This window comes from Pseudomonas sp. LG1E9 (assembly GCF_003290225.1).
Taxonomy (GTDB): domain Bacteria; phylum Pseudomonadota; class Gammaproteobacteria; order Pseudomonadales; family Pseudomonadaceae; genus Aquipseudomonas; species Aquipseudomonas cyclaminis.
In genome coordinates this window covers 1195064-1252734 of record NZ_CP029983.1, presented here as the reverse complement: position 1 = coordinate 1252734, position 57671 = coordinate 1195064, and the positions used below count along the sequence as shown (strand labels likewise).

Annotated in this window: 49 protein-coding genes and 1 pseudogene (2 of these 50 running past the window's edge); 37 read left to right on the top strand and 13 right to left on the bottom strand. The window is 61.3% G+C overall.

The annotated features are described in order from the left end of the window. Positions 1–928: the start of a bifunctional [glutamate--ammonia ligase]-adenylyl-L-tyrosine phosphorylase/[glutamate--ammonia-ligase] adenylyltransferase gene (gene glnE, locus DNK50_RS05915; protein WP_099583731.1), read on the bottom strand. 2012 nt of this gene lie to the left of the window's left edge; only the first 928 of its 2940 coding nucleotides appear in the window; the start codon lies at positions 926–928; its stop codon lies beyond the left edge, outside the window. Positions 929–1311: 383 nt separating this feature from the next. Between glnE and aceE the strand changes: the two genes are divergently transcribed. From aceE to msrA, 4 genes are all read left to right on the top strand, one after another. Then, complete coding sequence (gene aceE, locus DNK50_RS05910) at positions 1312–3957, top strand: pyruvate dehydrogenase (acetyl-transferring), homodimeric type (RefSeq protein WP_099583732.1); 2646 nt, start codon at positions 1312–1314, stop codon at positions 3955–3957. 11 nt (positions 3958–3968) lie between these two features. Next, positions 3969–5618, top strand: a complete 1650-nt coding sequence (gene aceF / locus DNK50_RS05905; protein ID WP_099583733.1) for a dihydrolipoyllysine-residue acetyltransferase — start codon at positions 3969–3971, stop codon at positions 5616–5618. Positions 5619–5921: 303 nt separating this feature from the next. Continuing rightward, positions 5922–8615 carry a bifunctional diguanylate cyclase/phosphodiesterase gene (locus tag DNK50_RS05900; RefSeq protein ID WP_099583734.1) on the top strand — a complete coding sequence of 898 codons (2694 nt, stop codon included), beginning with the start codon at positions 5922–5924 and terminating at the stop codon, positions 8613–8615. A gap of 72 nt (positions 8616–8687) precedes the next feature. After that, on the top strand, positions 8688–9335 hold the full coding sequence (msrA, locus tag DNK50_RS05895; RefSeq protein WP_112193089.1) for a peptide-methionine (S)-S-oxide reductase MsrA: 648 nt from the start codon (positions 8688–8690) through the stop codon (positions 9333–9335). 128 nt (positions 9336–9463) lie between these two features. On the opposite strand, the gene DNK50_RS05890 is transcribed toward msrA, so the two are convergent. After that, a complete protein-coding gene (locus tag DNK50_RS05890; protein WP_016975658.1) occupies positions 9464–10300 on the bottom strand; it encodes a 23S rRNA (adenine(2030)-N(6))-methyltransferase RlmJ in 837 nt (278 codons plus the stop codon). Positions 10301–10473: 173 nt separating this feature from the next. Here DNK50_RS05890 and DNK50_RS05885 point away from each other — a divergent pair, with 173 nt between their 5' ends. Continuing rightward, complete coding sequence (locus DNK50_RS05885) at positions 10474–11751, top strand: O-acetylhomoserine aminocarboxypropyltransferase/cysteine synthase family protein (RefSeq protein WP_112193088.1); 1278 nt, start codon at positions 10474–10476, stop codon at positions 11749–11751. On the opposite strand, the gene DNK50_RS05880 is transcribed toward DNK50_RS05885, so the two are convergent. The 3 genes from DNK50_RS05880 to putP form a co-directional block, all read right to left on the bottom strand. Beyond that, positions 11737–12462, bottom strand: a complete 726-nt coding sequence (locus DNK50_RS05880; RefSeq protein WP_112193087.1) for a DUF4123 domain-containing protein — start codon at positions 12460–12462, stop codon at positions 11737–11739. The two genes, DNK50_RS05885 and DNK50_RS05880, sit on opposite strands and share 15 nt — an antisense overlap. A 15-nt stretch (positions 12463–12477) precedes the next feature. After that, positions 12478–14493, bottom strand: a complete 2016-nt coding sequence (locus tag DNK50_RS05875; protein WP_112193086.1) for a type VI secretion system tip protein VgrG — start codon at positions 14491–14493, stop codon at positions 12478–12480. A gap of 204 nt (positions 14494–14697) precedes the next feature. Beyond that, positions 14698–16182 carry a sodium/proline symporter PutP gene (gene putP, locus DNK50_RS05870; RefSeq protein ID WP_099583739.1) on the bottom strand — a complete coding sequence of 495 codons (1485 nt, stop codon included), beginning with the start codon at positions 16180–16182 and terminating at the stop codon, positions 14698–14700. 460 nt (positions 16183–16642) lie between these two features. Between putP and putA the strand changes: the two genes are divergently transcribed. From putA to DNK50_RS05850, 3 genes are all read left to right on the top strand, one after another. After that, positions 16643–20596 carry a trifunctional transcriptional regulator/proline dehydrogenase/L-glutamate gamma-semialdehyde dehydrogenase gene (gene putA / locus DNK50_RS05860; protein WP_112193084.1) on the top strand — a complete coding sequence of 1318 codons (3954 nt, stop codon included), beginning with the start codon at positions 16643–16645 and terminating at the stop codon, positions 20594–20596. Between the two features lie 183 nt (positions 20597–20779). Beyond that, positions 20780–22582 carry an acyl-CoA dehydrogenase gene (locus DNK50_RS05855; RefSeq protein ID WP_112193083.1) on the top strand — a complete coding sequence of 601 codons (1803 nt, stop codon included), beginning with the start codon at positions 20780–20782 and terminating at the stop codon, positions 22580–22582. Between the two features lie 171 nt (positions 22583–22753). Continuing rightward, on the top strand, positions 22754–22954 hold the full coding sequence (locus DNK50_RS05850) for a hypothetical protein (protein WP_112193082.1): 201 nt from the start codon (positions 22754–22756) through the stop codon (positions 22952–22954). Positions 22955–23009: 55 nt separating this feature from the next. On the opposite strand, the gene DNK50_RS05845 is transcribed toward DNK50_RS05850, so the two are convergent. After that, a complete protein-coding gene (locus DNK50_RS05845; protein WP_112193081.1) occupies positions 23010–23303 on the bottom strand; it encodes a cell division protein ZapA in 294 nt (97 codons plus the stop codon). Next, positions 23300–23530, bottom strand: a complete 231-nt coding sequence (locus DNK50_RS05840) for a hypothetical protein (RefSeq protein WP_099583742.1) — start codon at positions 23528–23530, stop codon at positions 23300–23302. Before DNK50_RS05840 ends, DNK50_RS05845 begins: the two co-directional genes overlap by 4 nt. 278 nt (positions 23531–23808) lie before the next feature. Between DNK50_RS05840 and DNK50_RS29425 the strand changes: the two are divergent. From DNK50_RS29425 to selO, 5 genes and pseudogenes are all read left to right on the top strand, one after another. Further along, positions 23809–24531, top strand: a pseudogene (locus DNK50_RS29425) (MCP four helix bundle domain-containing protein); the annotation flags it as partial. Positions 24532–24561: 30 nt separating this feature from the next. Beyond that, entirely contained in the window at positions 24562–25434 is an 873-nt protein-coding gene (locus tag DNK50_RS29420) for a methyl-accepting chemotaxis protein (protein ID WP_371926581.1), read from the top strand. Between the two features lie 173 nt (positions 25435–25607). Then, on the top strand, positions 25608–27350 hold the full coding sequence (locus DNK50_RS05830) for a potassium/proton antiporter (protein ID WP_112193079.1): 1743 nt from the start codon (positions 25608–25610) through the stop codon (positions 27348–27350). 52 nt (positions 27351–27402) lie between these two features. After that, complete coding sequence (gene mscK, locus DNK50_RS05825; RefSeq protein WP_112193078.1) at positions 27403–30786, top strand: mechanosensitive channel MscK; 3384 nt, start codon at positions 27403–27405, stop codon at positions 30784–30786. Positions 30787–30834: 48 nt separating this feature from the next. Next, positions 30835–32298: a protein adenylyltransferase SelO gene (selO, locus tag DNK50_RS05820; RefSeq protein ID WP_112193077.1), complete on the top strand. Its 1464-nt coding sequence runs from the start codon at positions 30835–30837 to the stop codon at positions 32296–32298. A 5-nt stretch (positions 32299–32303) separates the two neighbouring features. Here the strand turns inward: selO and DNK50_RS05815 are convergent, their stop codons facing one another. Both DNK50_RS05815 and DNK50_RS05810 read right to left on the bottom strand, forming a co-directional pair. Next, positions 32304–32705 carry a type II toxin-antitoxin system HigA family antitoxin gene (locus tag DNK50_RS05815; RefSeq protein ID WP_099583747.1) on the bottom strand — a complete coding sequence of 134 codons (402 nt, stop codon included), beginning with the start codon at positions 32703–32705 and terminating at the stop codon, positions 32304–32306. After that, positions 32702–32998 carry a type II toxin-antitoxin system HigB family toxin gene (locus DNK50_RS05810; protein WP_099583748.1) on the bottom strand — a complete coding sequence of 99 codons (297 nt, stop codon included), beginning with the start codon at positions 32996–32998 and terminating at the stop codon, positions 32702–32704. Before DNK50_RS05810 ends, DNK50_RS05815 begins: the two co-directional genes overlap by 4 nt. Positions 32999–33234: 236 nt before the next feature. Here DNK50_RS05810 and trxC point away from each other — a divergent pair, with 236 nt between their 5' ends. Further along, positions 33235–33669: a thioredoxin TrxC gene (trxC, locus tag DNK50_RS05805; RefSeq protein WP_099583749.1), complete on the top strand. Its 435-nt coding sequence runs from the start codon at positions 33235–33237 to the stop codon at positions 33667–33669. A 131-nt stretch (positions 33670–33800) separates the two neighbouring features. On the opposite strand, the gene DNK50_RS05800 is transcribed toward trxC, so the two are convergent. Then, a complete protein-coding gene (locus DNK50_RS05800; protein WP_112193076.1) occupies positions 33801–34022 on the bottom strand; it encodes a DUF6124 family protein in 222 nt (73 codons plus the stop codon). A gap of 455 nt (positions 34023–34477) precedes the next feature. Beyond that, on the bottom strand, positions 34478–35248 hold the full coding sequence (locus tag DNK50_RS05795) for a ParA family protein (RefSeq protein ID WP_099583750.1): 771 nt from the start codon (positions 35246–35248) through the stop codon (positions 34478–34480). A gap of 327 nt (positions 35249–35575) precedes the next feature. Between DNK50_RS05795 and DNK50_RS05790 the strand changes: the two genes are divergently transcribed. The 20 genes from DNK50_RS05790 to DNK50_RS05695 are packed head-to-tail and all read left to right on the top strand — an operon-like array spanning position 35576 to position 52836. Continuing rightward, positions 35576–36295, top strand: a complete 720-nt coding sequence (locus DNK50_RS05790) for a beta-ketoacyl synthase chain length factor (RefSeq protein ID WP_112193075.1) — start codon at positions 35576–35578, stop codon at positions 36293–36295. After that, positions 36271–37083 carry a 1-acyl-sn-glycerol-3-phosphate acyltransferase gene (locus tag DNK50_RS05785; RefSeq protein ID WP_099583752.1) on the top strand — a complete coding sequence of 271 codons (813 nt, stop codon included), beginning with the start codon at positions 36271–36273 and terminating at the stop codon, positions 37081–37083. The genes DNK50_RS05790 and DNK50_RS05785 overlap by 25 nt, the downstream gene beginning before the upstream one ends. Continuing rightward, the gene (locus DNK50_RS05780; protein WP_112193074.1) at positions 37061–37330 is read left to right on the top strand and encodes a phosphopantetheine-binding protein; all 270 of its coding nucleotides are present in this window, start codon (positions 37061–37063) and stop codon (positions 37328–37330) included. The genes DNK50_RS05785 and DNK50_RS05780 overlap by 23 nt, the downstream gene beginning before the upstream one ends. A gap of 9 nt (positions 37331–37339) precedes the next feature. After that, positions 37340–37594, top strand: coding sequence for an acyl carrier protein (locus tag DNK50_RS05775; RefSeq protein WP_112193073.1), 255 nt, complete (start codon positions 37340–37342; stop codon positions 37592–37594). Continuing rightward, positions 37591–38136, top strand: coding sequence for a hypothetical protein (locus DNK50_RS05770; RefSeq protein WP_099583753.1), 546 nt, complete (start codon positions 37591–37593; stop codon positions 38134–38136). The genes DNK50_RS05775 and DNK50_RS05770 overlap by 4 nt, the downstream gene beginning before the upstream one ends. Beyond that, positions 38133–39803 (top strand): acyl-CoA synthetase family protein, encoded by a 1671-nt coding sequence (locus DNK50_RS05765; RefSeq protein ID WP_112193072.1) that lies wholly within the window; start codon positions 38133–38135, stop codon positions 39801–39803. The genes DNK50_RS05770 and DNK50_RS05765 overlap by 4 nt, the downstream gene beginning before the upstream one ends. After that, positions 39796–40530 (top strand): glycosyltransferase family 2 protein, encoded by a 735-nt coding sequence (locus DNK50_RS05760; protein ID WP_099583755.1) that lies wholly within the window; start codon positions 39796–39798, stop codon positions 40528–40530. Before DNK50_RS05765 ends, DNK50_RS05760 begins: the two co-directional genes overlap by 8 nt. After that, a complete protein-coding gene (locus DNK50_RS05755) occupies positions 40527–41462 on the top strand; it encodes a glycosyl transferase (protein WP_112196898.1) in 936 nt (311 codons plus the stop codon). Before DNK50_RS05760 ends, DNK50_RS05755 begins: the two co-directional genes overlap by 4 nt. After that, complete coding sequence (gene hutH / locus DNK50_RS05750; protein WP_112193071.1) at positions 41446–42987, top strand: histidine ammonia-lyase; 1542 nt, start codon at positions 41446–41448, stop codon at positions 42985–42987. Before DNK50_RS05755 ends, hutH begins: the two co-directional genes overlap by 17 nt. Beyond that, entirely contained in the window at positions 42980–43405 is a 426-nt protein-coding gene (locus DNK50_RS05745) for a thioesterase family protein (protein ID WP_099583759.1), read from the top strand. Before hutH ends, DNK50_RS05745 begins: the two co-directional genes overlap by 8 nt. Positions 43406–43413: 8 nt before the next feature. Beyond that, positions 43414–43998 carry an outer membrane lipoprotein carrier protein LolA gene (locus tag DNK50_RS05740; RefSeq protein WP_371929470.1) on the top strand — a complete coding sequence of 195 codons (585 nt, stop codon included), beginning with the start codon at positions 43414–43416 and terminating at the stop codon, positions 43996–43998. Then, positions 43988–46300 carry an MMPL family transporter gene (locus DNK50_RS05735; RefSeq protein WP_112193070.1) on the top strand — a complete coding sequence of 771 codons (2313 nt, stop codon included), beginning with the start codon at positions 43988–43990 and terminating at the stop codon, positions 46298–46300. The genes DNK50_RS05740 and DNK50_RS05735 overlap by 11 nt, the downstream gene beginning before the upstream one ends. Before the next feature lie 33 nt (positions 46301–46333). Then, a complete protein-coding gene (locus DNK50_RS05730; protein WP_112193069.1) occupies positions 46334–47581 on the top strand; it encodes an NAD(P)/FAD-dependent oxidoreductase in 1248 nt (415 codons plus the stop codon). Continuing rightward, entirely contained in the window at positions 47578–48312 is a 735-nt protein-coding gene (locus tag DNK50_RS05725) for a class I SAM-dependent methyltransferase (protein WP_112193068.1), read from the top strand. Before DNK50_RS05730 ends, DNK50_RS05725 begins: the two co-directional genes overlap by 4 nt. Further along, a complete protein-coding gene (locus tag DNK50_RS05720; protein ID WP_112193067.1) occupies positions 48309–48791 on the top strand; it encodes a hypothetical protein in 483 nt (160 codons plus the stop codon). Before DNK50_RS05725 ends, DNK50_RS05720 begins: the two co-directional genes overlap by 4 nt. Further along, a complete protein-coding gene (locus DNK50_RS05715; protein WP_112193066.1) occupies positions 48788–49954 on the top strand; it encodes a beta-ketoacyl-[acyl-carrier-protein] synthase family protein in 1167 nt (388 codons plus the stop codon). The genes DNK50_RS05720 and DNK50_RS05715 overlap by 4 nt, the downstream gene beginning before the upstream one ends. After that, positions 49951–50412, top strand: coding sequence for a hotdog family protein (locus DNK50_RS05710; protein WP_099583770.1), 462 nt, complete (start codon positions 49951–49953; stop codon positions 50410–50412). The genes DNK50_RS05715 and DNK50_RS05710 overlap by 4 nt, the downstream gene beginning before the upstream one ends. Next, on the top strand, positions 50409–51137 hold the full coding sequence (gene fabG / locus DNK50_RS05705) for a 3-oxoacyl-ACP reductase FabG (protein WP_099583771.1): 729 nt from the start codon (positions 50409–50411) through the stop codon (positions 51135–51137). The genes DNK50_RS05710 and fabG overlap by 4 nt, the downstream gene beginning before the upstream one ends. Further along, positions 51137–52363, top strand: coding sequence for a beta-ketoacyl-ACP synthase (locus tag DNK50_RS05700; protein ID WP_112193065.1), 1227 nt, complete (start codon positions 51137–51139; stop codon positions 52361–52363). The genes fabG and DNK50_RS05700 overlap by 1 nt, the downstream gene beginning before the upstream one ends. A gap of 26 nt (positions 52364–52389) precedes the next feature. Further along, on the top strand, positions 52390–52836 hold the full coding sequence (locus DNK50_RS05695) for a hypothetical protein (RefSeq protein ID WP_099583774.1): 447 nt from the start codon (positions 52390–52392) through the stop codon (positions 52834–52836). Positions 52837–52931: 95 nt separating this feature from the next. Here DNK50_RS05695 and DNK50_RS05690 read toward each other — a convergent pair whose 3' ends face one another. Next, the gene (locus DNK50_RS05690; RefSeq protein ID WP_112193064.1) at positions 52932–53825 is read right to left on the bottom strand and encodes a LysR family transcriptional regulator; all 894 of its coding nucleotides are present in this window, start codon (positions 53823–53825) and stop codon (positions 52932–52934) included. A gap of 172 nt (positions 53826–53997) precedes the next feature. Between DNK50_RS05690 and DNK50_RS05685 the strand changes: the two genes are divergently transcribed. The 3 genes from DNK50_RS05685 to DNK50_RS05675 all read left to right on the top strand — a co-directional run bounded on the left by DNK50_RS05685 (position 53998) and on the right by DNK50_RS05675 (position 57213). After that, positions 53998–55227 (top strand): MFS transporter, encoded by a 1230-nt coding sequence (locus tag DNK50_RS05685; RefSeq protein WP_371929516.1) that lies wholly within the window; start codon positions 53998–54000, stop codon positions 55225–55227. 76 nt (positions 55228–55303) lie between these two features. Further along, complete coding sequence (locus DNK50_RS05680; protein WP_112193062.1) at positions 55304–56572, top strand: AAA family ATPase; 1269 nt, start codon at positions 55304–55306, stop codon at positions 56570–56572. After that, positions 56569–57213 carry a retron system putative HNH endonuclease gene (locus DNK50_RS05675; protein ID WP_099583780.1) on the top strand — a complete coding sequence of 215 codons (645 nt, stop codon included), beginning with the start codon at positions 56569–56571 and terminating at the stop codon, positions 57211–57213. Before DNK50_RS05680 ends, DNK50_RS05675 begins: the two co-directional genes overlap by 4 nt. Here DNK50_RS05675 and DNK50_RS05670 read toward each other — a convergent pair. Beyond that, positions 57171–57671, bottom strand: partial view of a cytochrome b/b6 domain-containing protein gene (locus DNK50_RS05670; protein WP_099583781.1) — the 3' portion only. It continues 78 nt past the right edge of the window; only the last 501 of its 579 coding nucleotides appear in the window; its start codon lies beyond the right edge, outside the window — the gene reads right to left on this strand; the stop codon is at positions 57171–57173. The two genes, DNK50_RS05675 and DNK50_RS05670, sit on opposite strands and share 43 nt — an antisense overlap.

The following is a 57671-nucleotide window of genomic DNA, read 5'->3' as shown; positions in this document are numbered from 1 at the left end:
CGGAGAAGTCCAGGTAGCGGCGGTACACGAACGGTCGCAGCATATCGAGCAACTGCGCACCGGCCACCTGGTCGCCAGCGACTACACGCGCCTTGATCATGGCGTAGCGTTCCCAGTCGCGGCCCTGATCCTGGTAGTACTGCTCCAGCGCATTAAAGCTGAGCACCAGCGCACCCGCCGAACCGTAAGGACGCAAGCGCATATCGACGCGGAACACAAAACCGTCGACGGTCATTGGGTCGAGGGCCTTGATCAGTTTTTGACCAAGCCGAATGAAGAATTCCTGGTTATCCAGTGAACGCTTCACGCCCACCGTCTCGCCGCCTTCGGGGTAAGCAAAGATCAGGTCGATATCCGACGAGAGGTTCAACTCCACCGCGCCGAGCTTGCCCATGCCCAGGATGACCATGTGCTGCGGCTCGCCGCTGCGCCGGCCAGTGGGAGTACCGAACTGCACGCAGTGGCGCTGGTACAACCATTGATAGGCCTGGTCGATGCTGGCGTCGGCCATGTCGGAAAGATCACGGCAGGTCTGCACCAGATCCGCCTGGCGGGTCAGGTCGCGCCAGATAATCCGTACTTGCTGGCGCGTGCGCTGGCGACGCAAGACGCGGCCCAGTTCGTCTTCTGTTTCAGCCTGTTGCACAGCGCCTGCAATCTGCCCGCACAACTCGCCCGGTGCAAAGCCGCGGTCCAGCTCGCCCCAGGCCGCCAGCTCCAGCAACATCAAAGGGTCACGAACACTCTGTTCAATCACGAAATCACTGGCGGCGCACACGCGGGTGAAGTCGGCCCAGCGTTGCGGCGTCCACTCAGAAAGGCCATGATCGTCGTCCAGCGCGGCCACTGCGTCACGAAATGACTGCTCGGCCCGCTGGGCAATTGAAAGGAGAATGGCCGGCAATTCGGCCAGCGTTGGAAGGCTCATGGTCTATCCTTGATCGGCGTGCAAATGGCTTGTAGTTGTGAACGCAAGCACGGCGCTCGATGAAGGACTGTCGAACAAAGGTTATAAATAGCTGAAAATTGATAATTTTTGGCAGGTAACATTAAGCTCATACCTTTTCTTGTTCGCAAAAGATCAACAATAACGATTATGCTCACCAGCCAGACCGAGCCATACGCTCAGTCTTGTGTAGTTTTACTACTCGTATATACATTCGAAAGGCTGAAATGGCCGACGATTTGTAGTAAAACTACAGGACGCCGAAGCAACCTTCGGCCATCCAAGAATTTATGTCGTCTGCCCACAAGGCCAGTCGCAAACTTCAGGCAACCGATTCTGGTAGCCTTTCCGCCCTGGAGCAAGCCATGCAAGACCTCGATCCCGTCGAAACCCAGGAATGGCTGGACGCCCTGGAATCGGTTCTCGACAAAGAAGGCGAAGACCGTGCTCACTACCTGATGACCCGTATGGGCGAACTCGCGACCCGCAGCGGCTCGCAGTTGCCTTACGCCATCACCACGCCATACCGCAACACCATCCCCGTTACCCACGAAGCACGCATGCCTGGCGACCTGTTCATGGAACGCCGCATTCGCTCGCTGGTACGTTGGAACGCCATGGCGATGGTAATGCGCACGAACTTGAAAGATTCGGACCTGGGCGGTCACATCTCCAGCTTCGCTTCCAGCGCAACCCTGTATGACATCGGCTTCAACTACTTCTTCCAGGCCCCGACCGACGAACACGGCGGCGACCTGATCTACTTCCAGGGCCACACCTCGCCAGGCGTCTACGCCCGTGCGTTCATGGAAGGTCGCATCACCGAAGACCAGATGAACAACTTCCGCCAGGAAGTGGACGGTGGCGGCTTGTCGTCCTACCCACACCCTTGGCTGATGCCTGATTTCTGGCAGTTCCCGACCGTTTCCATGGGTCTGGGTCCAATCCAGGCGATCTACCAGGCTCGCTTCATGAAGTACCTGGAAGCCCGTGGCTTCATTCCGGAAGGCAAGCAGAAAGTCTGGTGCTTCCTGGGCGACGGCGAGTGCGACGAGCCGGAATCCCTGGGCGCCATCTCCCTGGCTGGCCGCGAGAAGCTGGACAACCTGATCTTCGTCATCAACTGCAACCTGCAGCGCCTCGACGGCCCGGTTCGCGGCAACGGCAAGATCATCCAGGAACTCGAAGGCGTGTTCCGCGGTGCCCAGTGGAACGTGACCAAAGTCATCTGGGGCCGTTTCTGGGACCCACTGCTGGCCAAGGACGTTGACGGCATCCTGCAACGTCGCATGGACGAAGTCATCGACGGCGAGTACCAGAACTACAAAGCCAAAGACGGCGCGTTCGTACGTGAACACTTCTTCAACACGCCTGAACTCAAGGCGATGGTTGCAGACCTGTCCGACGACGAGATCTGGAAACTCAACCGTGGCGGCCACGACCCGTACAAGGTCTACGCGGCATACCACGAAGCGGTGAACCACAAAGAACAACCGACCGTCATCCTGGCCAAGACCATCAAGGGTTATGGCACCGGTGCTGGCGAAGCGAAGAACACTGCGCACAACACCAAGAAGGTTGATGTTGAAAGCCTGAAGCTGTTCCGCGACCGCTTCGACATCCCGGTCAAGGACGAAGAGCTGGAAGACCTGCCGTTCTTCAAGCCAGAGCCAAACAGCGCCGAAGCCCGCTACCTGAGCGAGCGCCGCACCGCCCTGGGCGGTTTCGTACCCCAGCGCCGCGCCAACAGCTTCGCCGTACCGACTCCGGACCTGAGCACCCTCAAGGCCATCCTGGACGGCTCGGGCGACCGTGAAATCTCCACCACCATGGCCTTCGTGCGGATCCTCGCGCAGCTGGTCAAGGACAAGGACATCGGCCCGCGTATCGTCCCGATCATCCCGGACGAAGCCCGTACCTTCGGTATGGAAGGCATGTTCCGTCAGTTGGGCATCTACTCCTCCGTCGGCCAGCTCTACGAGCCAGTCGATAAAGACCAGGTGATGTTCTACAAGGAAGACAAGAAGGGCCAGATCCTCGAAGAAGGCATCAACGAAGCGGGCGCCATGAGCTCCTTCATCGCTGCCGGTACTTCGTACTCCAGCCACAACCAGCCAATGCTGCCGTTCTACATCTTCTACTCGATGTTCGGCTTCCAGCGCATTGGCGACCTGGCTTGGGCAGCAGGCGACAGCCGTACCCGTGGCTTCCTGATCGGCGGCACCGCCGGCCGCACCACGCTGAACGGCGAAGGCCTGCAACACGAAGACGGTCACAGCCACATCCTGGCTGCCACCATCCCGAACTGCCGCACCTTTGATCCAACCTACGGCTATGAGCTGGCGGTGATCATCCAGGACGGCATGAAGAAGATGACCGAAGAGCAGCAGGACGTTTTCTACTACATCACCGTGATGAACGAGTCCTACCAGCAGCCAGCCATGCCGGCCGGTGTCGAGGAAGGCATCATCAAGGGCATGTACCTGCTCGAAGAAGACACCAAGGAAGCAGCGCACCACGTGCAACTGATGGGCTCCGGCACCATCCTGCGCGAAGTGCGTGAAGCGGCGAAGATCCTGCGTGACGAGTTCAACGTCGGCGCCGACGTATGGAGCGTTACCAGCTTCAACGAACTGCGTCGCGACGGCCTGGCCGTAGAGCGCAGCAACCGCCTGCACCCTGGCCAGAAGCCAGCGAAGAGCTACGTCGAAGAGTGCCTGGCTGGCCGTAAGGGTCCAGTCATTGCCTCTACCGACTACATGAAACTGTTTGCTGAACAAATTCGCCAGTGGGTCCCGTCCAAGGAATTCAAAGTCCTGGGCACCGACGGTTTCGGCCGCAGTGACAGCCGCAAGAAGCTGCGTCACTTCTTCGAAGTCGACCGTCACTTCGTGGTGTTGGCAGCCCTGGAAGCCTTGGCTGACCGTGGTGAGATCGAACCAAAGGTGGTGGCTGACGCTATCGTCAAGTTCGGGATCAACCCGGAAAAACGCAACCCACTGGACTGCTGAGGAGATTTTTTGTGAGCGAACTCATTCGCGTACCTGACATCGGCAGCGGTGAAGGTGAAGTAATCGAGCTGTTTGTGAAGGTCGGCGACAAAGTCGAAGCCGACCAGAGCATCCTGACCCTGGAATCGGACAAGGCGAGCATGGAAATCCCTGCTCCCAAGGCCGGCGTGGTCAAGAGCCTGAAAGTGAAGCTGGGCGACCGCCTGAAAGAAGGCGACGAACTGCTGGAACTGGAAATCGAAGGTGCCGCTGATGCGGCCCCTGCGGCTGCCCCGGCTGCCGCTGCTGCACCCGCACCTGCCGCTGAAAAGCCTGCCGCTGCTGCCGAGGCCCCAGCGGCACCGGCTGCTGCACCGGCCGCTGCCTCTGTTCAGGACATTCATGTTCCGGACATCGGCTCGTCGGGCAAGGCCAAGATCATCGAGTTGCTGGTCAAGGTCGGCGACACCGTCGAAGCCGACCAGTCGCTGATCACCCTGGAGTCCGACAAGGCCTCCATGGAAATCCCTTCGCCGGCTGCCGGCGTGGTGGAAAGCATCGCAGTCAAGCTGGAAGACGAAGTCGGTACCGGTGACTTCATCCTCAAGCTGAAAGTACAAGGCGCCGCACCGGCTGCCGCTCCAGCACCTGCCGCTGCTCCGGCTGCTGCAAAAGCTGAAGCTGCACCGGCCGCCGCCCCTGCACCTGCTGCAAAAGCCGAGGCCGCACCGGCCCCTGCTGTTGCCGCACCTGCGCCAAGCGGCGCCAAGGTTCACGCCGGCCCGGCGGTACGCCAACTGGCCCGTGAATTCGGCGTCGAGCTGAACGCCGTATCGGCCACTGGCCCACACGGCCGTGTGCTGAAGGAAGACGTGCAGGTTTACGTCAAGGCCATGATGCAGAAAGCCAAGGAAGCTCCGGCTGCCGGCGCTGCTACCGGCGGCGCAGGCATTCCACCGATTCCGGTCGTGGACTTCAGCCGCTTCGGCGAAACCGAAGAAGTGCCGATGACCCGCCTGATGCAAATCGGCGCGTCGAGCCTGCACCGCAGCTGGCTGAACATCCCGCACGTGACTCAGTTCGACCAGGCCGACATCACCGACCTGGAAGCTTTCCGCGTTGCGCAGAAAGCCGTGGCCGAGAAGGCTGGCGTGAAACTGACCGTGCTGCCACTGCTGCTCAAGGCCTGTGCGCACCTGCTCAAGGAACTGCCGGACTTCAACAGCTCGCTGGCGCCAAGCGGCAAGGCGATCATTCGCAAGAAATACGTGAACGTCGGCTTCGCGGTAGACACTCCTGACGGCCTGCTGGTACCGGTCATCAAGAACGTCGACCAGAAGAGCCTGCTGCAACTCGCTGCTGAAGCGGCTGCGCTGGCTGCCAAGGCCCGCGACAAGAAGCTGACCGCAGACGACATGCAAGGCGCCTGCTTCACCATCTCCAGCCTCGGTCACATTGGCGGCACTGGCTTCACGCCAATCGTCAACGCGCCGGAAGTGGCGATCCTGGGTGTTTCCAAGGCCACCATCCAGCCAGTCTGGGACGGTAAAGCGTTCCAGCCGAAGCTGATGCTGCCACTGTCGCTGTCCTACGATCACCGTGTGATCAACGGCGCGGCCGCTGCACGCTTTACCCAGCGTCTGAGCCAGCTGTTGAATGACATCCGTACTATCTTGCTGTAAGTCTCCACGGGCCTCCCCTTTACCGGGGAGGCCTGGTTGCACCGATTTCCGAGCGCCACGCTCGTACCTCAACCCCGTCAATTTGGCGGGGCTTTTTTTGCTTTTTTGTACAGACAGAACAGGGTTGTACACCTTCTGTCAGCGCGCCTACAGAAATCAGCCGTCCGGCCGATAACCCACTTATAGCACTTAGCCTTCATCCTCTCTTGTCAGTCTGTGCTGCATGATGCAACCTTGCCACAGGCAATAGAAAAGAGGGCGTGAGCCCGGCGCCGTGCGCGTTATTTGAAGTGAGTTCCCCCCATGAAAAGCCAACCCGATGTCGCCCGTATGGCGGCCGAGGTAGTGACGCAGTTACCGGTGCCTTCGCGCCTCGGTATGCTGCGTTTCGAGCGGCTTAATGAGGCTAGCTGGACCCTCCTGTACCTCGACCCCAATTGCGAGCGCCAATTCGGCCTGCCGGCGGTAGAGTTGTGCGCCCTGCTCGGCACGCCCTATGCCAGCCTGATGGAACCCCAGGCCCGCTATCAACTGCACGACACCATCCAGCAGCAACTGACCCAGAGCCCTCACTACCTGGTGCGCTACACCCTGCACACCAACGACGGTCCCCTGAGCCTGCTGGAAATGGGCGAGGCCTACAAACAACACAATCGTCACCTGCTGCGCGGCTACCTGATGGTGGTCGATGGCCTGTTCAGCGAACTGCCCTTGCTCCTCCCGACCGAAGACCTGGAAAGCCAGAACAGCCGCCTGCAAATCGCCCTGGAGCTCAACCAACGCGCCCAGCAGGAGCAACTGCAGCATCTGGAACGCGTGCGCGCCCAGCAGGAGCTGATCTTGCTACTGGCGCGCCAGCGCTATACCGTCAACAATTCGTTGCAGGAAGCCGCCGAGCTGATCACGCGCAGCGCCTGCGATATCTACCAGATCGACTGCGCCAGCATCTGGAACCTCGAAGGCCAGCGCCTGGTGCCCATCTCGGCTTACCACCGCGACGACCAACAGCACCATCTGCCCGAGCCCATCGATGCCAGTTGCTTCCCGGATTATCTGGAAGCCTTGCACAGCAGCCGCGCCATCGACGCCACCAACGCCATGCGCGACCCGCGCACCCGCGAGATGGCCGAGAACCTGCGCCATAGAGACATCCACGCCATGCTCGATGCGAGCATCCGCGTCGACGGCCAGGTGGTCGGCGTATTGTGCCTGGAGCAGTGCGGCAGCCCGCGTGACTGGCAGGCTGACGAAATCGCCTTCGCCGGCGAGCTCGCGGACCAGTTTGCGCAAGTGATCAACAACCACAACCGCCGCACCGCCACCAGCGCCCTACACCTGTTCCAGCGGGCCGTGGAGCAAAGTGCCAACGCCTTTCTGCTGGTCAACTGCGACGGCGTGGTGGAGTACGTCAACCCGAGCTTTACCGCGATCACCCAGTACAGCGCCGAAGAAGTCCACGGCCACCGCCTGGCGCAACTGCCCGCGCTGGAAAACCTCAGCGAATTGCTGTTCGACGCGCCGTCGAGCCTGGCCAAGAGCAACAGCTGGCAGGGCGAATTCAAGAGCCGCCGCAAGAACCTCGAACCCTACTGGGGCCAGTTGTCGATTTCCAAGGTGTATGGCGATAACCGTGAGCTGACGCACTACATCGGCATCTACGAAGACATCACCCAGACCAAGCTGGCCCAGCAGCGCATCGAGCGCCTGGCGTACACCGACAACCTGACCAACCTGGGCAACCGCCCGGCGTTTATCCGCAACCTCGACGAACGCTTTGCCCGCGACAGCGACAGCCCGATCAGCCTGCTGCTGGTGGACATCGACAACTTCAAGCGCATCAACGACAGCCTCGGCCACCAGACCGGCGACAAGCTGCTGATCAGCCTGGCCCGACGCCTGCGCAACAGCCTGAGTGCCGGCGGCAGCTTGGCGCGCTTTGCCAGTAACGAGTTCGCGGTGCTGCTCGACGACACTGACCTGGAGAGCGGCCAGCAGGTTGCCAGCCAACTGTTGGCGACCCTCGATAAACCCATGTTCGTCGACAACCAATTGATCAGCGTCACCGGCTCCGTAGGCCTGGCCTGCGCGCCGCTGCATGGCCGCGACCCGCAGACCCTGATGCGTAACGCCGGCCTGGCCCTGCACAAGGCGAAGGCCAACGGCAAACACCAGGTGCAGGTGTTTACCGAAGCGCTGAACGCCGAGGCCAGCTACAAGCTGTTCGTGGAAAACAACCTGCGCCGCGCCCTGACCCAGAATGAATTGGATGTGTTCTACCAACCCAAGCTGTGCCTGCGCAGCGGCCGCTTGCTGGGCATGGAAGCGCTGCTGCGCTGGAACCACCCGGAAAAGGGCATGATCCGCCCCGATCAGTTCATCAGCGTGGCGGAAGAGACCGGGCTGATCATCCCCATCGGCAAATGGATCGCCCGCCAGGCCTGCCGCATGAGCAAGCAACTGAGCGCCGCCGGCATGGGCAACCTGCAGGTGGCAATCAACCTGTCACCCAAGCAGTTCTCCGACCCGGACCTGGTGGCGTCGATTGCCACCATCCTCAAGGAAGAAGAGCTGCCGGCCAATCTGCTGGAGCTGGAGCTGACCGAAGGACTGCTGCTGGAAGCCACCGAAGACACGCGCCTGCAACTGGACCAGTTGAAGAGTTTCGGCCTGACCCTGGCCATGGACGACTTCGGCACCGGTTACTCGTCGCTGAGTTACCTGAAAAAATTCCCCATCGACATCATCAAGATCGATCGCAGCTTTATCCACGAAATCCCGGACAACCAGGACGACATGGAAATCACCTCCGCCGTGATCGCAATGGCTCACAACCTCAAGCTCAAGGTCGTGGCCGAAGGCATCGAGACCGCCGAGCAACTGGCGTTCCTGCGCCGCCATCGCTGCGACGTTGGCCAGGGCTACCTGTTCGACCGGCCCATCCCCGGCGCAGAGCTGCTTGAGATGCTCAAACGCTACCCGCGCGGGCCAATCGCCTGACAGCGCGGTAACACTCGGGCACACTGGCTGTCTGAATTCTTACCTTACTCAATCTGACTGAGAGGACTGATCATGGTCTTGCGCTCGGAAATCCTGGTGAACAAAAACGTGCTGCCTACTCAAGAACAAGCGTTGCCTGGTCGTGAAACCCCGATGAACTTGCCGGAGACGCACTTCGTCAACGGCAACCCGCTGCTGGGCCCATTCATGGACGACGTCGGCTTCGCGATCTTCGGCCTGGGTTGCTTCTGGGGCGCGGAGCGCAAGTTCTGGCAGCGCGATGGCGTGGTCAGCACGGTGGTCGGTTACGCGGGCGGCTTTACGCCGAACCCGACTTACGAAGAAGTCTGCTCGGGCCTGACCGGCCACAGCGAAGTGGTGCTGGTGGTGTATGACCAGGCCAAAGTGAAATACGAAGACCTGTTGAAGATGTTCTGGGAATTGCACAACCCGACCCAGGGCATGCGCCAGGGTAACGACATCGGCAGCCAGTATCGGTCGGTGATCTATGCGACCACGCCGGAGCAATTGGCGGCGGCAAAGGCCAGCGCCGAGGCGTATCAGCAAGAGCTGACCAAGGCCGGCCTGGGTGATATCACCACGGAAATCGAGGAGGCGCCGACCGTGTTCTTCGCCGAGGCGTATCACCAGCAGTACCTGGCCAAGAATCCGCAGGGCTATTGCGGGATTGGCGGCACAGGCGTGACCTGCCCGATCTAAGATCAACATGAATCAAAATGTGGGAGGGGGCTCGCCCCCGATGGCGGAGTATCAGTCAGTACATCTGTAACTGACCCACCGCTATCGGGGGCAAGCCCCCTCCCACATTGGTTTAGCGCCAGACTTGGTTACTCGGCAATAAGCCAATCCATCTGCCACCCACCCTGGGTCTGGCCAAGTTTCTTGGACAGCCACGGCAGCAGTTCGCGCAACTCCTCTTCCAAGCCCCACGGCGGGTTGGCAATCGCCAGGCCCGAACCCGTCAGGGTGTTGGGCGTGTCCAGCGGATGCACCAGCAATTCCACACGCAGCAGCTTCGGCGCGCCGGTGCCGGCCAGGTCCTGGTAGAAGCGGCGCAACATGCGCTGATCTTTCACCGGGTACCAGATCGCCGCGACGGTCTGGCGCATGCGGCTGACGGCTTCCTTGAGGGAAGCGGCGCAACGTTGCATCTCGTCGAGTTTTTCAAACGGCGGGTCGATCAGCATCAGCGCGCGTTTTTCCGGCACGGGCAGCAAGGCGCGCGGTACATGCCAGCCTTCGCCCAAGTGCACTTTGACCCGGCGATCACCCTTCATGTTGTCCTTGAGCAGCACGCCGTCTTCCGGGTGCTTTTCATTGAGCAGCACGCGGTCCTGTGGGCGCGTCAGGCGCCGTGCCAGTTCCGGCGAGCCTGGGTAGTAGCGCAACTGACCGTCCGGGTTCATCTCGTGCAGCACGCGCATGTAATCGGCTGTCAGCGGCGGCAGATCGCTTTCGCCCCACAGGCGCGCGATGCCTTCCAGGTACTCACCGGTGCGGTTGGCCTGATCGCCTTGCAAATCGTACAGACCAATCCCGGCGTGGGTGTCGAGGTAGGCGAACGGCTGCTCCTTGCGCGACATCAGGGCGATGAGGCGGGTCAAGGTCAGGTGTTTGAAGACATCGGCGTGGTTGCCGGCGTGAAAGGCGTGACGATAATTCATGGTTGCTCCTGCGCAGGGGGCGAAGTTTACCTTCTACGAGGGCAAAGGTGCAGGGCGGCGTGCCGGGCGGTGCTTATGCCCTAAAGCCAGGACGCGGGCTGAAAAAAATCTAATGGCTGGCCCAGGGCGGATTTATTGTGGCGATCCACTATCCAGGGAGGTCAATAACAATCATGAAAGACGCCACCATCGCACTGCACCACGCCTTCAAGTCGGATCCGACCACCAAGGCCGTCGCCGTGCCGATCTACCAGAACGTCGCATTCGAATTCGATAACGCCCAGCACGGTGCCGACCTGTTCAATCTGGACGTGCCCGGCAATATCTACACACGCATCATGAACCCCACCAATGATGTGCTGGAGCAACGCATCGCCGCCCTCGAAGGGGGTATCGCGTGCCTGGTCGTGTCGGCCGGCAGCGCGGCCATTCACTATGCGATCCAGACCCTCACCCGCGCCGGCGACAACATCGTCACCACCCCGCAGCTCTACGGCGGCACCTACACGCTGTTCGCCCATTTGCTGCCGAGCTTTGGCGTCGACGTACGTTTCGCCCGCGACGACAGTGCCGCCGCCATCGCCGAACTGATCGATGACAACACCAAGCTGGTGTATTGCGAAAGCATCGGCAACCCGGCGGGCAATATCATCGACATCGAAGCCCTGGCGGACGTCGCCCATGCCTGTGGTGTGCCGCTGATGGTGGATAACACCGTGGCAACGCCCATCCTGTGCAAGCCGATCCAGTTCGGCGCCGACATCGTTGTGCACTCGCTGACCAAATACATCGGCGGCCACGGCAACTCCCTGGGCGGTGCGATCGTTGACAGCGGCACCTTCCCCTGGACCCAATACCCGGAAAAATTCCCCGGCCTCAACCAGCCCGAGCCGGCTTACCACGGCGTGGTCTACACCGAAAAATTCGGCCCAGCCGCCTTCATCGCCCGCGCCCGCACGGTGCCGTTGCGTAACACCGGCGCAGCCCTGGCGCCCATGAACGCCTTTCTGCTGCTGCAAGGCTTGGAAACCCTGGCCCTGCGCATGGAGCGTCATACGGAAAACGCCCTCAAGGTCGCGCAGTTCCTGCAAGGCCATGCCGATGTGGAATGGGTCAGCTATGCGGGGCTGCCGGATCACCCCCATCACGCATTGGCGCACAAATACCTGCAAGGCAAACCCTCGGCGATCCTGTCCTTCGGCCTGAAGGGCGGGTACGCAGCAGGTGTACGCTTCTACGATGCGCTGCAAATTTTCAAGCGCCTGGTGAATATCGGTGACGCCAAGTCCCTGGCCTGCCACCCCGCATCCACCACCCATCGACAGATGAACGAACAGGAACAGGCCAAGGCTGGTGTGAAGCCGGAGATGATTCGCCTGTCAGTGGGCATCGAAGCGATTGAAGACTTGATCGACGACCTGCAACAGGCGCTGGGCTCAACTCAACTCTAAGGCCAGGTAATCGGTGAGCGCCTCATGGCTGATATCCGGCCGACGGGCACAGTAGGCGACCTTGTGCTGCAAGGTCGCCGGTGTGAACGCGGTGTACAGGTCGGGGCGCTGCTCTTGCAGCCATTGCAGCAGGTTGTCGATCAGGGTTTGCGGTGATTGCCCTGCCAAGTGCGCCTGCAGCGCTGCTGGGACTCGCCACCAAGGGCTGGCCTTGGCCTCGGTCGCTGGCCCCGTTGCAACCGTGAGCGGTTGGCCATTGATCAGGTACCGCTGAAAAACCGGCAACACGCTTGCCGCCTCATCACCCAGGCCCTGCAACATCGGCAGAAACTGGGTGCCATCCCAGAATCGCAAAAACACCTCCTGGCCGTCCGGCAGGTAGACCTTGGTCAAGCTTTGCAGGTGCGCGAGCACGGGTTCCAGCGAACTGGACGACACCGCCAGCCAACCCCAACCCGTGGCTTCAGTGGTTGCCACCCATTCGAGGAATGCACTGTCAGGCGAGACAATGCCTACGTAAGGCATGACCTCCTCCCATTCTGCGTAAGCCGTGCCAGCCCAGATGGGTTGGGGCAGCATTCCAGCTGCGGTGGCTCGCCAGGCGGCAAGCGGCTTGGCGTCGCTGGCAGCGCTCAACACCACGAAGAGCTGCTCATTCGCAAGCAAAGGAGCCTGTGCCAGCCAGGCGCTGGGGACCAACCGTTCAGACATGGGGATAAATTCCTTTTAAGGCTGAGTTGAATGGGTGACAGCGCACTGCCCGTTCCTGCAACGCTCACATTCCTCACAAAAGGGCGCACTACGTTTCAAGCTGGCCACCTGCACCAGGCTAAGCGGCGCGGGGATTATCGCCAGCAGTTTTTCCTGAATCCCCGGCATCAACGGTGCCGCCGCCGGAGCAGGCCCGCCGCCAAGCTGGATCGGCACGCTGCTGAGAATACCGCCCGCCGAAAGGGTGATCGATTGCCCGCCCGCCTGAATCGTCACGCTCGCACCGGCGTCAATCACAACGCTTTGCCCTGCGCCGATCTGAATGGTCTGCCCGGCGCGCATCTGCTGCGAACCACCAACGACCAAGTGATCATCCTGCTTGAGTTCGATCAGGCGGTTGCCGTGGGTAATGCGCTGCTCTTCACCTTGCAGTTCATGGTGCGACTCGCCCCCCACCCTGATGCGACGCTGATTGTCGACCTCCACCCGCTGGTCATGCAGCACATGCTGGGTAAAATCCCGCTGGGCGCGCAGGTAGATTTCCTCGGAGCCCTTGCGGTCTTCGATGCGCAGCTCGCTGTAACCACCGCCGCCGGGGCTGCTCTGGCTACGGAAGACACTGCGGGTCTTGTCTGCGGGCAGGTCGAGGGGCACCGCCGTCGCCGCGTTGGGCAGGCAACCCATCACCAGCGGCATGTCCATATCACCATTGACGAACCCCACCAGCACTTCCATACCCACTCGCGGAATAAGTACCGCACCATAGCGGTCATGGGCCCAACCGCTGGCCACCCGCAGCCAGCAGCTGGAATGGTCGTTGTGCTCCCCGAGTCGATCCCAGGCCAGTTGCACCTTGACCCGCCCGTATTCGTCACAATGAATTTCACTGTCGACGGGGCCAGTCACCACAGCGTTTTGATAACCCGCCAATGTCGGCCGCGGTTGCTCGGGCAAGGGCGGGCGAAAGATCACGTCCCACGGTGAGGCAACAAACTCATTGCGATAACCCTGACGAAAATCGCCACCGGCAACCTCGGTCACAGCCTCCTCCAGCACCTGGGGTTGTTTGCCTTCGTGGGTAACGTGCGTCACCAGCCACAAGTCATTCCATGCGTCACGCGGGTGACCGGCCAACGTGAGGAAATGGCCGCAGACCAATGCGGGATCATCACCGCTGCCACGGGCAATTCGATAGTCGCTACGGTGCCGCTCCAACACCCGTTGCGCGAGGTATTTACCGTGGGGCCGATCAGAAAAGTGACCGGGGTACCCCTGCTCTTCAAGCCGTGGCGACTGTGCGCCGGCAACGCCACTCTCCAACACCAGGTTCGGCTTACGGAAATCGTAGTCGCGCAGGTTGACCGCCGTGGTGCGGGTTGCCAGTTGCACCACAAAGCGCTTGATCGCAGGCGTATCCGCCACCATCCCGGAACCTGGCTGATAGGGCGTCGGCTGGTCTGGCTGGGCGAACACGGTCTGGTCATCGCCAAACACCAGCAGATGCCGTTCGGGCGAGTGCCGGAAGTGATAGTGAATACCCTGCTCGGCACATAGCCGCTGAATGAAGGCCAGGTCGCTTTCACCGAATTGCACGCAATACTCGCGCTCGGGGTAATCACCACTCAGGTGAAACTCGAATTGGTCGGCATGGACCCCCTGCTCCGCCAGCACCAGCGTAACGATCTGCGGCACTGTCTTGTGCTGGAATATGCGCTGGTGACTGCTGTGCTGCAGATACGCAAGCTGCGGCACGAGCTGGATCTGATAACGCGTCAGGCGCCGCCCGGAATCGCCCTGCGCCACCCGATAGACCAGGCCATGGATGCCATGCCCCTGGTCGTCGAAACCGAGATAGACCTGGCGATGCAGCAAGCTCTCCAAATCGAGGTCGGGCTGCTCACTGACCAGCTCCAGGTCAAAACAATAGGGCTGGCTGACGGCTTCGGCGCCGTGAAACTCAAATACCTTGAGTTCACTCGGTTCCCCGTCAAGGGTCAGGGTAAAGGCACATTGATTGGCAGGAGCGAACATCCGGTGTTTCTCTGCGAGGGGTAGGCGGTGGATTCTGCACCACTGCCTTGCCCTGCAGAGCGCGCGTCCGATAAATCAGTAAAGCCCTACACATGGGCGTATGAATCGCCCTCAACCCGTGAAAAAACACGCACAAAAAAAGGCCCGCCATCCGTAGGACGCGGGCCTTTTTTTCAACTCATCGGACGCTCAGCGCCAGACGAATTACTTGTTGAGGTTGTAGTCTTTTTCCGCTGCATCAAAACGCTCAACCATACCGGCAGTCGGTGCGCCCATTTTGCTCACGAAGTAGATCGCGAGGCTGGCGAAGATGAAGCCTGGGATGATTTCGTACAGGCCCAACAGTTCGAAGTGCTTCCACACGATCACGGTGATCGCGCCGACCAGGATACCGGCCAGTGCGCCGTTGCGTGTCATGTCTTTCCAGATCACCGAGATCAGGACCACAGGACCGAATGCGGCACCGAAACCAGCCCAGGCGTAGCTCACCAGACCCAGTACACGGTTTTCCGGGTTGGCGGCCATGGCGATGGCGATCAGGGCAACCACCAGCACCATCAGGCGACCGATCCATACCAGTTCGAGCTGGGAGGCGTTCTTGCGCAGGAACGCTTTGTAGAAGTCTTCGGTCAGGGCGCTGGAGCACACCAGCAACTGGCAGCTCAAGGTACTCATTACAGCCGCCAGGATCGCCGACAGCAAGACACCGGCAACCCACGGGTTGAACAGGATTTTGGCCAGCTCGATAAACACACGCTCAGGGTTTTCGGTCACGGGACCTGCCACTTCCGGGTGCGCCGAGAAGTAGGCAATACCGAAGAAGCCCACGGCCACAGTACCGGCCAGGCACAGGATCATCCAGGTCATGGAGATACGACGCGCCTTGGCGATCGACTTGACCGAATCCGCCGCCATGAAGCGCGCGAGGATGTGCGGCTGGCCGAAGTAGCCCAGGCCCCAGCCCATCAGCGAGATTACGCCGATGAAGGTGGTGTTTTTCAGCATGTCGAAACTGGTTGGGTCCTTGGCTTCAATCGCCAGGAACGTGGTGTCAACACCGCCGGTGGCCAGCAGCACGATGATGGGCGTCAGGATCAACGCGAAGATCATCAGCGTGGCTTGCACGGTATCGGTCCAGCTCACGGCCAGGAAACCACCGATGAAGGTGTAGGCAATTGTCGCCGCAGCACCGGCCCACAGCGCCGTCTCGTAGGACATGCCGAAGGTGCTTTCGAACAGACGGGCACCGGCCACGATGCCGGATGCGCAGTAGATGGTGAAGAACACCAGGATCACGACCGCAGAGATGATGCGCAGCAGGCCGCTTTTATCTTCGAAACGGCTGGAGAAGTAATCCGGCAGCGTCAGGGCGTCACCGTTGTGCTCGGTCTGTACCCGCAGGCGACCGGCCACGAACAACCAGTTGAGGTAAGCACCGACGATCAGGCCGATGGCGATCCAGCTTTCCGACAGACCGGACATGTAGATCGCGCCCGGCAGGCCCATCAACAACCAGCCGCTCATGTCGGAAGCACCGGCGGACAAGGCTGTCACCACGCTACCGAGGCTGCGACCGCCCAGGATGTAATCGGAAAGGTTGTTGGTGGAGCGATAGGCCATCAGGCCGATCAGCACCATTGCTGCGATGTAGATCACGAACGTGATCAAGGTTGGATTACTAACGCTCATATGAGTGACGCCCTGGCTTTGTTTTTATGTAGCAGCGGTCTGACAGACGCTACCCACTGTATAGCTGGGTAAACGAACCTGCGTGCCGCGCATTTATGACTGACGTTTCCCCAGGAAAGCCGTCAGCCGATGAACCTCGTTTTACCGACGGTTGCACCTTGGTCGCGAATGCTATTCAACAAAGCAAATAAGGTGCAACCAGTTTCTTTCGAATAAGTTGCACCCAGATATGAAATCGACAAAACGCCCTGTTTTTGCTCCTTTTCGGAGCAAGAACAGCCGAAGTCAGAAGCAAATGCACCAAGACAAAGCGGATTAAGTTGTCGCCAAATTTATTTCGGATGAACGTCGAGAATTTCATGGATAAAAAAGGTTGCACCCGGTTGCACCTCTTGATGCGCAAAGCTAATCTTGCCGCCAGCTGATGCCACTCGGTAGTGGCACCCATGAGGATAAGAAAATGGCGACGACCACCCTTGGGGTCAAACTCGACGACCCGACCCGCGAACGCCTGAAGGCTGCCGCGACCTCCATTGATCGCACGCCGCACTGGCTGATCAAGCAGGCGATTTTCAATTACCTGGAGAAACTGGAGGGTGGTGCAACCCTGACCGAACTCAACGGCTTGAGCAGCAAGGACGCCGATGATGCAGGTGAGGTCCAGGCGGACCACGCGCACCAATGCTTCCTTGAGTTCGCCGAGAGCATCCTGCCGCAGTCCGTACTGCGCGCCTCGATCACCGCCGCTTACCGTCGCCCTGAGCCGGAAGTGGTACCGATGCTGATCGAACAGGCCCGTCTGCCGGCCCCGATGGCCGAAGCTACCAACAAGCTGGCCGCCTCCATTGCAGAGAAACTGCGCAATCAAAAGAGTGCCGGCGGCCGTGCCGGTATTGTTCAGGGCCTGCTGCAAGAATTCTCGCTGTCGTCCCAGGAAGGCGTGGCGCTGATGTGCCTGGCCGAAGCGCTGCTGCGCATCCCGGACAAAGGCACCCGTGACGCGCTGATCCGCGACAAGATCAGCACCGGCAACTGGCACCCGCACCTGGGCAACAGCCCGTCGCTGTTCGTCAACGCCGCCACCTGGGGCCTGCTGCTGACCGGTAAACTGGTCGCCACCCATAACGAAGCGGGCTTGACCTCGTCCCTGAGCCGCATCATCGGCAAGAGCGGCGAGCCGATGATCCGCAAGGGCGTCGACATGGCCATGCGCCTGATGGGCGAGCAGTTCGTCACCGGCGAAACCATCGCCGAAGCCCTGGCCAACGCGAGCAAGTTCGAAGCCAAAGGCTTCCGCTATTCCTACGACATGCTCGGTGAAGCCGCACTCACCGAACACGATGCCCAGAAATACCTGGCGTCGTACGAACAAGCCATTCACTCCATCGGCAAAGCCTCTCACGGCCGTGGGATTTATGAAGGCCCGGGCATTTCCATCAAGCTGTCGGCACTGCACCCGCGTTACAGCCGGGCGCAGTACGAGCGTGTAATGGACGAGTTGTACCCGCGCCTGCTGTCCCTGACCCTGCTGGCCAAGCAATACGACATCGGCCTGAACATCGACGCCGAAGAAGCCGACCGCCTGGAGCTGTCCCTGGACCTGCTGGAGCGCCTGTGCTTCGAGCCGCAACTGACCGGCTGGAACGGCATCGGTTTCGTGATCCAGGCCTACCAGAAACGTTGCCCGTATGTGATCGACTACGTCATCGACCTGGCGCGCCGCAGCCGCCATCGCCTGATGATCCGCCTGGTGAAAGGTGCGTACTGGGACAGCGAAATCAAGCGCGCCCAGGTCGAAGGCCTGGAAGGCTACCCGGTCTACACCCGCAAGGTTTACACCGACGTTTCCTACATTGCCTGCGCACGCAAACTGCTGTCGGTGCCGGAAGTCATCTACCCGCAGTTCGCCACGCACAACGCCCATACCCTGTCGGCCATCTACCATATCGCCGGCCAGAACTATTACCCCGGCCAGTACGAGTTCCAATGCCTGCACGGCATGGGTGAGCCGTTGTACGAACAGGTTGTAGGCAAAGTATCCGAAGGCAAGTTGAACCGTCCGTGCCGCGTGTACGCACCGGTCGGCACCCACGAAACACTCCTGGCTTATCTGGTTCGACGCCTGCTGGAAAACGGCGCCAACACCTCGTTCGTCAATCGCATCGCCGACCAGTCCATCTCCATTCAGGAGCTGGTGGCCGACCCAGTGGCCAGCATCGAGCAAATGGCTACGCAGGAAGGCGGCTTCGGCTTGCCGCACCCGCGTATCCCCTTGCCGCGTGACCTTTACGGCAGCGACCGCGCCAACTCGGCGGGTATCGACCTGGCCAACGAACACCGCCTGGCGTCGCTGTCCTGCGCCTTGCTGGCGACCGCACACAACAACTGGAAAGCCGCGCCGATGCTGGGTTGCGCCTCCAGCGACCAGCCGTCTGCGCCGGTATTGAACCCGTCTGACCTGCGAGATGTGGTCGGCCAGGTTCAAGAAGCCACGGTCGAAGACGTCGACAACGCGATTCAATGCGCCATCAACGCGGGCCCGATCTGGCAGGCTACTCCGCCCGCCGAACGCGCTGCGATCCTGGAACGCGCCGCTGACCTGATGGAGGGCGAGATCCAGCCGCTGATGGGCCTGCTGGCTCGCGAAGCTGGCAAGACCTTCGCCAACGCCATTGCCGAAGTGCGTGAAGCCGTGGACTTCCTGCGTTACTACGCCGTACAGGCCCGTAACGACTTCACCAATGATGCCCACCGCCCACTGGGCCCGGTGGTCTGCATCAGCCCATGGAACTTCCCGCTGGCAATTTTCAGTGGTCAAGTTGCCGCCGCATTGGCTGCCGGCAACCCGGTACTGGCCAAGCCTGCCGAGCAAACCCCGCTGGTCGCTGCACAAGCCGTGCGCATCCTGCTGGAAGCCGGTATTCCGGAAGGCGTGCTGCAACTGCTGCCGGGCCAGGGCGAAAGCGTGGGTGCCCGCCTGGTGGGTGATGATCGCGTCAAAGGCGTGATGTTCACCGGCTCCACCGAAGTGGCGCGCCTGCTGCAACGCAATGTCGCCGGTCGTCTGGATGCCCAGGGTCGTCCGATCCCGTTGATCGCCGAAACCGGTGGCCAGAACGCGATGATCGTGGATTCTTCGGCGCTGACCGAGCAGGTGGTTATCGACGTAGTCTCTTCGGCCTTCGACAGTGCCGGCCAGCGTTGCTCGGCCCTGCGTGTACTGTGCCTGCAGGAAGATTCGGCAGACCGCGTCATCGAAATGCTCAAGGGCGCCATGGCTGAATGCCGCCTCGGCAACCCGGAACGCCTGTCGGTAGACATTGGCCCGGTGATCGACGCCGAAGCCAAAGCCGGCATCGAGAAACACATCCAGGCCATGCGCGACAAAGGCCGCAATGTGTACCAAGTGGCGATTGCCGATGGTGAAGAGGTCAAGCGCGGCACCTTCGTGATGCCAACCCTGATCGAGCTGGAAAGCTTCGACGAACTGCAACGCGAGATCTTCGGCCCGGTGCTGCACGTGGTGCGGTACAAGCGTAAAGAGATCGACCAACTGATCGGCCAGATCAACGCATCCGGTTACGGCCTGACCCTGGGCGTGCACACCCGTATCGACGAGACCATCGCCAAGGTGATCGACAACGTCAATGCCGGTAACGTCTACGTGAACCGTAACATCGTGGGTGCCGTGGTCGGCGTGCAACCGTTCGGCGGCGAAGGCTTGTCGGGTACCGGCCCGAAAGCCGGTGGCCCGCTGTACCTGTACCGCCTGCTGTCGACTCGTCCTACCGATGCGATCGAGCAATCCTTCGTACGTGGCGACAAGTTGGCTGCACCGGATGTACGTCTGCGCGACGCCATGAGCCAACCGCTGACCGCCCTGAAAGCCTGGGCTGACAGCCAGTCGTTCAACGAGCTGAGTGCCCTGTGCAGCCAGTTCGCCGCGCAGTCCCAGAGCGGTATCACCCGTCAACTGGCCGGCCCGACCGGCGAGCGCAACAGCTACGCCATCCTGCCCCGCGAGCACGTGTTGTGCCTGGCGGACGTGGAAGGCGATCTGTTGACGCAACTGGCGGCAGTGCTGGCGGTGGGTGGTTCTGCGGTATGGCCGGAAACTGACCTGACCAAGGCCTTGTTCCCACGCCTGCCTAAGGATATTCAGGCGAAGATCAAGCGCGTGGCTGACTGGACCAAGGACGAGGTGGTGTTTGACGCGGTCCTGCATCACGGTGATTCCGACCAACTGCGTGCGGTGTGCCAGCAAGTGGCACAGCGCGGTGGGGCGATTGTCGGCGTACACGGTTTGTCGCAAGGCGAAACGGCGATCGCGCTGGAGCGCCTGGTGATCGAGCGGGCGTTGAGCGTCAACACCGCTGCGGCGGGCGGCAACGCCAGCCTGATGACCATCGGCTAACTAATGTGGGAGGGGGCTTGCCCCCGATTGCAGTGGATCAGCCAACCTATCTCTGGCTGACACACCGCAATCGGGGGCAAGCCCCCTCCCACATTCTGGTCCTCCATCACCCAGATCAATCTTGCTATCCACCCTCCATTCGCACACTTAGACTCAGGCCAATTCCTTCAAAGGTAAGCCGCCATGTCCGAGACGCTGCTCAGTTCCCGCAATTTGGCTTTCGAGCTGTACGAAGTCCTCGATGCCGAGGGCCTGACCGAGCGCGAGCGGTTTGCCGAGCACAACCGCGAAACCTTCGATGCTGCCATCAGCACGGCCCGCTCCATCGCCGAAAAATATTTCGCGCCGCATAACCGCAAAAACGACGAAAACGAACCGCGCTACGAAGACGGTCAGGCGATCCTGATCCCGGAAGTCAAACCGGCCGTGGATGCCTTCCTGGAGGCCGGCTTCCTCAATGCCGCCCGCAGTTTCGAAGCCGGTGGCATGCAGTTGCCGACCTTGCTGTCCCAGGCCTGCTTTGCGCACTTCCAGTCGGCCAACGCAGCGTCTACTTCCTACCCGTTCCTGACCATGGGCGCGGCCAACCTGATCGAAAGCTTCGGCACCGAGGAGCAGAAGCAACGCTTCCTGCAACCGATGATCGACGGACGCTTCTTCGGCACCATGGCCCTGACCGAACCCCACGCGGGCTCATCGCTGTCGGATATTCGTACACGCGCCGAACCTGCGGCTGACGGCAGCTATCGCCTCAAGGGCAACAAGATCTTTATCTCCGGGGGCGACCATCCGCTGTCGGAAAACATCGTGCACATGGTGCTGGCCAAGCTGCCGGACGCGCCGGCCGGGGTGAAGGGCATTTCGCTGTTTATCGTGCCCAAATTCCTGGTCAACGATGACGGCAGCCTCGGTGCACGCAACGACGTGTTGTTGGCCGGGCTGTTTCACAAGATGGGCTGGCGCGGCACCACGTCGACCGCGCTGAATTTCGGCGATAACGACAACTGTGTCGGCTATCTGGTGGGCAAGCCACACCAGGGGCTGAGCTGCATGTTCCAGATGATGAACGAAGCGCGCATCGGCGTCGGCATGGGCGCGGTCATGCTCGGTTACGCCGGCTACCTGTATTCCCTGGAATACGCCCGCGAACGCCCGCAAGGCCGTCTGCCTGATAGCAAAGATCCTACAACGGCGCCGGTCTCGATCATCCAGCACGCTGACATCAAGCGCATGCTGCTGACCCAAAAAGCCTACGTCGAAGGCGCCTTCGACCTGGGTCTGTACGCCGCGCGCCTATTCGATGACACCACCACACTGGCAACCGAGACCGAGCGCAAACAGGCCCACGAGCTGCTGGACCTGCTCACGCCCATCGTCAAATCCTGGCCCTCGGAGTTCTGCCTCAAGGCTAACGAACTGGCGATCCAGATCCTCGGCGGCCACGGCTACACCCGCGAATACCCGGTGGAACAGTACTACCGCGACAACCGCCTGAACCCGATCCACGAAGGCACCCACGGCATCCAGTCCCTGGATTTGCTCGGGCGCAAGCTGGCGCAGAATGGCGGCGCGGGGCTAAAGCAACTGATCCGCCTGATCGCCGAAACCGGCGCCCGCGCCCAGGAGTACCCATCACTTACCGCCATCAGAGAACCGCTGGAACACCTGGTAGCGCGCCTGCAACAAGTCACCCTGGGCCTGCTGACGGATCTCGCCCACGGCAAGGTCAACAGCAGCCTGGCGAACTCGGCGCTGTACCTGAAAGTGTTCGGCCATACGGTGATTGGCTGGCGCTGGCTGGAGCAGGCGATTCGCGCCGAAGAAGGGCTGGCCAGGGGCAATGCGGCGGATGTTGCCTTCTATAAAGGCAAGCTCCAGGCCGCCCGTTACTTCCTGACCTGGGAAGTACCGAGCTGCCATCATGAACTGGCGATTCTGGAGGCACGCGATGATACGTGCCTGGGGATGCGGGATGCGTGGTTCTAATAGCGGCGAAATAGTCTGGGCGTGCGAGCTAATGAACAAGAGTTCTAAACAACTGTGATTTCTGACAGTTACCGAGGAGACTTTTCAAGGGGTAGGCTTTCAGGTGTTGAGAGCGTGTTCACACTGGCTTCCATACCAATGACCTACTGCTGCCCATTTTGAGGAATCAACATGAAAACCGCCCCGAAAATTATTCTCGTCGATAAGAGCGGCGGTCCTTCGATCGCAAGAGATATAACGCTTGATGAATACTTGATCTATGCCAACGCAGGCGATGTCCTGGACGTTTTGGGAAATGAGAAAACAGTAATTAACAAAGTTTTCAAATTTAAAGCCTTCGACGAATACAGCATCGAAATCGTGTACGAGTAAACATCGGAAAAAGCCTGGCGCGCGCTGAAAAACGTTGCGCGCCAGCATGCTTTTACTATGGCTGCCCAATCACCTTGGAGATTACATCGACCGTGGCGCTGACTTGCTCTTGGTAACGGTCGAGTTCCTGTTGATGAGCCTGCTGCAATTCGATCTGCTCGGCGCACAGGTTCAGCGCCGCCAGCACCAGTAATTTGTCACCGATCAGGGTCGGGTACTTTTTCTTGGTGGTGGCCAGGGAGGCCTTGAGCATGGTCACGGCGTGCATCAGGGTCTTGTCTTCCCCCGCTGGCGCCTTGATCGAGTAATCCTCTCCGAGAATCGAAACGACCTTTATCCCTTCATTCATGCGCTGACAGGCCCTGCGCTCACACGCTCAACCAACGCCTGGATACGGGCAGCGGTAGCGCCGTGTTTTTCTTCCTGCTCCATCAGGCTCAGTTGCAGGCTGTCGTTCTCATCCTTGGCGTTGGCCAGTTCGGCCTTGAGGGATTCGTTGCGGCCCAGCAGGTCTTGATTCTGCTGTACCAGGTCGCTGACCAGTTGTTCCAATTGGCTGAGGGATGCTTCTAACATTTTGATTTCTCGGGCTTTTTCAAAGGGCGGTGACGATAAAGAAAATTCACCTCGGATGCCAGGGTTATCCCCGGCGCGCAGCCCGATTTTTAAGGGCCGGGCCGCACTTTCGAGCCTTAGTGACTGCATTTACCCGATCTGGTTCCTGAATCGGCCAAACCCCTCGTCAGATGCGACAAAAACGCACATGCCCCTTTAGACTTTAGTCGTAGGACCGATAGAGAGGCACACCCCGTCTCACCCCCCGCACGGATCGCGCTTCTCCCCAGGATTCCCGCATGTCGCTTCGTAATATGAATATCGCTCCGAGGGCCTTCCTCGGCTTTGCGTTTATTGGTGCACTGATGCTGTTTCTCGGTGTGTTCGCCCTGAACCAGATGAGCAAGATCCGTGGCGCGACCGAAGACATCACCCTGTCCAGCGTGCCAAGCATCCGTGCGCTTGATGAGTTCACACAACTGACCCTGCGCCTGCGGGTGCTGTCGTACCGCTTGCTGACCAACCGCGAGCCGGACGTACAGCAAAAGACCCTGGAGTCCTTCGAGCTGCGCAACCAGCAGATCCGCACCGCCCAGGACGTCTACGAAAAACTGATCGAAAGCAGCGAAGAGCGCTCTACCTACAACGAATACGTGCGCTTGCTCGGCCAGTACCATCAGATCGAAGAGCGCATGAAGAGCCTGTCCCGCGCCAATCAGGTGGAGGAGTTGCGTACGCTGCTCAATACCGAGCTGCTGAGCAACTCCGAGCAAGTCAACGCAGTGCTCACCCGTTTGCTGGATATCAACAACAAGATGGCCCTGGCGACTAACCAGGAGGCGGAAGACCAATACAACGCGGCCTTCGACCTGGTCGTGGGCCTGCTGGTGATCGCTACGGCGCTGACCGTGCTGTTTGCCTGGCTGTTGACCCGCAGCATCACCGTCCCGATCGCCCAGGCGCTGGAAGCCGCCGAAGAAGTGGCCGAAGGTAACCTGACGCGGCCGATCAAGGTTGATGGCAACGACGAAGCCGGACGCCTGCTCGCCGCCATGGCCAAGATGCAGGACAAGCTGCGCGACACCCTGCAACGCATCGCCGGCTCTGCCACCCAGTTGGCTTCCGCCGCCGAAGAGCTGAACGCCGTCACCGACGAAAGCGCCCGTGGCCTGACCCAGCAGAACAACGAAATCGAGCAAGCCGCCACCGCCGTCAACGAGATGACCAGCGCCGTCGAAGAAGTTGCGCGCAATGCGGTGAGCACTTCCGAAGCCTCGCGCAATGCCACCTCTTCGGCCGGCGATGGCCGTGACCTGGTACAGGAAACCGTCAGCGCCATCGAACGCATGAGCGGCGACGTACAAGCCACCGCCACGCTGATTGGCGACCTGGCCAATGAGTCGCGGGATATCGGCAAGGTGCTGGACGTGATTCGCGGTCTGGCCGACCAGACCAACCTGCTGGCCCTGAATGCCGCCATCGAAGCAGCGCGCGCCGGTGAAGCCGGGCGTGGGTTTGCGGTGGTGGCCGATGAAGTACGCGCCCTCGCCCATCGCACCCAGCAGTCCACCAGCGAGATCGAGCGGATGATCGGCAGTATCCAGGCCGGCACCGAGCACGCGGTGGACTCGATGCGTAACAGCACCGAACGTGCTGAATCAACACTGAACATCGCCAAAGGCGCAGGGATGTCGCTGGACACCATCAACACGGCGATTGTGCAGATCAATGAACGTAACCTGGTGATCGCCAGCGCAGCGGAAGAGCAGGCGCAGGTGGCACGGGAAGTAGACCGCAACCTGGTGAACATTCGTGACCTGTCGGTGCAGTCGGCGACCGGCGCCAGCCAGACCAGTGCGGCGAGCAGTGAGTTGTCGCGGTTGGCGGTGGATTTGAATGGGATGGTGGGGCGGTTCCGCCTCTAACTGAATGCACTCAGTTAAAAATGTAGGAGGGGGCTTGCCCCCTCCCACATTCAGATCTGCGCCCGGCGTTAAAAGCTTTTTGACAGCACCGCAATTCAACAGGTTAGAATCCCTGGCACGCAGACTGCATGGTCAGTTTGCGTCCCGTCTTGTTTGCTTATGGAGTACTGCCTTTGAATGCGACGACCATCAACAGCCTGTTCTTGATCGGCGCGTTGCTGGTGAGTGCGAGCATTCTGGTGAGTTCTCTTTCGTCGCGCCTGGGGATTCCGATCCTGGTGATCATCCTGGCCGTGGGCATGGTCGCCGGCGTCGATGGCGGCGGCATCATTTTCGACAACTACCCGACCGCCTACCTGGTGGGCAACCTCGCACTGGCCGTGATCCTGCTCGACGGTGGCTTGCGCACGCGGGTGGCGAGTTTCCGCGTGGCACTCTGGCCGGCGTTGTCCCTGGCCACGGTGGGGGTGTTGATCACCACCGGCCTCACCGGCATGGCGGCAGCCTGGCTGTTTGACCTCAATATTATCCAAGGCTTGTTGATTGGCGCGATTGTCGGTTCCACCGACGCCGCGGCGGTGTTCTCGCTGCTCGGCGGCAAGGGCCTGAACGAACGGGTTACCGCCACGCTGGAAATCGAATCCGGCAGCAACGACCCAATGGCGGTGTTCCTCACCGTCACCCTGATCGACATGCTCGCCAGCGGCCAGACCGGCCTGCACTGGAGCCTGCTGACGCATCTGGTGCGCGAATTCGGCATCGGCGGCATGGTTGGCCTGGGCGGCGGCTGGCTGATGCTGCAGATGGTCAACCGCATCAACCTGGCCACCGGCCTGTATCCAATCCTGGTGATCGCCGGTGGCCTGTTCGTCTTCGCCCTGACCAACGCCTTGCACGGCAGCGGTTTCCTCGCCGTTTACCTGTGCGGCCTGGTGATCGGCAACCGCCCGGTGCGCAGCCGTCATGGCATCTTGCATATGCTCGACGGCATGGCCTGGCTCGCACAGATCGGCATGTTCCTGGTGCTGGGCCTGTTGGTCACGCCCCATGATTTGCTGCCAATCGCCCTGCCGGCCCTGGGCTTGGCGCTGTGGATGATCCTGTTTGCGCGGCCGTTGTCGGTGATGGTCGGCCTGCTGCCGTTCAAGGCATTCCACGGTCGCGAAAAAGGCTTTATCGCGTGGGTCGGCCTGCGCGGCGCGGTGCCGATCATTCTCGCGGTGTTCCCGCTGATGGCCGGCCTGCCCCATGCGCAGCTGTACTTCAACCTGGCGTTCTTTATCGTGCTGGTGTCACTGCTGGTACAAGGCACGAGCCTGCCGTGGGTGGCCAAGTTGCTGAAAGTGACCGTACCACCGGACCCGGCGCCGATCTCCCGTGCAGCCCTGGAAGTACACGTTACCAGCGAGTGGGAGCTGTTCGTGTACCGCCTGGGCGCCGAAAAATGGTGCATCGGCGCAGCCCTGCGCGAGCTGAAAATGCCCGAAGGCACGCGGATTGCGGCACTGTTCCGTGGCCAGCAACTGCTCCATCCGTCGGGTAGTACGGTGCTGGAAGTCGGCGATCTGCTCTGTGTGATCGGCCATGAACACAACCTGCCAGCCCTCGGCAAACTGTTCAGCCAGGCACCGCAACGCGGCCTCGACCTGCGCTTCTTCGGCGACTTCGTGCTGGAAGGCGACGCCCAGCTGGGCGCGGTTTCGGCCCTGTACGGCCTGAAGTTGGAGGGCATCGATCCGGACATGCCACTGAGCAGCTTCATCACCCAAAAAGTCGGCGGCGCCCCCATCGTCGGCGACCAGGTGGAGTGGAACAACACCATCTGGACCGTCGCGGTCATGGACGGGAACAAGATCGGCAAAGTGGGCGTCAGATTCCCCGAAGGAAGTCGCCCGGGCCCCGGACTCTTCCTCTAAACTGCGGAGCGACAGCACGCTCCCGATTCTTCACCTTGCAAGACCGGTGTCTATGCCAACCCTGCGCACGTTTCTCGCCACTGCCCTGCTGGGCCTGACCCTTTGTTTTGGCAGCGTCTACGCCGCCGACCCGCCCAGCGCCGATGCCATCCAGCAAACCCTGGACAAGCTGCCCGACCGCAAGCTGCCCGACGCCGACATGAAGGCGCTGCAAACCATCCTGCAGCAGACCCTGACGTATCTGGGCAACCAGCAGGATTACGAGCAGCGCCTGGTCGAGCTCAAGCGCCAGCTGGAAGACGCGCCGCGCCAGACCAGCGAAAACCAGCGCGAGCTGACCCGCCTCAAGGCTACCAAAATCATCCCGGTGGCCCAGCGCTATGCCACGCTGCCGGTGCCGCAGCTTGAGCAATTGCTGGTGCAGCGCACCACCCAGCAAGGCGACCTGCAAAAAGACCTGGCCGAAGCCAACAGCCTGACCATCGCCGCCCAGACCCGCCCCGAACGCGCCCAGACCGAAATCAGCAGCAGCCAGACGCGCATCCTGCAGATCAATTCGACGCTAAAGGCCGGCAAGGACAATGGCAAAGCGCTTAACAGCGACCAACGCAACCAACTGAACGCCGAGCTCGCCGCACTCAATGCACTGATACCCCTGCGCCGCCAGGAACTGGCCGGCAACAGCCAGCTGCAAGACCTGGGCAACAGCCAGCATGACCTGGTGGTGGAAAAAATCGCGCGCCTGGAACAAGAGATCCAGGACCTGCAAACCCTGATCAACCAGAAGCGCCTGGCCCAGTCCCAACAGACCGTGACCCAGCAGTCCATCGAAGCGCAAAAGGCCGGAGGCAGCAGCCTGTTGGCCACGGAAAGTGCGGCCAACCTGAAGCTCTCCGACTACCTGCTCAAAAGCACCGACCGCCTCAACGACCTGACCCAGAAGAACCTGCAGACCAAGCAGCAACTGGACACCGTGACCCAGAGCGACTCAGCCCTGGATGAGCAAATCAGTGTGCTCAAAGGCAGCCTGCTGCTGTCGAAGATTCTGTATAAGCAAAAACAGGCACTGCCGCGCCTGACCGTGGACCGTGACCTGGCCGACGACATTGCCAACATTCGCCTGTACCAGTTCGAGGTCAACCAGCAACGCGAACTGATCAGTTCCCCCGGTACTTATGTCGACAACCTGCTGGCCAACCAGCCACCGGACGACGTCACCCCGCAACTGCGCCGCACCCTGCTGGAACTGGCGGTCACCCGCAGCGACCTGTTGGAGCGCCTGAGCCGCGAGCTGAGTGCACTGCTCAACGAATCCATCACCCTGCAACTCAACCAGAAACAACTGCTCAGCACCGCCACCACCCTGCGCGCCACGCTCGACGAGCAGATGTTCTGGATCCCGAGCAACAAGCCGCTGGACACCGAGTGGCTGGAGACCGTGCCGGCGCACCTGAGCAAGCAAGTCACCACCCTGCCCTGGGCCTCCAGCGTCAGTGAGCTGTATGACGGCCTGACCCAGCGCCCATTGCTGTTCCTGCCGCTGTTGCTGTTGATCGGCTTCCTGCTGTGGCGGCGCACCGCGCTGTACGCCCGCCTGAAAAGGGTCCACCTGGACATCGGCCACTTCAAACGCGACAGCCAGTGGCACACGCCGCAGGCGATCCTGGTGAATATCCTGCTGGCGATGCCGGTAGCCCTGGGCCTGGCGCTGTGCGGTTATGCGCTGCAAATCGACGCCCGTGGGCAAAACGCCAACCTGGGCGCGGCATTGCTGCAGATCGCCCAGGCGTGGCTGGTGTTCTACACCGCCTACCGCATCCTGGCGCCGGGCGGCGTGGCCGAACTGCATTTTCGCTGGGAAAAACCCCAGGTCGAATTCCTGCAAGGCTGGGTGCGTAAACTCGGCCTGGTCGTACTGGCGCTGGTGGCCGTGGTGGCGATTGCCGAGCATCAACCGGCGGCACTGGCCGACGACGTGCTAGGCATCGCCGTGGTCCTGACGTGCTATGCGCTGATGGCCTGGCTGCTCGGGCGCCTGCTGTTGCACAGCCCGACCCACGAAAAAGCCTCGCTGTTCCGCAAAGCCGTGGGCCTGCTGTTTACCGCACTGCCCATCGCGCTGTTTATTGCCGTGTGCTTCGGCTACTACTACACCGCCCTGAAACTCAGCGACCGGTTGATCAACACCCTGTACCTGCTGATGTTCTGGCTGGTGATCGAAGCCACCTTCGTGCGTGGCCTGGGCGTTGCCGCCCGCCGCCTGGCCTATGCCCGAGCCCTGGCCAAACGCCAGGCCGCCAAGGAAGCCGGTGATGGCGAAGCCGTGATCGAAGAACCGACCCTGGACATCGAACAGGTCAACGAACAGTCCATGCGCCTGATTCGCCTGGCCCTGCTTGGCGGCTTTATCGCCGCGCTGTACTGGGTGTGGTCGGACCTGATCTCGGTGTTTTCCTACCTGGATAACGTCACGCTGTACGAATACACCAGCGGCACGGGTGCGAATATCAGCATGGTGCCTATCAGCATCGGCGACTTGCTCGGCGCGCTGATCATCATCGGCATCACCTTCGCCCTGGCGCGCAACCTGCCCGGTCTGCTGGAGGTGCTGGTACTGTCCAAGCTGGACCTGGCCCAGGGCAGCGCCTACGCCACCACCACCTTGCTGTCCTATGTGATTGCCGGCGTGGGCTTCGTGTCTACCCTGTCTACCCTCGGCGTGAGCTGGGACAAGTTGCAATGGCTGGTGGCCGCACTGTCAGTGGGCCTGGGCTTCGGCATGCAGGAGATCTTCGCCAACTTCATCTCCGGCATCATGATCCTGTTCGAACGCCCGGTGCGTATCGGCGACACCATCACCATCGGCAACCTGTCGGGCACGGTGAGCAAGATCCGCATCCGCGCCACCACCATCACCGACTTCGACCGCAAGGACATCATTGTCCCGAACAAGACGTTCATTACCGGGCAACTGATCAACTGGTCGCTGACCGACACCATCACCCGCGTCACCCTGAAGCTGGGCGTGGACTACGGCTCTGATCTGGACCTGGTGAGGGAATTGCTGCTCAAGGCTGCCAGGGAAAACCCACGGGTTCTGAAGGAGCCGGAACCTCACGTGTATTTCCTCAACTTCGGCGAAAGCACCCTCGACCACGAGCTGCGCATGCACGTGCGCGACCTCGGTGACCGCAACCCGGTGCTGGACGAGGTCAACCGCTATATCAACCGCGAGTTCAAGAAGCAGCACATCAACATCTCGTTCCGGCAGATGGAGGTGTACCTCAAGAACATGCACGGCCAGGAGTACAAACTGGTGCCGGTCGAGGATGATCGCAAGACCATCGCCGCGCCTGCCGCAGAGCAGGACGCCCCCGAGCCGCCGCCCGGTAAAGTCGAAGACGCACCGGAACCGCCACCGAGCAAACTCGACTAAACGCCCTATCCCCAGCAGAATGTTCGGACATTCTGCTGGAGATGGCCGGTGAAAGCCCTCGACGAACTGACCTTCGACAACCGCTTCGCACGCCTGGGCGACGCGTTCTCAACCCACGTTTTGCCCGAGCCCCTCGACGAGCCGCGCCTTGTCGTGGCGAGCGATGCCGCCATGGCCCTGCTCGACCTCGACCCGACAGTGGCCGACACGCCGGTATTCGCCGAGCTGTTCGGCGGCCACAAGCTGTGGGCCGAGGCGGAACCGCGGGCGATGGTCTACTCCGGGCACCAGTTCGGCGGCTATACCCCGCAGTTGGGCGATGGCCGTGGGTTGTTGCTCGGCGAGGTGTACAACCAGGCCGGCGAGCATTGGGACCTGCACCTCAAGGGCGCCGGAATGACGCCTTACTCGCGGATGGGCGATGGCCGTGCGGTTTTGCGCTCGTCGATTCGGGAGTTTCTTGCCTCTGAAGCACTCCACGCGCTGGGCATCCCCAGTAGCCGTGCGCTGTGCGTGATCGGCTCCAGCACGCCGGTATGGCGCGAAAAACAGGAGCGCGGGGCGATGGTGCTGCGCCTGGCGCCGAGCCATATCCGCTTCGGGCATTTCGAATATTTCTACTACACCAAGAAACCAGAGCAGCAGGCGGAACTGGCCGAGCACGTGCTTTCACTGCACTACCCCGAGTGCAAGGAACAGCCTGAACCTTACCTCGCGATGTTCCGCGAAATCGTCGAACGCAATGCCGAGATGATCGCCAAATGGCAGGCCTATGGCTTCTGCCATGGCGTGATGAACACCGACAACATGTCGATCCTGGGCATAACATTCGACTTCGGGCCGTTTGCGTTTCTGGATGATTTTGACGCGCACTTCATCTGCAACCATTCCGACCATGAAGGACGCTACTCGTTTAGCAACCAAGTGCCGATTGGCCAGTGGAACCTCAGCGCACTGGCCCAGGCGCTGACGCCGTTTATCAGCGTTGAAGCCTTGAAGGAAGCCCTGGGCCTATACCTGCCGTTCTACCAGGCCCACTACCTCGACCTGATGCGCCGCCGCCTGGGGCTGACCACCGCCGAAGACGACGACCAGAAATTGGTGGAGCGCCTGCTCAAGCTGATGCAGAACAGCGGCGTGGACTACACCCTGTTCTTCCGCCGTTTGGGGGATGAATCCGCGGCGCTGGCCGTGGCGCGTTTGCGCGATGATTTTGTCGACATGGCCGGGTTTGACGCCTGGGCCGAGCAGTACAAGGAACGTGTCGCACGGGATGGGAACTGCAGCGAAGAACAGCGCCGTGAGCGGATGCACGCAGTGAACCCGTTGTACATCCTGCGCAACTACCTGGCACAGAACGCTATCACCGCCGCAGAATCAGGCGATTACAGCGAAGTGCGGCGGCTGCATGAGGTGCTTTCCAAGCCGTTTGAGGAACAGGCGGGAATGGAACAATACGCGCAGCGGCCGCCGGATTGGGGCAAGCATTTGGAGATAAGTTGTTCGTCGTGAAACCTTTAGATAAAGGTTTCCACTGAAACACCGAAACGCTCCGCCAGCCAACGAATCTGCCGCACGTTGAGCTGGCGCTTGCCGCTCAGTACTTCGGACACAACCGATTGAGCACCAACGCCCGGCAAGTCGCTCTGGGTGAGGTTGTGCTCGCGCATCATATAGCGCAGCACATCTACACCACTGGCGACGGGCATTGGCCGATGCGCATGATCATAGGCTTCGATCCAATCGCTGAGGATGTCCACCAAACTCATGAGCGGGCTGTCCTCATCTTCACCGATTAGGCTCAATAACTCGTCCAGGCAGCCTACCATCGCGTCGTAGTCTGCCTCGTTTTCCGGCTTTCGTAGTACTGGCGATACGAATTGCCAGTGTTCGACCGCGACTCGCATAAGCGCGCTCATCTGATTTTTTCCTTCCATTTGTCTTTCTCATAATCGCGGTGATCAAGCAGGTGCTTGATGTAAACGTGCTGCACCTGATACTCCACGCTAGCAATCAACCTAAGCTTGTTGCCTCCAATATCAAATACATGAAACGCTCCGACCTTATCGGTGGCGGGGAACATGGTTTTCATCGCCGCAAAGTCTTTGGGGGAATTTCGCTTGATGATGCGATACCACTGATCCAAAGCCGCTGCGGAACGGGGCCATTTTTCCTTTGCTTCCCAAATCCTTTTTTCACTGATGACTCGCATGCAACATCCTTATCGCATCGTGCTATGGAGGCTAAACCCGAATTGCGACTATCGCAATTTGCTATAGCCACAAGCAGACCAATGGTTCAAGACAAAACCGGCTCTAGCAGCCTAGATAGACAATCTCGCTTCGACATGGGCAGAACTGTGAGCGGATGAGTCGCATCTGCCTGACTTGATAAACCTAGCCCCCGACTCCAAATACAGTGCCATTGGCCACTTCCAAGGAGCCCTCAATGTCTGAACCTCTCGTCATCCCCTGCCCTCACTGCAACGGCCTCAACCGCATCCCCGGCGAACGCCTGGGAGATGCGCCCAAATGCGGGCGTTGTAAGCAACAGGTGTTGTTGAATAAGCCTTTTGAGCTGAAACAAGGCGACTACGCCAGCCAGATCAAGGGCGACCTGCCGCTTCTGGTCGATGTGTGGGCCGACTGGTGCGGGCCGTGCAAGTCGTTCGCGCCGGTGTTTGAACAGGCGGCCGGGCAGTTGGAGGCCAAGTGTCGGCTGGCCAAGCTCGACAGCGAGGCCAATCAGCAGTTGTCGGCGCAGTTGGGGATTCGCTCGATTCCCAGTTTGATTCTGTTCAAGAACGGCCGCGAAGTGGCGCGCCAGAGCGGCGCGTTTCCGTTGCCGCAGTTGATGAGCTGGTTGCGCAGCCAAGGGGTGTAAACCAGCCCCTCAATCAACGGGATCAAATGTGGGAGGGGGCTTGCCCCCGATGGCAGTGGATCAGTACCAGGTGGGCTGGCTGACACACTGCTATCGGGGGCAAGCCCCCTCCCACACTTTTTTGACCGCGCCTACCTTGAGGCCAGCGGTACTTCGCGGTCCATCATCTGGCCCACCAGCAGCACGCCCAGCTCACTCAATTGATGAATAGCCAAGGCTACGTCGCGGTGTTCGCCAGTGAGGTCGTTGGATAGGTTGAGCAATAGCGTGCGCACAGAGGACAAGGTTTCGTAGCTGTTGAGCACGAGGGTTTCGGTGGGGAGGTCGGGTGCAACGGCGTAAAGGTTAACCATGGAACGTCTCCGAGTAAGCGCCGCAACCAGCCGCTACTAAACGGAGGGTGGCAGCTGTACGCAGGTTAGTAGACCGGGGAGACTCACCGGCGCGCTCGAAAGCGCCCTCCGTACAGCCACCATCAAATACAGGACAGTCCTGATCAATGATTTGCTGTACGTCTCACCACAGGCTACTAAACCCGATCACTGAACATTCAGTGACCGGCAAACCTTAGAGACGACCATCCAGACGCACAAGCCGGGCGATTCTGGCTTAGCTGTAGGCAATGAGACAAGGCACACGCCCTATTGCAAGACCGTTCCTACAGCCCCAGTGGGGCAAATCCACATCCACCAGCAGAAATACAATACAAATGTGGGAGGGGGCTTGCCCCCGATGGCAGTGGATCAGTACCAGGTGGGCTGGCTGACACACTGCTATCGGGGGCGATAAGCCCCCTCCCACACTCGATCTAGGCGCTTTCCAGCAGGTTATGCAACTCCACAAACTGCTGCGTCAGCTTATGCCGAGGGTCCAGGTGGATCAGCGGCTTGCTCTCCTGGTGCGACTCGCGCATGCGCACCGAACTGGCCAGGTACACCGGCAGCACCGGCAAGCCTTCGGCGATCAACTCCTCCAGCATCTGCTGCGGCAGGCTCGCTCGGGCCTGGAACTGGTTGACCACGATGCCTTCCACTTCAAGGCCTTCGTTGTGGTCTTCCTTCAATTCTTCGATTTCAGCCAGCAGGCCATACAAGGCCTGACGCGAGAAGCTGTCGCAATCGAAGGGGATCAGCACACGATCAGCGGCAATCAATGCCGAAACCGCATAAAAATTCAGTGCTGGCGGCGTATCGAGATAGATCCGGTCGTAATCTTCGGCCAGTTCATCCAGCAACTTTCGCAGTTTGTTGATCTTGTGCTTGGCTTCAAGCTTAGGCTGCAGGTCCGCCAGCTCTGCGGTGGCGGTGATCACGTGCAGGTTGTCGAACGGCGTTTCGTAGATATCGACCTTGTTCTTCTTCGAAAACGGTCCGGAAGACAGGGTTTGCTTGAAAAAGTCCGCGATCCCCATGGGGATGTCGTTGCCGGTCAGCCCGGTGAGGTACTGGGTAGAGTTGGCTTGTGCATCGAGGTCCACCAACAGGGTTCGATAGCCTTCGCTGGCGCTGACCGCCGCCAGGTTGCAGGCGATGCTGGACTTGCCAACGCCGCCTTTCTGATTGAACACCACACGCCGCATGGAAAAACCTCCGTGTATCAATGAATGTCCGAGTGTAGAGGGCAAAAGCGCCTGTTAGCTACCTCGTTCAACAATGCATCGCTGCATCAAAGGCAAGTCACGTACGAGTGATTAGGAACGGGCCGACAAGCCAACCCAGCCGTCCATAACGGACAATCTGTAAATCTTTACCAACAATTTGTATTCCGCCGTGAACAAACCTTTACCAAAGTTTGCTAGAACCCCACGGCACCGGGATAATGCGCGCCATTCGGCGATTGCTCCCTGTCCCGGTATTCGGGGCCAAAAGCCGCACATGGAAGCCCGCAGGGGCGGGATAACTTCTCAGTGATCAACTTCAATATCGCCCAATGGCGCGCCTGGGCCCCAGGGCTGGAGAGTGCGCACGACTGGCACGCCTGGTGCCAGGCCCCTGCGCTGCTGCCCGCCAGCGATGCCTCGCCCGACGTGTCGTTCCTGCCTGCTATGCAGCGCCGCCGCCTGAGCCGGCTGGCACGCATGGCGTTCAGCGTGGGCTGGCCGCTGGCCGAAGGCCTGCAAGACCTGCCGCTGGTGTTTATTTCCCGGCATGGCGAAACCCCGCGCACCCTCGACATCCTCAGCGACCTGGCCAACGACCAGCCGCTGTCCCCGACCCAATTCAGCCTGTCGGTGCATAACGCCGTGATTGGCCTGTGGTCGATCCTGCGTAATGAAACCAGTGAAATGACTGCCCTCGCCGCAGCCGGCGACGGCCTGGAGCACGGCATGCTCGAAGCCGCCGCGCTGCTCAACGAAGGCGCCCCGGCGGTATTGCTGGTGATCACCGAAGAACAGCCGCCCGAGGCCTACGCCAGTTGGATCGTTGACGTGCCCTTCCCCTACGCCCTCGGCCTGCTGCTGACCCCAGGCGACGAGTGGCAACTGGAACTCACGCCCGGCACTGTCCAAGCCACTCAAACCCAGTGGCCCCATGCCCTGAACCTGCTGCGCACCCTGCTCACCGAACAGGGTGCCTGCCAACATGCCTGGAAGAACCGTGTATGGAACTGGCAACGCAAGCCCTGACCGACAAGCCACGGGACGCCTACTACTGGCGCCTGTTCGCCACCGCCGCCAGCTTCTTCCTGTTTGGTGTCGGTGGGCTGTGCCTGCGTTTGCTGGTGTTTCCGGTGCTCAGTTGCCTGCCGGGCAGCGCCGACAAGCATCAGCGTCGCGCCCGTCACACCATCAGCAAGCTGTTCTGGTTCTTTATTCGCCTGATGCAACGCGCGGGCGTGCTGACCTACAGCGTCGAAGGCGCCGAGAAACTCGGTCGCCCTGGCCAGATGATCGTCGCCAACCATCCGTCGCTGATCGATGTGGTGTTCCTGATCGGCCTGATGCGCCAGACCAACTGTGTGGTCAAGCAGAGCCTGTGGCAGAACCCGTTCACCCGTGGGCCGATACGCGATGCCGGCTATATCAGCAATGACGGCAGCGCAGAGATGCTGGATGCCGCCGCCGACGCCCTGCGCGAAGGCCAGACGCTGATCATCTTCCCTGAAGGCACCCGCACCACGCCCGGCGCAGCGCCCGCCTTTCATCGCGGCGGCGCCGCCATTGCGCTGCGGGGTGCGACAATCATCACCCCCGTGGTGATCAAGGTCAGCCCCACCACCTTGACCAAGGCCGAACCCTGGTATCGCATCCCAAAGCGCCGTTTTCACTTCAGTTTGCGCGTGGGGGCCGATATAGAACCACAGGCGTTCGCAACACTGGGGCCCGCGCCTCAGGCTTCACGCAAGCTCAACGATTACCTGCACCATTATTTCATTAAGGAGCTCGCCGAAGATGAGCGACCAACACCGCCTTGAGCACGACATAAAGAAGCTGATCATCGAGGCCCTGGGCCTGGAAGACATCAGCGCCGACGACATTGGTAGCGACCAAACCCTGTTCGGCGAAGGCCTGGGCCTGGATTCGGTAGACGCCCTGGAATTGGGCCTGGCGATTCAGAAAAAGTACGGCATCAAGATCGATGCCGACGCCAAGGACACCCGTAATCACTTCACCAACGTGGCGAGCCTTGCGGCGTTCGTCACGGCCAGACAGGCAGCTTGAGACCGGACCATGCAAACTCGTGACGATATTTTCAACACCCTGCGCGATGCCTTGGTGGAATTGTTTGAACTCACCCCGGAGCGCGTCACCCTGGACGCCAATCTGTATCAAGACCTGGAAATCGACAGCATCGATGCCGTGGACCTGATCGACCACATCAAGCGCCAGACCGGCAAGAAGATTGCCGCCGAAGAGTTCAAGGCCGTGCGCACCGTGAACGACGTGGTAGAGGCGGTGTACCGTCTGGTCCAACCCGCCGCATGAGCCGGCTGATCGGCCTTGGCCTGTTGTTGGCGGGGCTGCTGTACCCCTTCGCGGTGTATTACGGCACTGAGCACTTTGCACCGTGGCAATTCGGGCTGCTGCTGGGCAGCCTCTGGCTGTTGCGCGCGTTTACCGGCGCACCACGCCCCGGCAGCCGCTGGATGGCGTTGGCGGTGATCGTGTTTTGCTTGTTGCTGGCCTGGTTCGACAACCCGCACTTGCTGCGCTGGTACCCGAGCCTGGTCAGTGCGTTCATGTTGGCGCTCTTTGGGCTGAGCCTGAAATACGGCCCGCCGATGGTGGAGCGCCTGGCCCGCATGACCGACCCGCAACTGCCGCCCCATGCGATTGTGTATACACGCCAGGTCACCGTGGTGTGGAGCGTGTTTTTTCTGTGTAATGGCCTGCTCGCCGCCGCCCTCACCCTGTGGGCGCCGTTGAGCTGGTGGACGTTGTACAACGGCCTGATCGCCTACGGGCTGATGGGTTTGTTGTTTGCCGTGGAATGGCTGGTACGACAAAGGGTTCGAGGCCGCATATGAATGGGTTGAAACTTGAGCACTTGCTGCTTGAGCCGCTGCAACAGCGTTGGGTCACGACCGAACCTGCCATGAATCACGCCCAGCTGTGGGAGCAATCCCTCAGTCTGGCCGCGGGCCTGCAAGCGCGCGGCATTCGGCGCCTGGCGGTGCACCTGGAAGATGCCGGTGTGCTGGCGATCGCCCTGCTGGGCGCCTGGCGCGCCGGGGTCAGCGTGCTGCTGCCTGCCGATCTGCAGCCCCAGACCCGCCAACGCTGGGCCGATGCCGTCGATGCCTGGCTGGTCGACGCTGCCGATCTCGACGCGCTGTACCAGGCGCCGTTGCCTGGCGCCGCGCTCGACCTGGACAGCTGCCAGCTGAGCCTGTGCACCTCCGGCTCAAGCGGCGAACCCAAGCGTATCGACAAGACCCTGCGGCAACTGGCCAACGAGGTTCAAGCGCTGGAAACCTTGTGGGGTGCGGACCTTAAAGACGCCTGCATCATTGGCAGCGTCGCCACCCAGCACATCTATGGGTTGCTATTCCGCGTGCTGTGGCCGCTGTGCGCCGGTCGCACCTTTATGCGCAAGCAATTGGCCTTCCCCGAAGACTTGCAGCGTGCCAGCCGCGAGCACACGCAGTTCGCCTGGGTGGCCAGCCCGGCACTGCTCAAGCGCATGGGCGACAACCTCGACTGGCCGGCGCTGAGCAAGGTGTCGCGGGTGTTTTCCTCCGGCGGCGCCTTACCCGTCGAAGCCGCCGCCAGTCTTTACGAGCGTTTGCAGCAATGGCCGACGGAAATCCTCGGCAGCTCGGAAACCGGCGGCATCGCCTGGCGCCAAGGTGCGCAACCCTGGCAGCCGTTTGCCGGTGTGGCGCTGAGCCAGGACGCCGACGGCGCGCTGCGCATCGCCTCGCCTTACCTGCCCGCAGGGCATATCGAACAAACCGCTGACGCTGCGCGCATCCACGCCGATGGCCGCTTCGAGCTGCTCGGCCGCCTGGACCGCATCGTCAAACTGGAAGAAAAACGCATCTCCCTGCCCATGCTGGAGCAGGCGCTGATGACTCACCCCTGGGTCGCGGAAACGCGCCTGGGCGTGGTGCAAGAGAGCCGCGCCTCACTCGGCGCCCTGGTAGTGCTGAGCGCCGAGGGTTTGCACGCCCTGCGCAACCAAGGCCGCCGCAGCCTCACTCAAACCCTGCGCCAACATCTGAGCCAGCATTGCGAAGCCCTGGCCCTGCCCCGTCGCTGGCGTCTGCTGCGCCAGTTACCGCTGAACGCCCAAGGCAAGTTGCCCCAGGCCGATGTGACCGCGTTGCTGCTGGCGCCACGGCCAAAGGCGCCGCAGGTGCTAGAGCAGAGCGAAGCCAATGGCGAATGGACCGTGCAACTGAGCGTGCCGCCGGACCTGGCCTACTTCAGCGGGCACTTCCCGGTCACGCCGGTGCTGCCGGGCGTGGTGCAGGTGGAATGGGCGTTCAACCTGGGCCAGCAATTGCTCGACCTGCCCGCGACCTTCGCCGGCATGGAAGTGCTCAAGTTCCAGCAACTGGTGCGACCGGGCGACCGTATCGAACTGCACCTGCGCTTCGACCGGGAGCGCGGCAAGCTGTACTTCGCCTACCGCAACGGCGTCGCGGCGTGTTCCAGTGGCCGGATCCAACTGGTGGCCGAGCATGCATAAGCCCTGTGCCCTGATCCCGGTCTATAACCATGAAGCCGCAGTGCCAGCCGTGGTGAGCAGCCTGTTGAACAGCGGCCTGCCGTGCCTGCTGGTAGACGACGGCAGCAGCCCGGCGTGCGCCGCCGTGTTGGCGCAGTTGGCGACCCTGGATAACGTCACCCTGCTGACCCTGCCGAGCAACCAAGGCAAGGGCGGCGCAGTGATGGCCGGCTTCCGCGAAGCCGCGCGCCTGGGCTACTCCCACGCCCTGCAAGTGGACGCCGACGGCCAGCATGATTTGCGCGAAGTCGAGACGTTTGTGGACACCTCCCGCAGACACCCCGACGCGATTATCTGCGGCTATCCCGAATACGACGAGAGCGTGCCCAAAGGCCGCCTGTACGCCCGCTACCTGACCCACGTGTGGGTGTGGATCAACACACTGTCGCTGCAGATCCGCGACTCGATGTGCGGCTTTCGCGTGTACCCGCTGGCACCGGTGCTGGCGCTGATGGACTCGGCCTATATCGGCACGCGCATGGACTTCGATTCCGACATCCTGGTGCGCCTGGCCTGGCGCAACCAGCCGATGCGCTGGCTGCCGACCCAAGTGCATTACCCCACTGACGGCCTGTCGCACTTTCGTCTGTTCCATGACAACGTGCGTATCAGCGCCATGCACACGCGGCTGTTCTTCGGCATGTTGGTGCGTGCGCCGATGATCCTGTGGCGGCGGTGGCAGGCATGAGTGACAACACCCGCCACTGGGCCGACCGCGAAGAGCGCGGCAGCTACTGGCTGATGAAATTCACCGCCTTCGCGGCCAAAATCCTTGGCCGCCGCCTGCTGAGCCCGGTGCTGTATGGCATCGTGCTGTACTTCTTCCTGTTTGGCCGCAGCGCGCGCCAGAGCGCCTGGCAATACCAACAGCGCCTGGCCGAGTGGAGCGGGCGCGATGAGTTGCGCCCCAGCCACCGCAAAGTATTTGGCCAGTTCATGGCCTTCGCCGATTCCCTGCTCGACAAACTCGACGTGTGGAACCGCAAGCTGCGCCTGGAACAGATCGAAATCAACGACCCCGCGCAATTGCGTGGGCAACTGCGTGGCGAGCGCGGGCAGATGCTGGTGGGCGCACACCTGGGCAACCTCGAAGTGTGCCGTGCCCTGGCCGAGATCGGTGAGCAAGTCACCATGAACGTGCTGGTGCATACCAAGCACGCCGAACAATTCAACCGCCTGCTGGGCGAAGCCGGTGCTACCCATTTGCGCCTGATCCAGGTCAGCGAGCTGGACCCGGCGACCATGTTGCTGCTCAGCCAGCGCCTGGACGAAGGTGAGTGGCTGGCGATTGCCGGCGACCGCGTGCCCCTGCACGGCGGGCGCACGGTGCGCGTGGACTTTCTCGGCCATGACGCCGCGTTCCCTCAAGGTCCGTGGCTGCTGGCCGGCCTGCTCAAATGCCCGGTCAACCTGCTGATGTGCCTCAAGCACAATGGCCGTTACCGCCTGACGATCGAACCGTTCACACCCTTGATCGAATGGAAACGCAGCACCCGCGAGCAGGTCATCGCTCAGTGGACCGCACGCTACGCCGCACGCCTGGGCCAGTTCTGCCTACAAGCGCCCCAACAATGGTTCAACTTTTACCCTTTCTGGAAGACCGATGACGACGCATCTTGAGCCGGTAACCTTTGGCGAACGCCCCCTGCGCATCGAAGACGTGCTGGCCCTGGCCAACCGTCAGGCGCCCACCCAGTTGCAGGGCGACGCCGCGTATCGCCAGCGCATCGCCAAGGGCGCGCAGTTTCTCGACTCGCTGCTGGACAAGGAAGGCGTGATCTACGGCGTAACCACCGGCTACGGCGACTCGTGCGTGGTAGCGGTGCCGTTGCAGCACGTCGAGGCCCTGCCCCGTCACCTGTACACCTTCCACGGTTGCGGCCTGGGCAAACTGCTCGATGCACAGGCCACCCGCGCCGTGCTGGCCGCGCGTTTGCAGTCGCTGTGCCACGGCGTTTCCGGCGTGCGTGTCGAGCTGCTGGAGCGCCTGCATGCGTTCCTGGAACACGACGTGCTGCCGCTGATCCCGGAAGAGGGCTCGGTGGGTGCCAGCGGTGATCTGACGCCGCTGTCCTACGTGGCCGCGACCCTGTCGGGCGAACGTGAGGTGATGTTCCGTGGCGAACGTCGCCAGGCTGCCGATGTGCACCGCGAGCTGGGTTGGGACCCGCTGGTGTTGCGTCCCAAGGAAGCCCTGGCGCTGATGAACGGCACCGCCGTCATGACCGGCCTCGCCTGCCTGGCCTTCGCCCGCGCCGACTACCTGCTGCAACTGGCCACGCGCATCACCGCGCTGAACGTGGTGGCGCTGCAAGGCAACCCGGAACACTTCGACGAGCGCCTGTTCGCCGCCAAGCCGCACCCTGGGCAGATGCAAGTCGCGGCCTGGCTGCGCAAGGATCTGGCGATTGATGCGCCGACCGCGCCGCTGCACCGCCTGCAGGATCGTTATTCGCTGCGCTGCGCGCCCCATGTGCTCGGCGTGTTGGCCGACAGCCTGAACTGGCTGCGTTCGTTTATCGAGATCGAGCTGAACAGCGCCAACGACAACCCGATCATCGACGCCGAAGAAGAGCGCGTGCTGCACGGTGGGCACTTCTACGGCGGGCATATCGCCTTTGCCATGGACAGCCTCAAGACTCTGGTGGCCAACGTCGCCGACCTGCTCGACCGCCAACTCGCGCTGCTGGTGGACGTGCGTTACAACCACGGCCTGCCGAGCAACCTGTCGGGCGCGCCCGCCGACCGCGCCATGATCAACCACGGCTTCAAGGCCGTGCAGATCGGCACCAGCGCCTGGACCGCCGAAGCGCTGAAAAACACCATGCCGGCCAGCGTGTTCTCGCGCTCTACCGAGTGCCATAACCAGGACAAGGTCAGCATGGGCACCATCGCCGCCCGCGATGCAATCCGCGTGCTGGAGCTGACCGAACAGGTCGCCGCCGCCACCTTGCTCGCCGCCAACCAAGGTGTGTGGCTGCGCGCCCAGGCCGAGGATGCGCGGCCGCTGCCACCGGCGCTGGCCGCCATGCACGAGGAACTGGCCAAGGACTTCCCGCCAGTGATCGAAGACCGCGCCCTGGAAGGCGAACTGCGCCTGTGTCTGCAACGCATCGCCGAGCAACACTGGAGGCTGCATGCGTAGCCCCGGCGTACTGCACAGCGACACACACATCCTGGTGCCGTTTTTTGATGTCGACACCATGAACGTGGTGTGGCACGGGCACTACGTGAAATACCTCGAAGTGGCGCGCTGCGCGCTGCTGGACAAGATCGGCCACAACTACACGGCGATGCTCGAAGCCGGCTACGCCTGGCCGGTGATCGACATGCAGCTGCGCTATGTGCGCGGCGCGGTGTTTGGCCAGACCATCAACGTGCGCGCCAGCCTGGTGGAATGGGAGAACCGTTTGAAGGTCAATTACCTGATTACGGACCTGGCCAGCGGCGAGCGCCTGACCCGCGCCACCACCGTGCAGGTGGCGGTGGAGATGGCCAGCCGCGAGATGCAGTTGGCCTCGCCCAAAATATTCACTGACGCCGTAGAGAGAGCCTTGAAATGAGATCCCCTGTGGCAGCGCTAGTCCTGTTGTTAAGCATTCCAGGCCTGGCTCACGCGTTTGACCTGCAACAACTCAGCGATCAATTGGCCAAACCGTCCGTGATCCACGGCAGCTTCATCCAGGAAAAACACCTGCGCGCCCTGCCGCAGCCGTTGGTCAGCAAGGGCACCTTCGTCCTCGCCAAAGACCACGGCCTGCTGTGGCTGCTCAAGACCCCGCTGCAGCAGGACTACCGCATCAGCGCCCAGGGCATCGCCCGGCGTGACGCCAATGGCTGGCAAACGCTGCCAAACAAGAGCGCCGGTGCCGAGCAGAATCGGTTGTTCCTCGCCGTGCTCCAGGGCGACAGCAGCGGCTTGCAGCGGGATTTCGAGCTGCAACTGCAAGGCGAGGCCACACAATGGAAACTCACGCTGATCCCGCGCTCGCTGCTGCTGAAGCAGGTGTTCACCCAGATCAATATCGACGGTGGCGCCCTCGTGCAAACCATCGAGCTGCGGGAAACCCAAGGCGACAGCACCCTCCTGCGCATGCAGGACAGCACCGCCGAACAACCGTTGAGCGACGCGGAGCAACACGACTTTGCCCAGTGAGCGCTTGCTGCCGCGCCTGTTCCTGATCCTGCTGGTGGCTGTGCTGGCCCTGGCCGGCTGGCAGTGGCGCCATGGCGCGCCGCTGTCGGCCAACCTGATGGAACTGGTGCCGGGCAGTACGCCGGACGCCCTGGAGCTGCAGGCCGAACAGCGCATGCAGGAACCGCTGAACCGCGAGATGCTGGTATTGGTGGGGCATGCCGACCGCCAGCAAGCGGTGAACGTGGCGCAACAGTTGGGCGAACGCTGGCAGGCCAGCGGCCTGTTCGAAAAGGTGCAGTGGAACCTGCAGGCCGACCTGCCTGCGCTGCGCGAACAGTTGCTGCGTGGTCGACTGGCAATGCTCTCGACCAAGGACCGCGAGCAACTGATCGAACACCCCGACGCCTTTATCCAGCAGCGCGTGCAGGCGCTGTTCGACCCCTTCACCGGGTTCAGCCTGGTGCCGAGCCAGGATGACTGGCTGGGTCTGACCGGACGTATCCAGAACAGCCAGCCGCAACGTGGCTCGGTGCAGTTGGATATCGGCAGCGGCGCGTTGATCGCCGATGCCGACGGCAAAAGCTGGGTGCTGTTGCGTGCGCGCACCACCGGCAATGCCTTTGACATGAAACTGCCGCTGCAGGTGGCGGATTTGCTCCAGGCCAGCCGCGAACAGGCCGGTCAGCAAGGCGCGCAACTGCTGGCGGCCAGCGGTTTGTTGTACGCCGCCAATGGTCAGCAGCAGGCCACGCGGGAAATCACCTGGGTCGGCGGCGGCGCGACCGTGGGCATCCTGCTGTTGCTGCTGCTGGCGTTCCGCCGCTGGCGGGTATTGCTGGCATTCGTGCCGGTGCTGGTGGGCATGTTGTTTGGCGCCGTGGCGTGTGTGGCGCTGTTCGGCCATATGCATGTGATGACATTGGTGCTTGGCTCCAGCCTGATCGGCGTCGCGGTGGATTACCCGCTGCATTACCTGTCGAAAAGCTGGAGCCTCAAGCCGTGGCGCAGTTGGCCGGCATTGCGCCTGACTCTGCCGGGGCTGAGCCTGAGCCTGGCCACCAGTTGCATCGGTTACCTGGCGCTGGCCTGGACGCCGTTCCCGGCGCTGACCCAGATCGCGGTGTTCTCCGCTGCGGGTTTGGTCGGTGCGTATCTGTCGGCCGTGTGCCTGTTGCCGGCCTTGCTCAAAGGCGTTGAGTTGCGCCCGGCGCAATGGCCTCTGCGTATCGCTGAAGGCTTGTGGCAGGTTCGTGCGGCGTTGCTCACTCGCGTGCCGAGCCCGGTGCTGCTGGCGCTGGTAATGCTGTTTTGCGCCGGCGGGTTGTGGCAGCTCAACAGCAAAAACGATATCCGCCAGTGGATCGGCGCACCGCCGCAGTTGCTGCAAGAGGCCCAGGCCGTGGCGCGGATTACCGGTTTCCAGCCCACCAGCCAGTTCTTCCTGGTGCGCGCCGACAATCAACAGCATCTGCTGGAACGCCAGGCCGCGCTGGGCCAGCGCCTGGATCAACTGGTAAATATGGACAAGCTCAAGGGTTACCTGGCGCTCAATCAACTGGTCAACCTGCCCGCCGAACAGCAACAGCTGCGCGATGCCCTGAACGCACTGCCGCAGCACTGGCAGCCGCTGCTCGACCTCGGCGTACCGGCCAGCGCGCTGCAAGCCGAGGTCGCGCAGTTGCAAGCGCTGCCTACCGAAGACATCGACGCCGCACTGATCGGCCCGATGGCCGAACCCTGGCGTACGCTGTGGCTCGGCCCGGTGGACGGTGGCGTCGCTGCAATGGTCAGCCTGCAAGGCTTGAACAACCCGGCGCTGTTGCGAGTGCAGGCCCTGGACTTGCCGGGCGTGCAGCTGGTGGATCGCCTCGGTGATCTGAACCGCGTGTTCGCCGCCACCCAGATCAGCGCCGCGCAACTGAAATTGATGTCGTGCGTGCTGATCGTGCTGCTGCTGATCCTGCCGTTTGGTTTCGGCGGCGCCCTGCGCATCGTCGCGCTGCCATTGCTGGCCGCACTGTGCAGCCTGGCCAGCCTCGGTTGGCTGGGCCAGCCGCTGACGTTGTTCAGCCTGTTCGGTTTGCTGCTGGTGACGGCGATCAGCGTCGACTACGCGATCCTGATGCGCGAGCAGATCGGCGGCCCCGCCGTGAGCCTGCTGGGTACGCTGCTGGCGGCGCTGACAACCTGGTTGTCGTTTGGTCTGCTGGCCGTGTCCAGCACGCCGGCAGTGAGTAATTTCGGCCTATCGGTCAGCCTCGGCCTGGCATTCAGCTTTATGCTGGCGCCTTGGGCCGGACAACAGAAACACGCCTTATGAATCGGATTATCGCCAAAGCGGCAAGGAGCCCTCGTGCCCACAGTTGAAATGGAACGTCGCCAGGTTGTAGTGATTGGCGCCGGCCCGTCCGGCGCTATCGCCGCCGCGCTGCTCAAGCGCAAAGGGCATGATGTATTGATCATCGAGCGCCAGTATTTCCCACGGTTCTCGATCGGCGAAAGCCTGCTGTCCCACTGCATCGACTTTATCGAAGAAGCCGGCATGCTCGACGCCGTGCAGGCCGCCGGCTTCCAGGTAAAAACCGGTGCCGCGTTCGCCTGGGGCGAGCGCTACAGCGCTTTTGATTTCAGTGACACCTTCAGCAACGGCAAGCCGACCACCTTCCAGGTGCAGCGCGGCGAGTTCGACAAGCTGCTGGCGGACCAGGCAGCGTTGCAGGGGGTGGAGATCCGCTACGGCGAGACCATCGTCGGCGTGGATTTCGCAGGCGATAGCCGCTACCTGCATGTACGCCGCGAGAACGGCAGCGAGTACCACCTCAAAGCCAGGTTCGTGCTCGATGCCAGCGGCTACGGCCGCGTGCTGCCGCGCCTGCTGGACCTGGAAGCGCCGTCGAATTTCCCGGTGCGCCAGGCGGTGTTCACCCACATTGAAGACCGCATCGAACACCCAGGTTTCGACCGTACCAAGATCTTGGTGACCACTCATCCAACCCAGCGCGATATCTGGTTCTGGACGATCCCGTTCAGCAATGGCCGGTGCTCGGTGGGTGTGGTCGCGGCCAAGGAGCATTTCGACGGCCGCGACGCCGACCTCGATGCCTGCCTGCGCGGCTTTATCGACGAAACCCCAAGCCTGTCCGGCGTGCTGCACAACGCGGTGTGGGACACGCCGGCGCGCACCATCGGCGGCTACTCGGCCAACGTCAAAACCCTGCACGGCCCGGGCTTTGCGCTGCTGGGCAATGCGGCGGAATTCCTCGACCCGGTGTTCTCCTCCGGCGTGACCATTGCCATGCGCTCGGCCAGCATGGCGGCCGGCCTATTGGACCGTCAGCTCAAGGGCGAAACCGTGGACTGGCAAACCGAGTTTGCCGCGCCGCTCAAGCGCGGGGTCGACACCTTCCGCTGCTACGTCGAAGGCTGGTACGCGGGGACGTTCCAGGATGTGATTTTCCACCCCGAAAGTTCGCCGGAAATTCGCCGCATGATCAGCGCGATCCTCGCCGGCTACGCGTGGGACGAGCGCAACCCGTTTGTCAGCGAGCCCAAGCGACGATTGCGGATGTTGTCGGAGATTTGCGCGAGTGAGCCGGTATGAGCACTCAATACCTGAGTAAAAACTACGTCGAAGAGACGAAGTTCGGCTTCTGGTTCCTGCGCAGCCACACCTGGCAGCACCATGTGCTGCGCGTGGCAATCAACGACCTGCGCAGCCTGTTCACCGACCCGCTGCCCGAGGCGCCGGTATTGCTGGACGCCGGTTGCGGCCAGGGCAAGTCGTTCCGGTACTTGCAGCAGGTGTTCGCCCCCGAACGCCTGATCGGCCTGGATGCCGACCCCCACAGCCTGGCATTGAGCAAGGCTGAAGCTGCACGCCAGGGCCTGGCCATCGAGCTGATCGGCAGCGACTGCGCGACCCTCGATGTGCCGGACGAAAGCGTCGATATCCTGTTCTGCCACCAGACCTTCCATCATCTGGTCGAACAACATCGCGCACTCAAAGAGTTTTACCGGGTGCTCAAGCCGGGGGGCTACCTGCTGTTTGCCGAATCCACCGAGGCCTATATCGATACGTGGGTGATCCGCTGGCTGTTCCGTCACCCCATGCACGTGCAGAAAAGCGCCGAAGAATACCTGCAGATGCTCCGCGAGCAGGGCTTTGAGTTCGGCCCGCAGAACGTTTCTTACCCGTACTTGTGGTGGAGCCGTTCCAGCGACTTCGGCCTGCTGGAACGCTGGGGCCTGCGGAATCCGCCGCCAGTGGGCCAGCGCGAAGAAACCCTGGTCAACTGCGTGGCGCGCAAGCCCCTGGCGAGTGCCGCACCATGATGCGCAGCCTGTTGATCGGCTGCCTGTTGCTGCTGAGCGCCTGCGCCAGCCAGCCGCCGTTGCCGGAAAAAACGCCCGCGCTCGCGTTGCCGATGCAACTGCATGTGCAGCGCCAGGCCGATGGCCAGAGCCAGGACTGGTTGCTGGTGATCCAGCGCGAAGGCGGCGCCATCCGCTGGTCGATGATGGACCCGCTGGGCATCCCCCTGGCCCGGCAAAAACTGATCGATGGCGCCTGGCAGGCCGATGGCTTGCTGCCGCCCAATCCCCAGGCGCGAGAGCTGTTCGCCGCCCTGCTGTTCGCCCTGACCTCGGCGGACGACGTGCGCGCGCTGTATCCGAGCGCCCAGGCGAGGGACCTCACACGGACCCTGCCGGGGCATTGGCAGATCGTCTACCAGTCTTCAGAAGTCTTCAGCGTGAACATGACCGGCCAACCCATGAGCTACCGCATCACACCGCTCGGTGCCGCCCAATGACCGCCTACCTCAACGCCCTTGGCTTGATTTGCGCCCTTGGCCGGGGTCAAGCGCAGGTCAGTCGCAACCTGTTTGCCGGTGACTGCTCAGGCATGTGCGCCGAAAACGGCTGGGTGCCCGAGCGCGTGCTGCCGGTAGGCAGTGTGCGGGGCGAATTGGCGACCATCCCAGTGGAACTCGGCCAGCAGAGCAGCCGCAATAACCAACTGCTGCTGGAAGCGGCGTTGCAGATCGGGGACGAGATCCGCCAGGCGATCCACACCTACGGCGCTTCGCGGGTCGGCATTGTGCTGGGCACCAGCACCTCGGGCATCGACGAAGCCAGCCGCGGCATCGCCCTGTACCTGCGCGACAAGCACTTCCCCTGCGACTACGACTACCAGCAACAGGAACTCAGCGCCCCGGCGAACTTCCTCGCCGACTGGCTGCAACTGAGCGGCCCGGCCTATGTGATCTCCACCGCCTGCACCTCCAGCGCCCGCGCCCTGATGAGCGCCCAGCGCTTGCTCGACCTGGGGATGTGCGATGCGGTGATCTGCGGCGGTGTGGACAGCCTGTGCAAGCTGACCCTCAATGGGTTCAGCGCGCTGGAAGCCGTGTCGAACGAGCGCTGCAATCCGTTTTCGGCGAACCGCAACGGCATCAATATCGGCGAAGCAGCGGTGCTGTTTGTGATGAGTAAAGCGCCTGCGCCCATCGCCCTGCTGGGCAGTGGCGCCAGTTGCGACGCCCACCATATTTCTGCGCCCGAGCCTACCGGCAAAGGCGCATTGCAGGCGATGCGCAAAGCGCTGGCCAGTGCAAAACTGGCGCCCGAGCAGATCGGCTACCTGAACCTGCATGGCACCGCCACCCAGCACAACGACGCGATGGAAAGCCTGGCCGTCGCCAGCCTGTTCCCCGACGGCGTGGCCTGCTCATCCACCAAGCCCATGAGCGGCCACACCCTCGGCGCAGCCGGCGCACTGGAAGCCGCGTTTTGCTGGCTGAGCCTGACCCACGGCCGCGTCCCACCCCATGTGTGGGACGGCCAGGCCGACCCCACGTTGCCTGCCCTGCAATGGGCGCGCAGCGGCGAAACCCTGGAAAAACCCTGCCTGATGAGTAACTCGTTCGCCTTCGGCGGCAACAACGTCAGCCTGATTATCGGAGAGGCTCCATGACCGCTTGGCCACTCGCCGACCTGCTGCCCCACGCGGGCGACATGATCCTGATCGACCAGGTGCTGTCGTTCGACGAAGAGCAGATCCACACCCGCACCACCGTCAAGCCTGGCGGCCTGTTCAACCGCGCTGACGGTAGCCTGCCAGCCTGGGTCGGCATCGAGCTGATGGCGCAGAGCGTCGCCGCCTACGCCGGTTGCCGTGCGCGCCAGAAAGGCGAAGCGGTGGAACTGGGCTTCCTGCTCGGCACACGTAAGTTCGAGTGCAACGTGGAACACTTCCCGGCAGGCGCCGAGCTGACCATCCACGGCCTGCGCTCTCTGGAAGACGACAACGGCATGGGTGTGTTCGAATGCCACCTGACCGGTGACGGTATCCAGGCCAGCGCCCGCTTGAACGTATTTCGACCGCCCCAGGCGGCCACTTATTTAGATGAATCGAAGGACGAAACGCCATGACTGAATCCGTACTGGTCACCGGCTCCAGCCGTGGCATCGGCCGCGCCATTGCCCTGCGCCTGGCCCAGGCCGGGCATGACATCGTGCTGCATTGCCGCAGCGGCCGTGCCGAAGCCGACGCGGTGCAGGTCGAAATCCAGGCCCTTGGCCGCACAGCACGGGTGCTGCAATTCGACGTGGCGGATCGTGCGACCTGCAAGCAGATCCTTGAGGCGGACGTCGAGCAACATGGCGCCTACTACGGCGTGGTGCTCAACGCCGGGCTGACCCGTGACGGTGCGTTTCCGGCCCTGTCGGAAGACGACTGGGACGTGGTGATGCGCACCAACCTGGATGGTTTCTACAACGTGCTGCACCCGGTGATGATGCCGATGATTCGCCGTCGCGCCGCGGGGCGTATCGTGTGCATTACCTCGGTGTCGGGGCTGATCGGCAATCGCGGCCAGGTCAACTACAGCGCCTCGAAAGCCGGCCTGATCGGCGCGGCCAAGGCCCTGGCGATCGAGCTGGGCAAGCGCAAGATCACCGTCAACTGCGTCGCGCCTGGGCTGATCGACACTGCGATGCTGGACGAGAACGTACCGGTGGAAGAACTGATGAAAATGATCCCGGCACAGCGCATGGGCACGCCGGAAGAAGTCGCCGGTGCGGTGAATTTCCTGATGTCGGCCGAAGCCGGCTATATCACCCGCCAGGTGTTGGCCGTGAATGGAGGCCTGTGCTGATGAAACGTGTAGTCGTCACTGGCATGGCCGGCATGACCTCCCTGGGCGGCGATTGGGCGACCATCTCGGCCAACTTTCGCGCCAACCGCAGCGGTATCCGGCGCATGGACGAGTGGGACCGCTTTACCGAACTGAACACGCGCCTGGCCGGGCCCATCGATGATTTCGTGGTGCCAGCCCATTGGACCCGCAAACAACTGCGCAGCATGGGCCGCGTCTCGCGCCTGGCGGTGTGGGCGGCGGAGCAGGCATTGCAGGACGCCGGGTTGCTCGGTGATGAGTCGATCAAGGACGGGCGCATGGGCGTGGCCTGTGGTTCGTCCACCGGCAGCACCGATGAGATCAAGGCCTTCGGCAATATGCTGCTGAACTCAGTGGCCGAGGGGCTGAATGCCAACTCGTATGTGCGGATGATGCCGCACACCACGGCGGCGAATATCAGCATCTTTTTTGGCCTGACCGGGCGGCTGATCCCCACGTCCAGCGCCTGCACCAGCGGCAGCCAGGGCATCGGTTATGCCTACGAGGCGATCAAGTTCGGCCGCCTGCCGTTGATGCTCGCCGGCGGCGCCGAGGAGCTGTGCCCTACCGAAGCCATGGTGTTCGACGCACTTTACGCCACCAGCCTGAAAAACGACGCCCCGCAAACCAGCCCACGTCCCTACGACAGCGGTCGCGATGGCCTGGTGATCGGCGAAGGCGGCGGCATGTTGGTGCTGGAAGAGTTGGAACACGCCCTGGCGCGGGGTGCACATATTCATGCCGAACTGGTCGGCTTTGGCAGCAACGCCGACGGCCAGCACACCACCCGCCCCGAACAGAAAACCATGCGCCGCGCCATGGAGCTGGCCCTGGAAGATGCCGGGCTGACACCCGACGCGATTGGCTACGTCAACGGCCACGGCACCGCCACCGATCAAGGCGACATCGCCGAGACCCTGGCCACCAGCAGCCTGTTCGGCAGCCGCATGCCCATCAGCTCGCAGAAAAGCTTCCTCGGCCACACCCTCGGGGCGTGCGGGGCGCTGGAGTCGTGGTTCAGCATCGAGATGATGAACCGCAACCAATACGTGCACACCTTCAACCTGGAGTCCGTCGACCCACAATGTGGCGAACTGGATTACCTGCAAGGTGAATTCCGCGAGATGCACCACGATTACGTGATGAACAACAACTTTGCTTTTGGCGGCGTGAATACGTCGCTGATCTTCCGCCGCTGGTCCTGAATTTTAAATCGATTGGAGAATACGGAATGTCTTCCTTGCTACGCGCCACCCTGATCACCCTGGCCCTGTTGACCACGGCTGGCTGCACCAACAAACCGGTGCTCAACACCCAGCATGACCTGCCGGTCAACGCCCAGGTCAGTGAAGAAAAAATGAAGGCGGTGATCGTCAACGCCCTGCAAAAACGCGAGTGGACGGTGCAGCGCCTGAGCCCGCAACTGGTGCAGGCGGAAATCACCGTGCGTAACCAGTACTACGCCGCCATCGACATCCGCTACACCCGCAACAGCTACGCCATCACCTACCGTGACAGCCGCGACCTGGGCTACAAGGACGGCAAGATCCATCGCAACTACAACCGCTGGGTGAACAACCTGGACAGCGACATCATGGCCGGCTTGCGCAGCAATGGCGTGAGTGCTGAGCAGGGCTCGGCGGCACAGTTGTTTGAGCAGACGGGCACCACCAAGTAAAACCGAGATTCTGTGGTGAGCGTGCTTGCCCGCGATGGGCTGCGTAGCAGCCCTCAGATCAGGCGCCGCATTCTGGCTGACAGAGCGCGGCGTTTTTATTGGGCGGCCTTACGCGTCAACAACTCCACAAACGCCTTCGCCATCGGCGTCTGCGCGCCCTTGCGCTGTACCAGCCATACCGAGGTCACCGCCTCGGGATCCAGCAAAGTGCGATACACCACGCCGTCAATGCGGATGCGCTGATAAGACGCCGGCAACACCGACACCCCCAGCCCCGCCGCCACCAGGCCGATGATGGTCATCGCCTCTCCTGCTTCCTGGGCGAAGTGCGGGCTGAAGCCAGCGTCGCGGCACAGGTTGAGCAGTTGGGCATACAGACCGCTCCCATAGCTACGTGGGAAAAACACAAAAGGCTCGTCAGCCAATTGCGCCAGATGCAAGCCTCGCTCGCTGCTGTCCACCAGCGGGTGACCGGCGCTCAAGACGGCGACCAACGGTTCGCGCATCAGCTCGATCACGCTCAACGAATCCGGCAGCGGCAATGGCCGCATCAGCCCCACTTGGATCGACTCATCCACCAGCGACTCAGCCACTTCGGTGCTGCTCATTTCCTGAAGGTTCAGGTGCACCGCCGGGAACGCCTGGCGAAACGCAAAGATTGCCTGGGGAATACTGGCGTTGAACGGCGCGGACGAGGTGAAGCCAATCTTCAGCTCCCCCAACTCACCCAACTGTGCGCGCCGCGCTACATCCGACGCCTTATCCACTTGGGCCAGCACCAACCGCGCTTCGTGCAGGAACAGGCGCCCCGCCTCACTCAGTTCAACCCGACGATTGGTACGCTCGAACAACCGCGCCCCCACCTCCTGCTCCAGCGCCTGGATCTGCTGGCTCAGTGGCGGTTGCGAGATGCCCAGCACCTGCGCGGCGCGGCCAAAGTGCAACTCTTCGGCGACGGCGATGAAGTACCGCAGATGACGCAATTCCATGCAAACCCCATTAGGTCGTAAAAGCTATCAAACAGGTCGAACAATATATTGGAAAGAATCATTAGCCAGCTATATTCTTTTTTGCATTGCCAGCCCTGACAGGCTTTTGCCCCCCGAGGTCCCCGTGAAATCTGCTGTCGCGCCACTCGCTCAAGACGTCCCGCCTACCGCACTGGATGAGGTGGTGGCTCAGCTCAATGACGTGTTCATCGAAAAAGGCACGCCTATGTTCATGCGCACAGTGCTGGCGCTGTTCTCTGGCGGCTTTGCCACGTTTGCCCTGCTGTACTGCGTGCAGCCGATGATGCCGGCGCTGTCCCACGAGTTTTCCATCAACGCTGCGCAAAGCAGTCTGATTCTGTCGGTGTCCACTGCGATGCTGGCGTTGGGCCTACTGATCACCGGGCCGATTTCCGACACCCTGGGGCGTAAACCGGTGATGGTCGCTGCGCTGTTCTGTGCGGCGCTGGCCACAATTGCCAGCGGCCTGATGCCGAGCTGGGAAGGGATTCTGCTGATGCGTGCGCTGGTGGGGCTGTCACTCAGCGGCCTGGCCGCCGTGGCGATGACCTACCTGAGTGAAGAGATCCACCCACAACACATTGGCCTGGCCATGGGCCTGTACATCGGTGGCAATGCCATCGGCGGCATGAGCGGTCGCCTGATCATCGGCGTGTTGATCGACTTCGTCAGCTGGCACACCGCGATGCTGATTATCGGCGCCCTGGCGCTGATCGCGGCCACGGTGTTCTGGAAAATCCTCCCCGAATCGCGCAACTTCCGCGCCAGCAGCCTAAAGCCGCGCAGCCTGGTGGACGGCTTTGTCATGCACTTCAAGGACGCGGGCCTGCCGTGGCTGTTCCTGGAAGCCTTCCTGTTGATGGGCGCATTTGTGACGATGTTCAACTACATCGGCTATCGCCTGCTGGCCGCCCCGTACGACCTCAGCCAGGCCGTGGTCGGGCTGCTGTCGTTGGTGTACCTGTCGGGCATCTACAGCTCGGCGAAAATCGGCTCCCTGGCCGACCGCCTTGGCCGCCGTCGCGTGCTGTGGGCCACGATTGTGCTGATGCTCTGCGGCATGCTGCTGACCCTATTCTCCCCACTATGGCTGGTGGTGCCGGGCATGCTGATCTTCACCTTCGGCTTCTTCGGCGCCCACTCGGTGGCCAGCAGCTGGATCGGCCGCCGTGCGACCAAGGCCAAGGGGCAGGCGTCGTCGTTGTACCTGTTTTGCTATTACGCTGGCTCCAGCGTCGCGGGCACTACGGGTGGATTCTTCTGGCACCTTGCCGGGTGGAACGGCATTGGTGCGTTTATCGTGGCGCTGTTGATTGGCGCGTTACTGGTGGCGTTGAGGCTGGCGAAGTTGCCGCCGTTGGCAGGTGCAAAAAGCGCGTAACACCTGCGCCTCTGGCGGTTCTGCCGGGCCAAGGTACACTGACGGCATTCGTCAGTCTTGGTAAAGGAAAGCCAGAATGCGCCTGGACCAGCTTCATATTCAGAATTTTCGTTGCTACGAAGATGTCACTTTTGACTTTCAGCCGGGGTTTAACCTCGTGGTGGGGGTTAATGGGAGTGGCAAGACTTCATTGTTGCAGGCGGTGGCGGCAAGCTTTTTCAACATCTCCAGATGTTTAGGCCAAAGTGAAGGCCTGTTATCTGAGCTTGACGTTCGCTCAACAGTTCTGAGGTTCGAGGACCGTTATCGATTTGAAAGGGCTTACCCAATAACGTTGACAGCCACCGGTGACTTACTCGAACTTCCTACGTGGGAGGTAAGCCAAGTTCGGCAAGGTCATATACCTAATTTAGATACTGCTATGGCGGTATACATCGCAGACGAAATCAATACTTCAAGTTCAGAAACCCCTGTGGAACTTCCTCTGTTTGCTTTTTACCGAGCAAATCGTCGATGGATTTCTACTGATGTGTCGGCGGAGTCGGCGATTGCCGAGCAGCCCTCCAGACTAGCTGCCTATAAAAATTGGTATGACGCTTCTGTAAGCCTAAAAGACTTTGAAAGCTGGTTTATAGGAAAAACACTTGAGCGACTCCAAAGGATGTCTCGCGTCCAGAGCACCAATCCATTCGGTGATGAGCTCGACTGGGTTAACGCAGCCTTGAAGTTTGCCCTGCCCAATGCAAATGGCATCGAATATGACCTTGAGATTCGGAGCCTTTTGGTTAATTTGAACGACAACACCACATTACTGTTCAAAAATCTGAGCGACGGGCAACGTGGAATGATCGCGCTTATTGCCGATATAGCACGCCGCATGTGCCTTCTTAATCCGCAAAAAGGACATACCGTCTTAGCAGAAACCTCCGGAATAGTGGTGATTGACGAACTGGACATTCACCTGCACCCAGATTGGCAACGGACTATCGTCTCAGCGCTAAAAAATGCATTTCCAAAAATCCAGTTCATCGCGGCAAGCCACTCTCCCCAGATAATCGGCGGACTGCGACCTGAAGAGATTATGCTCCTGAACAACGGCGACACTTCACATCCTCGCGTTTCATACGGTCTTGACTCCAGCCGGGTTCTTGAAGAGATCATGGGAGTATCCGAACGAGAGCCCGAAATAGAAGCGCTCCTTAGCGAGCTGTTCAGCACCATCGAGGACAACGAATTGGAGAAAGCTAAAACTCAACTCCAGGCGCTCAAGGAACTGGCGCCCGACCTCCCCGAATTTGCAGGTGCTCAAGCGTTGATCCGCCGCAAGGAGATTCTCGGAAAATGAAACAAGTGTTCAAGGGAACTGAACCGGCTTCTTTTACCCAGTGGAAAACTTCAACCAATGACGACTGGGTGCCGACTTACTCAACGCTGCGACATCCGCAAAAACGTGAACTGCACGACAGTCTTTTACTGGAGCAAGGCGGCTTTTGTTGTTACTGCGGCAGAGACATTGATACTGGATCCAGCCATATCGAACACTTCCGCCCACAAGAGCATTTCGAAGAGTTGGCGCTTGAGTACCAAAACCTCCACGCCTCCTGCATCAGAGAAACCAAGCCCGGCTCTCCGTTACATTGCGGACATCTCAAAGGCAACTGGTTCGACAATGCAGCGCATATCTCACCAATGGAAGACGGTTGTGAACAGCGTTTCCGGTATCTGCTGAACGGGCAGATTCAGGCAACCGATACAAAGGACTCTCCCGCCGTAAAGATGATCGACGTCCTCGCCCTGGATATCGCCTACTTGAACAATCGCCGCCAGAACGCCCTTGAACACGTCTTTGATCCCGACTTTCTTTCCCAGGCCAGTGATGAAGACTTCAAAACTATCATGACGGCTCTGCGCGCAACCGCACTCAGTGATCAACAAGCCTTCGATCATGTCGTTGCACGATTTGCCGAGCAAATCCTCACTCCCTGATCCTCGTACTCACCGCCGGGTGTCTTTTCAAAAGACATCCGCGCCATCACCCGCTTTCCCCTGCGCTCATGCAGCACCACCGCACCAATATGCATGACCAACATCAACAACAACCCCACGCAAGACAACACATGCACGCGGGTGTACCAGGCAATGCGTGCCGGGTCGCTGTCGAACGGCATGATGGAGACCAGGTTAAAGATATTGATCGGCCGATCCATCATCAGCACCCCTGTGGCCAACACCACTGCCAACACCAGGTACATGGCCTTGTGGACCAACAACGCGATGTATTCCTGCGGTGAGCGCTTGATGGAGAAATCCAGGCCATGGGAAAACGAACAATAGACCCGCAAGGCGAAGACAGGGATGTAGAGGGTAGTCAACGACACATTGAAAAAGCCGACCCATGCCTTGACCGGCGCGGGCACCGTAAACACGGCCACGAAGAAACCCGA

Excerpts from the sequence above, each read along its gene's own strand:
- aceE (WP_099583732.1), top strand. The coding sequence starts at position 1,312 with ATGCAAGACCTCGATCCCGTCGAAACCCAGGAATGGCTGGACGCCCTG.
- DNK50_RS05900 (WP_099583734.1), top strand. The coding sequence starts at position 5,922 with ATGAAAAGCCAACCCGATGTCGCCCGTATGGCGGCCGAGGTAGTGACG.
- msrA (WP_112193089.1), top strand. The coding sequence starts at position 8,688 with ATGGTCTTGCGCTCGGAAATCCTGGTGAACAAAAACGTGCTGCCTACT.
- DNK50_RS05890 (WP_016975658.1), bottom strand. The coding sequence starts at position 10,300 with ATGAATTATCGTCACGCCTTTCACGCCGGCAACCACGCCGATGTCTTC.
- DNK50_RS05885 (WP_112193088.1), top strand. The coding sequence starts at position 10,474 with ATGAAAGACGCCACCATCGCACTGCACCACGCCTTCAAGTCGGATCCG.
- DNK50_RS05880 (WP_112193087.1), bottom strand. The coding sequence starts at position 12,462 with ATGTCTGAACGGTTGGTCCCCAGCGCCTGGCTGGCACAGGCTCCTTTG.
- DNK50_RS05875 (WP_112193086.1), bottom strand. The coding sequence starts at position 14,493 with ATGTTCGCTCCTGCCAATCAATGTGCCTTTACCCTGACCCTTGACGGG.
- putP (WP_099583739.1), bottom strand. The coding sequence starts at position 16,182 with ATGAGCGTTAGTAATCCAACCTTGATCACGTTCGTGATCTACATCGCA.
- putA (WP_112193084.1), top strand. The coding sequence starts at position 16,643 with ATGGCGACGACCACCCTTGGGGTCAAACTCGACGACCCGACCCGCGAA.
- DNK50_RS05855 (WP_112193083.1), top strand. The coding sequence starts at position 20,780 with ATGTCCGAGACGCTGCTCAGTTCCCGCAATTTGGCTTTCGAGCTGTAC.
- DNK50_RS05850 (WP_112193082.1), top strand. The coding sequence starts at position 22,754 with ATGAAAACCGCCCCGAAAATTATTCTCGTCGATAAGAGCGGCGGTCCT.
- DNK50_RS05845 (WP_112193081.1), bottom strand. The coding sequence starts at position 23,303 with ATGAATGAAGGGATAAAGGTCGTTTCGATTCTCGGAGAGGATTACTCG.
- DNK50_RS05840 (WP_099583742.1), bottom strand. The coding sequence starts at position 23,530 with ATGTTAGAAGCATCCCTCAGCCAATTGGAACAACTGGTCAGCGACCTG.
- DNK50_RS29420 (WP_371926581.1), top strand. The coding sequence starts at position 24,562 with ATGGCCAAGATGCAGGACAAGCTGCGCGACACCCTGCAACGCATCGCC.
- mscK (WP_112193078.1), top strand. The coding sequence starts at position 27,403 with ATGCCAACCCTGCGCACGTTTCTCGCCACTGCCCTGCTGGGCCTGACC.
- DNK50_RS05815 (WP_099583747.1), bottom strand. The coding sequence starts at position 32,705 with ATGAGCGCGCTTATGCGAGTCGCGGTCGAACACTGGCAATTCGTATCG.
- DNK50_RS05810 (WP_099583748.1), bottom strand. The coding sequence starts at position 32,998 with ATGCGAGTCATCAGTGAAAAAAGGATTTGGGAAGCAAAGGAAAAATGG.
- trxC (WP_099583749.1), top strand. The coding sequence starts at position 33,235 with ATGTCTGAACCTCTCGTCATCCCCTGCCCTCACTGCAACGGCCTCAAC.
- DNK50_RS05800 (WP_112193076.1), bottom strand. The coding sequence starts at position 34,022 with ATGGTTAACCTTTACGCCGTTGCACCCGACCTCCCCACCGAAACCCTC.
- DNK50_RS05795 (WP_099583750.1), bottom strand. The coding sequence starts at position 35,248 with ATGCGGCGTGTGGTGTTCAATCAGAAAGGCGGCGTTGGCAAGTCCAGC.
- DNK50_RS05785 (WP_099583752.1), top strand. The coding sequence starts at position 36,271 with ATGGAACTGGCAACGCAAGCCCTGACCGACAAGCCACGGGACGCCTAC.
- DNK50_RS05780 (WP_112193074.1), top strand. The coding sequence starts at position 37,061 with ATGAGCGACCAACACCGCCTTGAGCACGACATAAAGAAGCTGATCATC.
- DNK50_RS05775 (WP_112193073.1), top strand. The coding sequence starts at position 37,340 with ATGCAAACTCGTGACGATATTTTCAACACCCTGCGCGATGCCTTGGTG.
- DNK50_RS05770 (WP_099583753.1), top strand. The coding sequence starts at position 37,591 with ATGAGCCGGCTGATCGGCCTTGGCCTGTTGTTGGCGGGGCTGCTGTAC.
- DNK50_RS05765 (WP_112193072.1), top strand. The coding sequence starts at position 38,133 with ATGAATGGGTTGAAACTTGAGCACTTGCTGCTTGAGCCGCTGCAACAG.
- DNK50_RS05760 (WP_099583755.1), top strand. The coding sequence starts at position 39,796 with ATGCATAAGCCCTGTGCCCTGATCCCGGTCTATAACCATGAAGCCGCA.
- DNK50_RS05755 (WP_112196898.1), top strand. The coding sequence starts at position 40,527 with ATGAGTGACAACACCCGCCACTGGGCCGACCGCGAAGAGCGCGGCAGC.
- hutH (WP_112193071.1), top strand. The coding sequence starts at position 41,446 with ATGACGACGCATCTTGAGCCGGTAACCTTTGGCGAACGCCCCCTGCGC.
- DNK50_RS05745 (WP_099583759.1), top strand. The coding sequence starts at position 42,980 with ATGCGTAGCCCCGGCGTACTGCACAGCGACACACACATCCTGGTGCCG.
- DNK50_RS05725 (WP_112193068.1), top strand. The coding sequence starts at position 47,578 with ATGAGCACTCAATACCTGAGTAAAAACTACGTCGAAGAGACGAAGTTC.
- DNK50_RS05720 (WP_112193067.1), top strand. The coding sequence starts at position 48,309 with ATGATGCGCAGCCTGTTGATCGGCTGCCTGTTGCTGCTGAGCGCCTGC.
- DNK50_RS05715 (WP_112193066.1), top strand. The coding sequence starts at position 48,788 with ATGACCGCCTACCTCAACGCCCTTGGCTTGATTTGCGCCCTTGGCCGG.
- DNK50_RS05710 (WP_099583770.1), top strand. The coding sequence starts at position 49,951 with ATGACCGCTTGGCCACTCGCCGACCTGCTGCCCCACGCGGGCGACATG.
- fabG (WP_099583771.1), top strand. The coding sequence starts at position 50,409 with ATGACTGAATCCGTACTGGTCACCGGCTCCAGCCGTGGCATCGGCCGC.
- DNK50_RS05700 (WP_112193065.1), top strand. The coding sequence starts at position 51,137 with ATGAAACGTGTAGTCGTCACTGGCATGGCCGGCATGACCTCCCTGGGC.
- DNK50_RS05695 (WP_099583774.1), top strand. The coding sequence starts at position 52,390 with ATGTCTTCCTTGCTACGCGCCACCCTGATCACCCTGGCCCTGTTGACC.
- DNK50_RS05690 (WP_112193064.1), bottom strand. The coding sequence starts at position 53,825 with ATGGAATTGCGTCATCTGCGGTACTTCATCGCCGTCGCCGAAGAGTTG.
- DNK50_RS05680 (WP_112193062.1), top strand. The coding sequence starts at position 55,304 with ATGCGCCTGGACCAGCTTCATATTCAGAATTTTCGTTGCTACGAAGAT.
- DNK50_RS05675 (WP_099583780.1), top strand. The coding sequence starts at position 56,569 with ATGAAACAAGTGTTCAAGGGAACTGAACCGGCTTCTTTTACCCAGTGG.